We start from the raw sequence: 54,076 nt of genomic DNA, 5'->3' as shown, positions 1-54,076 counted from the left end.
TCTTGATGTGTTCACCACGCCTTCTGGGGAGACCATGCGGGTGTCCTCGCGTGATCTCACAGCCAGCGGTCTGGGTCTCGATCCAATGGACTTCACTGACCCGAAAGTGACGCTCGGCCGAGTTAAGACCGCTCTCAATCGGGCCACGGACTCATCCGCCTACTTCGGCAATCGCAACGTCTCCCTTGGTCGTGCTGCGCTTTTCGCCGTGAAGTCCCGTGATGCGCTGGACGCGGGCATCGGGAACCTCGTGGACGCCGACCTCGCGAAGGAATCCGCAAAACTCCGAGCGGCGCAGATCAGACAGGAGTTGGCGACACAAACGCTCTCTATCGCCAATGGCCAACCACAGTGGCTTCTCAGCCTGTTCAGGCCGGATTGAGCTACGGTCGCATTCGGAGTTCGTGTTTGGTGGCTGTCTGCTCAAGTAGCAGCATCATCGGGGAAGCCTCCAGTGCGTCGGCCAATGCCGACACCGTTTTCAGCCGAGGATTGGCACGACCCTGCTCGATCAGGCTGACGTAGCCAGTGCTGAGACCAGCACGCTGGGCCAGCGCAGCTTGGGTCAGCCCCTGCGCCCGTCTCATACGCCGAATGTTGGCTCCGACATGGCGGCGCCATGCGACGGTATCAGCATGATGAAGGCGAGAGGACATGAACCCGGCAGCGAAGGCTAAGAGCCTCCACAGGCTCTCATGGTTCGCCGACCCGTCAACCAAATCGACCGAACCGATGTGATCAGTCCGCGTGGTCGTCGGGCGTGATTAGATCGACGGGCGTCGCGCCCAGAGCCTGCGCCAACTCCCACAAGCTGACGATGGTCGGGTTCCGGCGGCCTCGTTCAAGGTCGCTCAGATACTGTTGGGAGAAACCCGATCGTTCGGCCAGTTCCTCCTGCGTCAGCCCGCGCGCGGTCCTGATCCGTTTGACGTTTCTTCCCACGAGCAGCCGCATATCCATGGGCGCCACCGTGGCGACGCCACAACGCGCCGTTTATCATCTATTGTATGTATTTTAACGGTGCAGCTTTAAGCCTCGCGTTATCGCAGAACAGCGGAGGCCAAGCGATATGAGGACGTTCAAGGCGCAGGTTCGGGTGAATGGATTTCCCCGAGAGGTTCGGAAACAGGCGCAGCACTTCGTGGCCGCGCGGGAACTGCTTGAAGCCCAATACGGCAAGGGCAGTGTAGTGACCGACCCCACGGAGGCTCGCTGATGAGCTTCCTCGAAAGGGCGTTTCAACGCGCTGGCGACCGGATCATGTATGCCCTCGGCAGCGATGAAGCTGAGGGACGGCTTCGCGCTGGAGTCGTCGCCGACAAGCTGCACAAGGATTGGGCAGTCCATCGGGGCGCAACGAACGGCCGGAAGAACTGGAAGGGGTTTGTCCGCTTCATGGACAGCCAATACGGCGTCGAACTCGACCCCGGCATCTTCGATGCGAACACCTCGGGCGAAGACCTCGACCAGATCATCGCCCACGTCGCAGGGCAGATGCTCCAGAATGGTCAGGCTGAGTTCGCGGAATTTTGACATTCTTTGCAGCCGATCATCAAGGCTGATGACCTCAATGATCGGCCAAATCTACGCAGGTTTCCGAAGCTGAAGTCCTGAAGCGTTGGCGCTGTTGTGTCGCCTGAGTTGCAAGACTGCCCAGCCTAACGCTACACAAATGCCATGCCTGTGACTGTCGCATCCGAAATCGATGTGAAAATCGGCGCCAACCTGCGCGGGCGCCGAGAAGCCATTGGCATGACTCAAGCCCAGCTTGGCCAAGCCATCGGCGTCACCTTCCAGCAGGTCCAGAAATATGAGCGCGGCGCCAACCGCGTATCCGCCGCAGCGTTGCTGAGGATCGCGGACGCTCTCGAATGCAGCGTGGCCGATCTCTACGGCGACCCCGATCCGGCAGGGACGTCCATGTCCGAGCGCGCCATTCTCAAGCTGTGGCAGCGGCTTCGCGAACCGGAACGCGATGCCGTCGTGACCATGATCCGCGAGTTCCTAAAACCCTGATGTGCGGGCGGTTCGAGACGACAGGCAAATACAAGTGGGCCGAAATTCACGCCGCCCTATCGACCTATGCCCCCGTCACAAGTCCGCCGCTCAATCTCCAGCCTGACAACGACGTTCGTCCTACCACCATGCAAGCGACCGCCCGCCTCGAAAGCGACGGCTGGGTGGTCGAAAAGATGCGCTGGGGCCTCGTGCCCTACTGGCGCAACGCAAAACCGCTCAAGGACACCGAGAAAGGCAAGGGCGACGGCTTCAAGCTGACGACCTTCAATGCCCGATCCGAGACGTGCGCGGGGACTTCGACGTTCAGAGAAGCCTTCGCCAAACGCCGCTGCATCGTCCCGGCATCGGCGTGGTTCGAATGGACCGGCGACAAGGGATCGAAGGTCAAGCATCGCTTCACCCGCGCAGACGGGGACCTCCTATGGTTCGCCGGTGTGTGGGATCACGTCATCACGCCCGACGCCGGAGAATTCGGATCGTTCACGATCATCACCGGCCCGTCGAACGGCTGGCTCGGCGACTACCATTCAAGGGCGCCCGTGATCCTCGATAGAGAGGATTGGGGAACATGGCTGGACCCGTCCGCCGACGCTCGCGACTTGTTCGCGGCGGTGCGTCCTGAACGGTTCGTGCTGGCCTGAACTCAACGCGCGCCCCGCTCTTTCCAACGCTTCTCCGCGCGAGCCAGAGCGATTCTCTGGTTGGTTTCGTGTCCGTCGTCCCAACAAGCCGGGTTCAGCTTGACCGTAAGGATGTGATCACCTGCCATGGACGTCCGCCGCCCGATCTTAAGCTCGCTCGGATAGACACCGCACCGCGAACATCTGAACCGGATACGTTGGAGCGGGTCGTCTGCAAGCCGCGACCCCACCTTCCAGACGTTGGCCTCTGTGGTCAGGTTGCAGCCCCGGCATAGGATCGACAGCGTGACGGACGAATCCGCCACCAGATCGCGGGCGGTGACGTTGTAGTCCTTCCATTCTTCGGGCGGCTTGGATCGCATGGCCGTTACGGAATGTTCTCTTTTCGTTCTGGCTTCAAGATGGGCTGGCTGGACAATCCACAGCCGTTAGGGATCGATGTTATGCGCCCCGCTTTGCCATAGTCGGGCACCGGCATCTCAGGCTTCTGACCCCTTCGAAGTGGCCTTAAGGAATGCTGCATCCAGCGTCCCCTGATGTGTATCAAGCCACCCTTTCGGCCGCTCGTAGTCAGGCATCAGCATCGCCATATGCGCCCAGAACTCCGGCCCGTGCGAGCGAACTTTCAGGTGCGCCAGTTCATGGGCGACGACGTATTCCAGCACAGACCTCGGCGCAAACACGAGCGTCCAGTTGATGAGGATGGAGCCGGTCGGGCCGCAGGCACCCCAGCCGGTCTTCATGTCGGCGACGCGGATCGTGCGTGGCTTCAGATCGAACCGGCGGCGATAGGCGGCTGCGATATCCATGACGTCGCGACGGACGCGCCGCTTGAGCCACAGCTTGATCTCGGTGGCGACGATGGCGTCCTGATCCCGGTCGCGGACCCATGATGGAAGATCGACCAGAAAGCCGTTGCGGTAATCGATCTCGATATGCGGCCCATCGTGACGACGCACGGTCAGCCGGGCCATTCGGCCGCGATAGGGAATCTTCGAGCCGGTCATGAAACGGGGCACGACGGCGCGCTTGGCGATCTTGGTTTCAAGCTCCCGCAGGGTGTTGAACAGCCACTGCCGCTTTCGGGTCAGGAAGGCGTCAATCTCGGCGTCGTCATCGGTCGTCAGAGCCAGCACTTCAACGTGCCCCGGCGTGACCGTGATCCGCCGCTCCGAGGCGGCAGCGGATCGCCGAAGGTCGTAGGCGACCTCCCTTTGGCCGATGCGAACGACGCCCATCAGTGCGCCTCGGCGTAGGCGTGAACGGCGTAGTCCTCGATCTCGTCGCGGACGGCGTTGGCGTCGTCCAGTTCGAGCAGACGCAGCAGTTTGCGGACTTCTCGACGAAGCTCCTTCTTGTAGCCGTCCATGAAGAACCACGATGGCTGGCTGGCCTGTGCTCCGGCGTAGAGATCGCCGACCTCGACCGCCACGCCCTGAAGCGTCGCATGGTCGGCGTCTCACCCGGTCGATGACTTGAAGTCCCTTGGCTGGGTTCCGTTCGATCCAGCCCTCGTTCTGACAGAAGTTCATCACCGCCCGGAACTTGCACATGTAGCCGTTGACCGACGCGGGCGAGAGCCTTCCGGTAAGCCCCTTCTCCTTCGCCATCCGCGCGGCGGCGAGAGGCGACAGCTTCGGAAACTTCTTCTCGGCGTTGGAGGGGAGCCAGCGGAGCACTTCGAGAAGCTCACGCGAGGCTTCGCGGTCGATGGAGCGGATGGTGCGGTCTTCCCCCCAGAGGCCGACCGTTAGTTCGATCAGGTTAAGATAATGGAGGTCCGTCTTCCGAGTGCGCTGCTTTGCAGGGTCGGATCGGAAGAGTTCAAAGGCTTGGCGAAGCGTTTTGTCCGCTGGCGCCGCCGTGGGCGTGGCTGCGGGCTTTGGTCGCTCGGGTGGGAGCACGATGACAGGCTGAACGCCGTGGGTCTCGATGTCCCGCCACTCCTGCTCCAACATCGCTGCGACGATCCGAGCCTGACGGACAGCATCCGCCCGATATCCCGTGCCCAGAGACTTCATGACGTGCGTCTTGCCGATGATCCCGGCCAACGGTCGAGGGACACGAAGACGAAGGTAGTAGGTCGATCCCCGGACGATCAGGCCAGACGATTGCCGCCGCCCAGCATTATGTGACCGTGGAGAGGGTCTGGGAGGCCGTTTGGACGGTGTGTGCGACGAGGTGGTGCTACAGCCTCGGGACGGTGAACTAACTGTAGAGGAACGCTTTTTCGACGGTCTCTTGGAGGCCGTGTGTAGCAGCGTGGTGTCAGTTTTTTCGCCTGTTTCCGACCAAACCCTTGTGGAACAAGGATTTGGTGGAGCCGAGGGGAGTCGAACCCCTGACCTCGTCATTGCGAACGACGCGCTCTACCAACTGAGCTACGGCCCCGGTTCCAGTCTGGATCGGGCCCCAGGCGAGGGCGCGACATAGGCGGGCGGCGGGGGCGGTGTCAACGGGCTTGTGCGTGCAATCGGCGCAGGCGGCGTCGCGGGCGTTGCGGGGGCCGGCCACGCCGGTCTAGAAGCCGGGTTCGCGCTAAGGGAGACACCCATGGGCTTCGCCATCGTCTGGCTGGTCAACGCCGTCATCAGTCTGATGATCTGGTTCATCATCGCCCAGGCCATCCTGAGCTGGCTGGTCGCGTTCGACGTGATCAACTACCGCAACCGCTTCGTCTATTCGGTCGGCAGTTTCCTGGACCAGATCACCCGGCCGCTGCTGGAGCCGTTCCGCCGCATCATCCCGTCGCTGGGCGGCATCGATGTGTCGCCGATCGTGGTCATCCTGCTGCTGCAGTTCGCCAGCGTGCTGTTCAACCGTGCGGCGGCGCCGGCCCTGGTCGGCATGTTGGGCTGAGGCGACACGGGCGGGCGGATTCTCGTGATTCCGCATCGAAGGGGCCTTGCGCCGCGCGGCGACCTTCCTAAGGTGCCGGCCCCGACCACTTCAGACCGCGGTTCATGAGCACGATCACCACAGTCGCCGTCCTGGGCGCCGGACAGATGGGCGCAGGCATCGCCCAGGCCGTGGCGCTGGGCGGCTATTCGGTCCGGCTCTACGATGTCGCCGCCGCGCAGCTGCCCCTGGCCCAGGGCCGCATCGCCGCCAGCCTGGCGCGCGGCGTCGGTCGCGGTGCGACCACCCAGGGTCAGGCCGACGAGGCCCTGGCGCGCGTCACGACCGTCGACACCATCGCCGAGGCGGTGACCGGGGCGGATCTGGTCATCGAGGCGGCGGTCGAGGACGAGGCGGTCAAGAAGGCCGTCTATGCCGAGGTGGTGCCGAACCTGGCCCCGCACGCCCTTCTGGCCACCAACACCTCGTCCATCTCCATCACCCGGCTGGCGTCGTCGACGGACCGGCCGGACCGATTCATCGGCCTGCACTTCATGAAGCCGGCGCCGGTGATGAAGCTGGTCGAGATCATCCGCGGCATCGCCACCTCGGCCGAGACCCATTCCGCGGCCGTCGCCTTCGCCGAGAGCCTGGGCAAGACGACCACCGACGCCGAGGACTTCCCGGCCTTCATCGTCAACCGCATCCTGGTGCCGATGATGAACGAGGCGATCTACACCCTGTACGAAGGGGTGGGGAACGTCGCCTCCATCGACCAGGCGCTGCGCCTGGGGGCCAACCATCCGATGGGGCCGCTGGAACTGGCGGACTTCATGGGCCTGGACGTGGTGCTGGCGATCATGAACGTGCTCTACGACGGCCTGGCCGACAGCAAGTACCGCCCTTGTCCCCTGCTGGTGAAATACGTCGAGGCCGGCTGGCTGGGCCGCAAGAGCGGGCGCGGCTTCTACGACTATTCCGGCGAGACGCCGGTGCCGACGCGATGAACCGGGTCGAACGCTACGAGGACCTGCCCGGCCAGGCCCGCATCTTCGCACGGCCCGCCCCGGCCTGGCCGGCGATGGCGGCCTTCGCCGGCGCGGCCTGGCCGCCGCTGATCCTGACCCTGCCGTTCTGGCCCCCCAGTTCCTGGACGCCGGGGCGTGAACTGGACTGGCGTCTGATGGTGCTGATCATCGGCCTGATCGCCGTGCCGGCCGGCCTATGGCGCATTTCGGTCGAGCGGTCGCGCAGCGGACGGCCCTCGACCCGGTTGGGCGTGGTCTGGCGCTTCATGCTGTTCGGCGGTCTGCTGGCCGGCGCCCTGCAGGTGGCGATGGCGCTGGCGCTGACGGTCGCGGGCTGGTTCGAGGCGGGCGGCGTGCTGCAGGCCCTGGGCGCGTCCGAAACGACGCTTCTTATCTTCGGCGTCGGCTTCCTGCCGATCACCATCGCCGGGGGCGTCAGCTATGGGCTGTGGGCGGGACTGTGCGCGGCCTTCATCGCCTTCGAGGCCAAGCCGACCGTCAAGGACCGACTGGGGCTGATGCCGAAGGCCTGAACAGGGACGACGTCGGGGGCGCGCATGACCGAACAGACCGCCGACCAGACCGCCCGGACCCTGTCGCTCGCGCCCGTCGAGGCCCGCGACCGCATCGCCGCGCTGGACGCCCTGCGCGGGCTGGCGGTGCTGGGCATACTGGCGGTCAACGCCGCCGCGTTCGCCCTGCCCTTCATGGTCTATGACGATCCGGCGCTGGCGCCGTTTCCGGTCCAGGGCGCCAACGCCACGGCCCGCTGGGCGGTGGAGGTCTTCTTCCAGCAGAAGTTCATCACCCTTTTCTCGATGCTGTTCGGGGCGTCGATCTATCTGGTCGGGGGCGAGACCGGCGACGCGGCGCGCGGCGCCCTGCTGCGGCGGCGGCTGCTGTGGCTGGCGGCCATCGCCCTGATTCACGGGCTGGCCTTCTGGTACGGCGACGTGCTGCTGCTGTACGCCTGGGCGGGGGTGTTCGTGTCGCTGATGCGGTCGCTGCCGGCGCGACGCCTGATCACGCTGGGCCTGGGGCTGACGCTGCTGCTGGCCAGCCTGCAGGCGGGCCTCGCCCTGTTCGCCGCCCACGGCCCGGCCGCCCTGACCGGCGAGTTCGCCCGCCCGCAGTTCACCCCGGAGATGGTCCGCCAGACCATCGAGGCCTATCGCAGCGGCTGGGCCGGCGCCCTGGGCCAGAACCTGACCGCCTGGCTGGTGCTGCAGGGGACCAGCCTGACGGTGTTCGTCTTCTCGACCGTGCCGCTGATGATGCTGGGCATGGGGCTGTTCAAGTCGGGCTTCCTCAGCGGGCGGGCGCCGACCGGACTCTATCTGGCGCTGGCCGCCCTGGGCGCCGCAGCCCTGGCCCTGCTGGGCGTGCTGGAATGGCGCGAGTTGACGGCCCCGGCCGGGCGATCGGCCACGGGCGGCCTTGGCGACGTGGTCGGCGCCTATCCGATCGTGATCACCCTGGGCTACGCCAGCCTGGTGATCCTGGCCGCGACGCGGGGCGCGGGCGTCCTGGTCGCGGGGCTGCGGCCGGTCGGACGCATGGCCCTGACCAACTATCTGGCCCAGACGCTGATCATGACGACCCTCTTCTACATGCCCTGGGGGCCGCGCCTGTTCGGGCGGATGGACTATGTGCAGCTGTGGGGCGTGGTCGCGGCGGTCTGGGCGCTGCAGCTGGTCTGGTCGCCGCTGTGGCTGTCGCGGTTCCGCATGGGGCCGCTGGAGTGGGTCTGGCGGCGGCTGACCTATGGCCGCCCCCTGCCGCTGCGAAAAGCCGCCTGAGCGCCTTTCCCGGCGCGGCCGAAACGACTAACTGGACCCCATGGCCGCCCCGGACACGCCCGCAGAAACCTTCAAGCGCGCGCTTGGCCACGCCGCGCGCGCCCTGGCCGAGCAGCCGGAGCTGGAGGTGGCGTTCGGCTCGGACGGACCGCGCGTCGCGGGCGGCGTGCTGACCCTGCCCCACCCGCCGCGCGACCCCTCCGGTCCCGAGAGCGCGGCCCTGCGCGGCCAGGCCGACCGGCTGGCGCTGCGTCTGGCCAATCACGACGAGGCGACCGACCGGCGGATGCGGCCCGCCGACGCCCAGGCCGCCGACGTCTTCGACGCCGCCGAACAGGCGCGGGTCGAGGCGGTGGGCTCGCAATATCTGGCCGGGGTGCGCGGCAATCTGGACGCGGCCCTGCTGACCCGGCTGGAGAAGACGGGCGTCCTGCGCGTCGCCCAGGCCGAGCGCGTGCCGCTGGCGGAAGCCGTCGGCCTGCTGGTGCGGGAACGCCTGACCGGACGCGCCACGCCGGACGGGGCGGGGGCCATGCTGGACCTGGTGCGCGCCAATCTGGAGGCCAAGGCCGGGGCGCGGCTGGACGCCCTGGCCGCCTCGGCCGAGGACCAGGCGGGCTTCGCCCTGAAGCTGCGCGAGGTGCTGCGCGCCCTGGACCTGGACCCTGGCGACGGCAAGGGCGACGACGCCTCCGAGGACCAGGGCGAGGATCAGCCCGACCCCCAGGAACGGCCCGACGACGCCGACGAGGATCAGGACGAGGAGGAGGACGGCGGCGAAGGCGGCCAGTCGATGGAAGGCGACGCCGACGACCAGACCGCCGAGGAAGAGCGCGAGTCCCGCCCCGAGGGCGCGCCCGCCGACCCCGACGGCCAGGCCTCCGAAGACGGGCCCGAGCTTCAGGAGGGCGAGCAGCCCAACCGCCAGCAGACCGCCGACGACGGCCGCGCCGTGGACGCCTACCGCGTCTTCACCACCGCCTACGACGAAGTGATCGACGCCGCCGACCTGTGCGACCCGATGGAGCTGGACCGGCTGCGCGGCCTGCTGGACGGCCAGCTGGCCATCCTTTCCAGCGTCGTCTCGCGCCTGGCCAACAAGCTGCAGCGCCGACTGCTGGCCCAGCAGAACCGGTCGTGGATCTTCGACCTGGAAGAGGGGATGCTGGACACCGCGCGCCTGACCCGGATCGTCACTGATCCGACCGCGCCCCTGTCGTTCAAGGCCGAGAGCGAAAGCCCGTTCCGGGACACGGTCGTGACCCTGCTGCTGGACAACTCAGGCTCCATGCGCGGACGGCCGATCATGGTGGCGGCGGTCTGCGCCGACATCCTGGCGCGGACGCTGGAGCGGTGCGGGGTCAAGGTCGAGATCCTGGGCTTCACCACCCGCGCCTGGAAGGGCGGCCAGAGCCGCGAGGCGTGGATCACGGCCGGCAAGCCCGCCAATCCCGGCCGGCTGAACGACCTGCGCCACATCATCTACAAGGCCGCCGACGCGCCTTGGCGCCGGGCCAAGAAGAACCTGGGCCTGATGATGCGCGAGGGCCTGCTGAAGGAGAACATCGACGGCGAGGCCCTGCTGTGGGCGCACGACCGCCTGCTGGCCCGCACCGAGCAGCGGCGCATCCTGATGGTCATCTCCGACGGCTCGCCGGTCGACGATTCGACCCAGAGCGCCAACGCCGCCCTGTATCTGGACAAGCACCTGCGCCAGGTCATCGCCCAGATCGAGGACCGGTCGCCGGTCGAGCTGCTGGCCATCGGCATCGGCCACGACGTGACCCGCTGGTACCGCAAGGCCCTGACCATCGTGGACGTGGAGCAGCTGGCCGGCGCCATGACCGAGAAGCTGGCCGAACTGTTCGAACAGGACCCCGCGCCGGCCGCGCGCGGGCGACGCAGGACCGCCGCATGAGACCGTTCGCCCGCACGGCCCTGACCCTGGCCGCCCTGACCCTGGCGGCCTGCGCCAGCACCCTGGGTCCGCCCCGGCCCGCGCCCCAGCCGGCGACCGGATGGACCGAGGCCGGCGCGACCCTGAAAAGCGTGGGCCTGGGCCTGCCCGGCGGCGCCGTCCTGGCCCCGGGCGTGCGCTTCGCCGGCGGGGTGGAGATCGTCGCCGATCCGACCTCGCCGCTGCACAGCCTGTCGGACCTGAAGCTGACCGGCGGCGGCGGCTTGGTCACGGTGTCGGACGTGGGCGACCTGGTGCGGGCGCGGCTGCGGCTGGACCACGCCGGACGCCTGGTCGGGCTTGACGGCTTTCAGACCCGGCGGCTGACCCTGGCCGACGGCGCCCCGATCACCGAAAAGGCCGACGGCGACGCCGAGGGGCTGGCCCTCACCGCCTCGGGCGACCTTCTGGTCAGTTTCGAGCGCGACCACCGCATCTGGAACTACGGCCCGCTGGACGCCCTGTCGACGCGCCCCCGGGCGATGCGGATCCCCGCCTTCCCCTTCACCGAGAACGACGGAATCGAAGGGCTGGCGACCGCGCCCGGCGGGTGGCGCGCGGCCGGGGAATCGGGCGGCGTCTGGGACTGCGACCCCGCTCGCTGCACCACCGTCACGCCGCCGCCGGACACGCCGATCCCGGACAGCGAATACCGCATCACCGGCCTGGACCGCGATCCGGCGCGCGACGGCTGGATGGTCGTCCAGCGTCGGTACCGGCCGCCGCTGGACGCGCGCGCCCATGTCCGCCGCATGGCGCCGGGCGGAACCCTGGGGCCGGTTCTGATCGACCTGAAGCTGCCCGGCACGACGGACAATTTCGAAGGGATCGCGGCCGAGACGCGCGACGGGCGCACGCGCCTGTACATCCTGTCGGACGACAACTTCAATCCGATGCAGCGCACTCTGCTGCTGGCCTTCGACCTGGACTGAGGTTCATGCCGCGGCGTCCGCCACGCCCTCGTCGGCGTCCGCGTCGACCGCCAGCAAGGCGCGCACATAGTCGTCGCGCCAGATCGACACGTCGGTTTCGCGCACTACCTGCATCAGCGCCTCCCACTTCCGGATGCGTTCGGCCAGGGGCATAGTCAGCGCCTTGTGGATGGCGTCCGACAGTTCCTCGCGGCTGTAGGGATTGACCAGCAGCGCCTCGCCCATCTGTTCGGCCGCGCCGGCGAAGCGGGACAGGATCAGCACGCCGGGATCGTCCGGGTTCTGGGCGCAGACATATTCCTTGGCCACAAGGTTCATGCCGTCGCGCAGCGGCGTCACCAGCCCGACCTTGGCGGCGCGGTAGATGCCCGCCAGCTGATCCCGGCGATAGGTGCGGTTCAGATAGCGGATCGGCTGCCAGTCCATGTCGGCGAAGGCGCCGTTGACCCGCCCGGCCAGGGCGTCCAGCCGGGCGCGGATGTCCTGATAGCTGTCCACGTCGTCGCGCGAGATCGGCGTGACCTGCAACAGAAAGACCTCGCCGCGCATCGAAGGATTGTCCTGCAGGAACTGCTCGTAGCCCAGCAGCCGCTCCTCCAGCCCTTTGGAATAGTCCAGCCGGTCCACGCCCACGATCATCGAGCGGAACACCGCCGAGGCCGCCATCCGGTCGTAGGTCCGCGCGCCCAGGGTGGAATCGCGCGCGGCCAGAAATCCGTCGACGTCGATCCCGATCGGGAACACCCCGGTCTGGACCTTGCGGCCGAAGCACTCCAGCCCGCCATGACCGAACAGTTCGCCGCGGGCCTCGGTCACCACATAGTCGGTGAACAGGTCGCACCATTCCTGGGTATGGAAGCCGATCAGGTCGAAGGCGAACATCGATTCCACCAGGCGGCGGTGGTGCGGCAGCGTGACCAGCAGCTGGCGCGCCGGCCAGGGCGTGTGCAGGAAGAAGCCGATCCGGTTCTTGACCCCCAGCCGGCGCAGGTCCCGCGCCATCGGGATCATGTGATAGTCGTGGATCCAGATCATGTCGCCGGGCTGGATCAGCGGGGCCAGCACCTCGGCGAACCGCCGGTTCACCCGCTCGTAGCCCTCGCCATACGTCCGCTCATACTGGGCCAGGTCGATGCGGTGGTGGAACAGCGGCCACAGCGTCTTGTTGGCGTAGCCATTGTAATACTCGTCGACGTCCGCGGGCTCCAGATCGACCAGACCCACCGTCACGCCCGCGCGGTCCTCGATCTTCACCTCGCCGGTCCAATGGTCGACGGTTTCGCCGGACCAGCCGAACCACAGGCCGTCGTACTTCCTCAGCGCCGCCGAAAGGGCCATGGCCAGCCCTCCGGCCGACCCGGCGGCGGGATCGACGGGTGCGGAAACCCGGTTCGACACGACGATCAGACGACTCATTTCACTCTTCCACGGGCGACCCCAGCCCCGGGGCCAGACGGATCAACGCACATCGGTCCACGAACGGCTCAACAACACGGCGCAATTGATGATGCCGACCAGGGAGTAGGTCTGCGGATAGTTGCCCCAAAGCTCCCCGTCCTCGATCGAGATGTCCTCGCTGAGCAGCCCCGCATGGGTGCGCCGGCTGAGCATTTCCTCGAAAATTTCGCGCGCTTCCTCGACCCGCCCGTTCTGATGCAGGGCCTCGATGAACCAGAAGGTGCAGAAGTTGAAGGCGGTCTCCGGCTCGCCGAAGTCGTCGGGCTCGACGTAGCGGAACAGATGGCTCCCCTTCTTCAGGTCGCGTTCGATGGCGTCGAAGGTGGCGACCTGGCGCGGATCGCGCGCGTCCAGAAAGCCCAGGTCGGTCATCTGAAGCAGGGAGGCGTCCAGCTCGCGCCCGCCGTAGCTGGCGGCGAAGCGTCCCTCCTCGGGCAGATAGGCCTCTTTCTCGATCCGTGCACGGATGGTGTCGGCGCGCGCGCGCCACACCTCGCCGCGTTCGGGCAGGCCCAGATGGTCCGCCGCCTTGGCCAGCCGGTCGCACGCGGCCCAGCACATGACCGAGGAATAGGTGTGGACCCGAGCGATCGTGCGGAACTCCCAAAGCCCGGCGTCGGTCTGGTCGTGCATGGCGAAGGCCCGTTCTCCGACCTTCTCCAGCGCGTAGAAATCGTCGATGACGCCGGGGCGCAGCAGGCGCTGGTCGTAGAAGGCCTGGACCAGGGGCAGGACGATCTGTCCGTACACGTCATGTTGCAGGTGCTCATGCGCCTGGTTGCCGACGCGCACGGGCTTCATCCCGCGATAGCCCTCGACGCTGTCGACGATGCTTTCGCCGATGCCCGGCTCCAGGCCGACGCCATAGACCGGCTGGACGTGTCCGCCGGCGGAATTGTCGACCAGGTTGCGCAGATAGACCAGGTAGTTTTCCAGGATGTCGACGGCGCCCAGCCGGTTCAACGCCCGCACCGTGTAATAGGCGTCGCGGATCCAGCAGTAGCGGTAGTCCCAGTTGCGGCCGCTTTCCGGAAACTCGGGCACCGAGGTCGTCATGGCCGCGACGATGGCGCCGGTCTCCTCATAGGCGCAAAGCTTCAGGGTGATGGCCGCGCGGATCACCGCCTCCTGCCAATCCAGCGGCAGATAGAGCTTCCTCACCCAGTCGCGCCAATAGGCGATGGTGCGGTCCAGCGCCGCCTGCACGCCCGGCCCGACGTCCTGGTCATAGCCTTCATCCGGCCCGAAGAAGAAGGCGAACGGGCGCTCCAGCCGGAAGGTGCGCTCGTTCAGCACGTGCGACACGGGGCAGTCGGTCGTCAGCCGGAAGGTGACGTCCGGACACAGGAAGCGGATGTGGTTGGACCCCGAGGTGGTCGGCGCCGGCCGCGCGCCCCAGTCCGTCGAAGGGCGCAGGCGGACCCGGATGCGCGGCGTCCCCTCCAGCGGCCGCACCATGCGCCCGAAGGCCAGCGGCCGATAGGTGCGCGAATGCTTGGGATGGCGCGGCGCGAAGTCCAGGATCTCGACCGCCGCCCCGTCCTCGGCGGTCAGAACGGTGCGCAGAACCGGCGTGTTGCGGACATAGGCCTGGTCGACGTGCTTCAGCCCCTCCAGTTCGATGGCCCAGAAGCCGTGCTCGGGATCCTCGCCGTCCATCAGGGCGGAAAAGACCGGGTCGCCGTCGACGCGCGGCGCGCAGGCCCAGACATAGCGGCCCTGGCGGTCGATCAGGGCGCTGATGCCGCAGTTGCCGATGGGCCAGAGATCGAGATTGGGCTTCATCTTAAGCCTCCGCCACGGATTCGAGCCAGCCCAGCACGTCGTCCACCCCGTCCAGCCGATAGCGCGCGGCGGTGGGCCGCTCGGGTCCGACCAGCACGCCGTAGCCGCCCAGGGCGTCGGCCGCGCGGAAGCCGTCCTCGTCGGTGACGTCGTCGCCCAGCATGACCGGCGTCGCGCCCCGGAACGGAGGTTCGGCCATGAAGGCGGTGACGGCCGTGCCCTTGCTGGCGCCCGGCGTCTTCAGTTCCAGCACCATATGGCCGGGCTGCAGGGCCAGGCCGGTTTCGTCGCTCAGCTTTCGCGCCAGGGTCTCGGCGGCGGCGGCCTGGTCCGCCGCCAGGCGGTAGTGCAGGCCGGCCGAAACGCCCTTGTCCTCGACGATCATGCCCGGCCGTTCGGCGGCGAAGGCGTGGAAGGCGTCAAGCGCCCGCGTCACGCCGGCGTCGGCGGCGCCGCGCTCGATCGAGCCGTCGCGTCGACGCCGCTCCAGCCCGTGCACGCCGGACGCGGACGACAGGGCGCCGTCGGCGATTCGGTCGATCTCGGCCAGGGTGCGCCCGCTGACGATGGCCACGCGGCCGTCCAACCGCCGCTCCAACGCCTTCAGGACCGCCGTGCGCCGGGCCACCGGCTTGACCGCATCCGGGGTCGGGGCCATCGGCGCCAACACCCCGTCCATGTCCAGAAACAGGGCGATCCCTTCCGCAAGGACGGGCGGCGGCGGCAAGACGAGATCGGCGGCTCCGACGTGAGACGGCATGAGGCGAGAGACTCTCTATTCGATGATTTCCCCGCCACACTAACGCGCCAATGCGGCAAAGGTTGACGCGGAATCGACAACATCGTCTGAAAGGGAGCCGTTGCGCGCCGCCGTGGGATGCGGCAGACCGCGCGCCTCGAACAAGGAGAGCCCGCCGCACGGGCCTGTCGCCAATGACCGAGACCGCCCTTTCCTCGCCCGAAGACATCGCCGCCATGACCGAGCGCGCGCGCGAGGTGATCCGCCTGAACATCGAGGCCCTGGACGCGCTGGAACGCTCCATCGACGTCTCTCTGGCCCGCGCCGCCGACGTGATCATGAGCCGGCCGGGCTATGTGGTCGTCACCGGCATGGGCAAGTCAGGCCATATCGGCGGCAAGATCGCCGCCACCCTGGCCTCGACCGGCACGAACGCCTTCTTCGTCCATCCGGCCGAGATGAGCCACGGCGACCTGGGGATGCTGCGCCCCGACGTGACGGTGCTGGCCCTGTCCAACTCGGGCGAGAGCCGCGAGCTTCGTGATCCCCTGATCTATTGCCAGCGCAACGGAATCCCCGTGATCGCCGTCACCCAACGGCCGACCAGCTTCCTGGGCCGCAACGCCGCCGTCTGCCTGACCATGCCCAAGGTGGCCGAGGCCTGCCCGAACGGCCTGGCGCCCACCACCTCGACGCTGATGAGCCTGGCGCTGGGCGACGCCTTGGCCATGGTGCTGATGGATCGACGCGGCTTCACCGCCCTGGATTTCGGGCTGCATCATCCCGGCGGCGCCTTGGGGATGAGCCTGCAGAGCGTGCGGGAATGGATGGGCGACAACGCCGCCGCGCCCGCCGCCGTGCCGACCACCGCCAGCTTCAGCGAAGTCGTCTCGGCCGTCACCGAGGGGCGAAAGGGGGCGGTCGCGGTGCTCAATCCGGACGGCACCCTGGGCGGCATCGTCACCGACGGCGACATCCGCCGCGCGTTCCAGCGCGACATCGCCGCCCTGAAGGCGGCCGACATCATGAGCCCCAACCCGATCACGGTCGATCCGGACGCGCGGATGAGCGACGTGGTCGACCTGCTGACCGCCAACAAGATTTCCAATCTGTTCGTGGTCGAGGAGGGGCGGCCGACCGCCATCGTCCATATCGCCGAACTGATGCAGGCCGGCTACGTCTCCTGACCATGCGGGTGCTCTACGACGTCAGCCGGCTGCTCAGCCGGGCCGAGCGGACCGCCCCGACGGGCGTGGACCGGGTTTGCCTGGCCTACGCCGAATGGCTGGACCAGCGGTCCGACGTGGTCATGATTCCGGTGCGGGGACGCAAGGGCCGGCTGGTGACGGTGGACCAGACCTGGTTCCGCGACTTCGTGCGCAGCTTGCGGGCCCGCTGGGACGGCCGCACGGTCAACGGGGCGGCGCGCCACGAAGCGCGGCTGCTGGCGGCCCTGACCCACGACCAGCGCCCCGCCGAATCCGTCATCTGCCCCCCGCCGCTGGCGGACCACAAGCCGGCGCGCGACAAGCCGCGCGTGCTGCGCCAATTCTTCCGATCCCGGCACGCCGCGCCCCTGCCGGCGGCCGACCTCTATCTGAACGTCGGCCACACCACCCTGCACGAGGCGGACGCCCTGCAGGCCCTGGAGCAGGACGGCGTCGATCGCGTGGTGATGATCCACGACCTGATCCCGATCACCCACCCCGAGTTCTGCCGACCCGGCGACGCCGACAAGCACCGCGCCCGCGTCGTGCACACCCTGCGTCACGCCAGCAGCATCCTGGTCAACTCGCGCCACACCGCCGATCAGCTGGCCGGCTTCGCCGCGCGCGAGGGCCTGACGCCGCCGCCGGTCCACGTGGCCCACCTGGGCATCGAGACGGCCTTCGCCCCCGGCGACGCGGTGCGGGCCAGCCGCCCCTATTTCATCCATGTCGGCACCATCGAGGCGCGCAAGAACCTGGCCCAGTTGCTGACGCTGTGGCGGCGGCTGGAGGAAGAGATGGGGGAACGAACGCCGTCGCTGGTCCTGGTCGGGCGCTATGGCTGGGAGAACGAGGCGGTGCTGGACCACCTGCAGCGCTCGCCGAATCTGCAGGGCGTGGTTCACCAGGCCGAGAACCTGTCGGACGGCGCCCTGGTGCGGCTGATGCGCGGCGCGCGCGCGGTGCTGGCCCCCTCGGCCGTCGAGGGTTTCGACCTGCCGGCGGTGGAGGCCTGCGCGATGGGCGCCCCGTTGATCGCTTCGGACATTCCGCCCCATCGCGAACTGACGCCGCAAGCCAGGCTGATCGACCCGCTGGACGGGCTGGGCTGGCTGGACGCCATCCGGCGCGCCACGCTGGACGAGGCGTCCAAGCCGGCCGCCGCCTTTGCGCCGCCTCGCTGGGACGACCATTTCGCCGTCGTCGCCGGCGCCGTCGGCCTGGGCGGGTCATCGCCTCTGGCGGCGCATGGCGAAGGCGAGTAAGCAAAGGTCGAACGAGGGGCTGAACGGCTTTCATGACGCGTACCATCCTGCCGCTGATGATCGTCGCCATTCTGGGCGGCTGCACCACCCTGCCGCGCGACGGGCCCTCGGGCCGGTCGGTCGACGCCGGCGCCACCCGGCCCGACGCCGTGGGCGGCTACGCCCTGGTCGAGATGAACTATGAGGTCAGCGAGCGGATCAAGGCCGTCCCTGCGCAGTTCTTCGGCTCGCTGACGGGCGCCGCCAGCGAGCGGCCTCTGGATCTGATCGGCGTCGGCGACGCCCTGCAGGTCCAGATCATCGAGCCCAGCGGCACCCTGTTCGGCGGGGGCGTCGGCGCAGGGTCCGCGGTCCAGCCGGGCAATCAGGTCCTGCCGGCGCAGGTCGTGGACCGCTCGGGCGCGGTGTCCATCCCGTTCGCCGGCGCCGTGCGGGTCGAGGGCCTGACCCCGCCGCAGGCCGCCGCCGCCATCCGCCGCGCCCTCAGCGGCAAGGTGGCCAATCCGCAGATCACGGTCGTCGTGGCCGAGAACGCCTCCAATTCCGTGACGGTGCTGGGCGACGTCCGCCAGCCGGGCCGCAAGCCCCTGTCGGTCAACAGCAACCGCCTGCTGGACGTTCTGGGCGAGGCCGGCGGCTCGGAACGGCCGGTCGACGACATGATGGTGACCATCCAGCGCGCCGGCCAGACCTACGCCGCGCCGCTGGGCGTGGTGACGACCTCGTTCGAGGAGAATGTGCGGCTGCAGCCGGGCGACCTGGTCAACTTCGCCTACAAGCCGCGCCGGTTCAGCACCTTCGGCGCCCTGGGCGCGGTGGCCCAGGTGGACATGCCGCCCGGACCCGTGACCCTGGCCGGCGCCCTCAGCCGCGTTGCGGGCCTGAACACCAACACCGCCAACGCCAGCCGGGTGATGATCTTCCGCTTCGAGCGGCCCGAGGTCGCGCGCGCCTTGGGCGTGACCCAGCCGGCCACCCCCAGCGGCGTGCCGATCATCTACCAGCTGGACTTCAACAACGCCGCCAATGTGTTCGCCGCCAGCAACATCCAGATCATGCCCGAGGACGTGATCTACGTGCCGCTGGCGAACGCCGCCGAGGCGCGCAAATTCTTCGAGTTCGTCCAGAGCATCACGCGCGTCATCTACGATGTGTCGGTGACCAGCGCGATCAACGTGGACTGACGGCCTTGAGCCTGTGGCGTCTCCTGCCGCGCTCGCGCAGAGAGACGCCGCAGGACGACCCCTTCCCGATCGACGCTCGCGCCGAAGACGGGCGCTCCCCGGAAGGCCCGCGCCAGGACGCCCTGTCGCGCGCGCTGTCCGAGATGGAAGCGGCGGCGCATGAGGTCTATGCGCTGCACGGCCTGCCGACCCGTCCCGGCCATTACGAACGCGCGCCGCGCGCACGGCGCTGGCGCTTCATCGCCGAACAGCTGACGCCCGAGGAACGATTTCAGCGCGCGCTGGACCAGCCCCGGCAGGCGGGCTGGCGCTTCGCCCGGCTGGAAGATCTGGGCGCGCGTTCGAACAAGCCGGATCTGGCTGCGGCCTCCGACCTTCTGAGACTTGCGGCGCGGCTGAGAGAGGCTCGGGACGGGCCCCTGCTCGCCGAGGACCTGCTGACGGCGATGGAGCTGGGCGCCACCTGGCGCGCCAATCGCGAGATCATCCTGGCGGCCCGCGTCGCGGCCGCCGGGGCCCGGCCCAAAACGCCGCCCCGCCCCAGGAAGCGGCGATCCGGCGCTGACGCCGGCCGCTCATCGGGCTAGACAACCGCCCCCGCCCGTTCGAAAGCGCCCGTCATGACCGAAGCCGCCCAACCGCCCGCGACCCAGCCCGTCGGCCGCATCATCGCCATGCCAGCCGACACCAACCCCGAGGGCGACATCTTCGGCGGCTGGCTGCTGGCGCAGATGGACGTGGCCGGGGCGACGCCCGCCTTCGAGCTGGCTTGCGGGCGCTGCGCCACCGTGGCGCTGGACGGCATGGTCTTCCACCAGCCCGTCTCGGTCGGCGACGAGGTCAGCATCTACGCCGAGGTGATCGGCTCGGGCCGGACCTCGATCCGGGTTCATGTCGAGGCCTGGAAGCGCGCGCGGGGCCAGCCCCAGGCCGCCTCGGTGCGCGTGACCCAAGGCGTCTTCACCTATGTCGCCATCGACCAGAACCGCAAGCCGCGCCCGTTGCCGGGCAAGGCGTAAGTTCGCCCAAGGGCCACCCCGGGTTGACGGTTTTTCCCCCGCCCCATAGTTTTCTTTCGGGGGGCCGTTCAATGTTGCTCATAGCTCTATACGCGGCCGGGCTTGTGCTGCTGATGCGCGAAGCCGTGCCATGGATCCGGGCTAAGTCTTCGGGCGTCGGCTATACGCGCGGGCATCGCCGTGAAGCGGTCCGCAGAGCAGAGAATCCCGAGCGATTTTCACGCCTGATGGACCGCCGATTCCGCGCAATGGGGCCGGGAGCGCTGATGCTGGTGGTGGCGGTGATCTGGACCCTGTGGCTGATCGTCAGTCTCGTCTTCGCTCCCGCCTGATCGGCCAGGCCCGAACCGCGTCAAATCCGACCGCCGGGGTCGGAAATCTTGACCTGACGCCGGGGCCGGCCTACCTCCCGCCCATGGCCCTTCGTCGCATCCTCACCATCGACAACGTCGCCGATCTGGCGATCCTGAAGCAGGTTTCCAAGCCCGTCGCGGGGGTGGACGACGCCGTCCGCACCCTGATGGACGACATGCTGGAGACCATGTACGCCGCGCCGGGCATCGGCCTGGCCGCGGTGCAGATCGGCGCCCTGGACCGCGTCATCGTCATGGACTTGGGCGACAAGGGCGGCGACGCCTGCGACACCGAGGAAGAGGACACGCCGGAGGCCGCCGAGACGCGCAGGAACCCGCGCTTCTTCGCCAATCCCGAAATCCTGTGGGCGTCGGACGAGCTCTACACCTACGAGGAGGGCTGCCTGTCGATCCCCGAGTATTTCGACAAGGTGGAACGCCCCGCGCGCGTCCGCATTCGCTACCTGAACCGTGACGGCGAGCAGGTGGAGGAGGAGGCCAGCGGCCTCTACGCCGTCTGCATCCAGCACGAGATGGACCACCTTAACGGCGTGCTCTTCATCGACCACCTGTCCCGGCTCAAGCGCGAGCGCGCCGTGACCAAGGTCAAGAAGGCCGCCCGAGACAGGATCGCCGCCTGATGAGCCGACGCACCGTCCGCCTGCCCCGCCGGGGTCAGTCCCTGGTCATCGACACCCAGGGCCGCCGTCGCCTGACGCGCAGCCAGAAGGTCGGCGTCGCGGGCGTGGCCACCCTGGCCGGGGTCGCCCTTCTGGGCGTGGTCGCCGGCCTGTTGCTGGATCGCCTGCTCGATTTCGACGACGCCCTGGACGCCGGCGGCGAATGGGACGAGGGCGGCGGCGTCTTCACCCGCTGGCAGTAGGCGCGCCAAACCTCTAAAGGCCTGCCCATGCGCCTCGCCTTCATGGGTACCCCCGAATTCGCCGTTCCGTCGCTGGCCGAGCTGATCGCCTCGGGCCACGAGATCGTCGCCGTCTATTCCCAGCCGCCCCGGCCCAGGGGCCGGGGGCAGAAGCTGACGCCGTCGCCCGTCCACGCCTTCGCCGAGAGCATGGGCCTGCCGGTGTTCACGCCCGAGTCGATGAAGGCCGCGGAGGCGATCGACATCTTCCAGAGCCTGGACCTGGATGCGGCCTGCGTCGTCGCCTATGGCCAGATCCTCAAGCCCGCGGTTCTGGAAGCGCCCCGCCTGGGCTGCTTCAACCTGCATGGGTCGCTGCTGCCGCGCTGGCGCGGGGCCGCGCCCATCCAGCGGGCGATCATGGCCGGCGACCGCCAGACCGGCGTGCAGATCATGCGGATGAGCGAGGGGCTGGACGAGGGGCCCATCCTGCTGGGCGAAGTCATGGACATCCACCCCGACGACACGGCCGCCAGCCTGTCCGAGCGCATGGCCCACGTCGGCGCCGGCCTGTGGCCCCGCGCCCTGGCCGCCATCGAACGCGGGGGCGCGACCGAGACGCCCCAGGCCGGCGAACCGACCTACGCCCGCAAGATCACCCCCACAGAGGCCCGCATCGACTGGACCCGCCCCGCCGCCGAGGTGGACGCCCGCATCCGCGGCCTGTCGCCCTTCCCCGGCGCCTGGTTCGAGGCACCGTCGGAGACGGGGCCGGTGCGGATCAAGGCCCTGCTGTCGACCCTGGCCGAGGGGGCCGGCGCGCCGGGCGCCGTTCTGGACGACGCCCTGACCGTCGCCTGCGGAAACGGTGCCGTGCGCCTGATCCGCGTGCAGCGCGAGGGCAAGGCAGCGCAGGCGGCCGAGGAGATGCTGCGCGGCTTCTCCCTGCCCGCCGGGCTCCTTTTAGGCTGATAGATTGAACTCACGGCCCAGGATTTCCCAAAGGGCTTTGGCGCTTTCCGATGTCAGTTGAAAAGTCTGGCTTTGACTGTTTGGTTTGGCCCGATCGGCAGAGCCGAGGGTATCGATCTGCAGGAATACGCGCCCATCTCGTTTGAACACGCCATAGTGGCCGATCACGTGCGTTGGATGCAGCTTGAGATCACGCTCTCTATCGAGCGGCTGAAACTGGTCGATGACGGCCATGTGGAGTCCTGAGTGCCTAGGTATAAGTTCACTATCGAATATGACGGCACGGCCTACAACGGCTTCCAGGCCCAGGACGGCCAGCCTACGGTGCAGGGCGCGCTCGAGACGGCCATCGCCGCCTTCTCGGGCGAGCGCATCCGCATCGCCGCCGCCGGGCGCACCGACACCGGCGTCCACGCCCTGGAACAGGTGATCCACGCCGACCTGCAGCGCGCCTGGCCCGAGACCACCATCCTCAACGCCATGAACGCCCATCTGGTGAACGAAGACGTCTGCGTCCTGTCGGTCCAGCCCGCGCCGGATCCCGACTGGCACGCGCGGTTTTCCGCGACCGGCCGGGCCTATCTCTATCGCATCCTGAACCGCCGGCCCCAGCCCGTGCTGGAAAGGGACCGGGTCTGGCACGTCAAGAAGCCGCTGGACGCCGAGGCCATGCACCATGCGGCCCAGGTCCTGGTCGGCCACCACGACTTCACCACCTTCCGCGACGTGGGCTGCCAGTCGAAGTCGCCGGTCAAGACGCTGGACGTGGCCCGCGTGACCCGCTTCGGCCAGGAGGTGCACCTGGTCTTCCAGGCCCGCAGCTTTCTGCACCGCCAGGTGCGGTCGATGGCGGGGACCCTGGTCGAGGTCGGCCTGGGCCGCTGGACCGCGCATGACGTGAAACGGGCTCTGGACGCGAAGGACCGCGCCGAATGCGGGCCGGTGGCGCCGTCGGCGGGGCTCTATCTGAGCGGCGTCAGATACGACTGATCTTCCCGACCTTCCCCCGCTTGCGGGGGAAGTGTCAGCGCGTCGAGCGAAGCGAGACGGCTGACGATGGGGGAAGTCTTCTTTTTGGAGAGAGCACTCCCCTCTCCGACCCTGGTTCGGCTGCGCCGAACGCCGGGCCGCCTCTCCCGCAAGCGGGAGAGGATGACGGCCTCAGACCTTGCTGAGGATCAGCGTGCCGTTGGTGCCGCCGAAGCCAAAGCTGTTGGACATCACCGTGGTCAGTTCGCCGTCCTTGCGTTCGCGTAGGATCGGCATGCCTTCGAACGCCGGGTCCAGGTTTTCGATGTGGGCGCTCTCGGCGGCGAAGCCGTTCTGCATCATCAGCAGGCAATAGATCGCCTCCTGCGCGCCCGCCGCGCCCAGGCTGTGGCCCGTCAGCGACTTGGTCGAGGAGATCATCGGCATCTTGTCGCCGAACACCGCGCGCACCGCCTCCATCTCCTTGGCGTCGCCCACGGGGGTCGAGGTGCCGTGCGGGTTCAGATAGTCGATCGTGCGGCCGCCGGCCTGGTCCAGCGCCATCTTCATGCAGCGCTGGGCGCCCTCGCCCGAGGGGGCCACCATGTCGTAGCCGTCCGAGTTGGCGGCGTAGCCGACGATTTCGGCCAGGATGTCGGCCCCACGCGCCTTGGCCCGCTCGTATTCCTCGACCACAACCATGCCGGCGCCGCCGGCGATCACGAAGCCGTCGCGGTCCTTGTCGTAGGCGCGGCTGGCGACCGAGGGAGTGTCGTTGAAGTCGGACGACATGGCGCCCATGGCGTCGAACATGTTGGACATGGACCAGTCGATGTCCTCGCAGCCGCCGGCGAAGACCACGTCCTGCTTGCCCCACTGGATCTGTTCGGCCGCCGCCCCGATGCAGTGGGCCGAAGTCGCGCAGGCCGAGCTGATCGAATAGTTGATCCCGCGCATCTGGAACCAGGTCGACAGCACCGCGGACGGGCCGCTGGCCATGGCCTTGGGCACGGCGAACGGGCCGACCCGCTTGGGCGAGCCCTTCTCCATCGTGGTCTGGGCCGCCTGCAGGATGACCTGGGTGGAGGGACCGCCCTCGCCGACGATCAGGCCGATGCGGTCGTCCTTGATCTCGTCCGCCGTCAGGCCCGACGACTTCAGCGCCTCCTCGAAGGCGATGTGCGCCCAGGCGGTGCCGTTGGCCAGGAAGCGCGCGGCGCGGCGGTCTACCAGTTCCTCCCACGGGCCGATCTGCGGCGGGGCCCAGACCTGGCTGCGGAAGCCGTATTTGGCGTGATCCGGCGCGGCGACGACGCCCGAGCGGGCCTCGCGCAGCGAACGGGTCACTTCCTCGGCGCCGTGGCCGATGGAGGAGACGATGCCAAGGCCGGTGACGACGACGCGACGCATGGGAGATCCTTCTTGCTTGCGGCTCCTCCCGGAGCCGGCCGCTGGGTTCGCGGCTCTATATGGGGGCTTCAGCCGCCGGTCGCCTGATCCTTGGCGCCGAACAGGCCCACCCGCATGTCGTTGCAGGTGTAGATCACCTCGCCGTCGGCCTCCAGCACGCCGTCGGCGATGCCCATGACCAGCTTGCGATTGATGACCCGCTTCAGGTCGATCTTGTAGACCACCTTCTTGACGTCCGGCGTCACCTGGCCGGTGAACTTGACGTCGCCGACGCCCAGGGCGCGACCGCGGCCCGGCCCGCCGATCCAGCCCAGATAGAAGCCGACCAGTTGCCACATCGCGTCCAGGCCCAGGCAGCCCGGCATGACCGGATCGCCGATGAAGTGGCACTGGAAGAACCAGAGGTCCGGATTGATGTCCAGCTCGGCCTCGACATAGCCCTTGCCGTGGGCGCCGCCGTCCGCGTTGATCTGGGTGATCCGGTCGAACATCAGCATCGGCGGGGCCGGCAGCTGGGCGTTGCCGGGACCGAACAGCTCGCCGCGCCCGGAGGCGAGCAGGGCCTCGTGATCGAAGGACGAGGGATATTGCGATTGGGTCAAGGCGGTTCCGTTCCGTCAGCTGTTGCGGGCGGGTTACACGACCGCGCCGCTTCGCTCAACAGACAGGCGTTTCAGCCGCGTCCGGTTCCGGCGGGCCGGTTGGCGTTGCACAGGGCCCGCGACTGGGCGCCGAAGACCGCGCGCTGGACGACCCAGCCCTCCAGACGCCGCGCCCGCACCCGGCACCAGCCGTCCTCGCATTCGTCCAGCGAGACGATGGAGCGGGGCTGCAGCCGCGCCCGCACCGGCGAGGTCTCGGACTTGCCCGCGTGGATGGGGATCTCGGCGTCGGAGTTGTTGAACACCGAGCGGCGGCCCGAGGACACCGTGCGATGGATCCAGGCCACGGCGCCGTCCGGGTCGCACACCTTGCGCCACTCGGTCGTCTCGGCCACCACCTGCACCGGCAGGCCGGCGGCGCGGTATTCCCACAGGATCGGATAATCCAGCCCCGGTCCCTGACGCGCACGCACGTGCGAGGATTTCAGCGAGATCCAGCGCGGCACCTCAAGCCCGGTCGGCGTGGGCCGGCCGTCGGGCATGGTCTGGCCCGCGCCGGCCATCACGGCCAGGCCCGCCACGGCCGCCAGAACCGGGGCGCGACGGCGAAGGCTTTGGAAGATGATGGCGGCTTTGCTAGACACCCAGGCACGACCCGTCGCTCGCGGGCTCCGATCCCTGTTGAATCGCCGCCCGCAGACCAAGGCCCGCAATGTCCGCCTCCAAGCTTAAGGTCGTATTAACCAGACGCCTTCCCGACGCCGTCGAGACGCGGATGCGCGAACTGTTCGACGCCGAACTGAACCTGACCGACCGCCCGATGGACCGTGCGGCGCTGCAGGCGGCCGTCCAGCGCGCCCAGGTCCTGGTCCCGACCATCACGGACGTGATCGACGCCGAGCTGATCCAGGGCGCGGGCGATCAACTGAAGGTGATCGCCAACTTTGGCGCCGGGGTCGACCACATCGACATAGAGGCCGCCGTCGCCCGGGGGATCATCGTCACCAACACCCCCGGCGTCCTGACCGAGGACACCGCCGACCTGGCCATGAGCCTGATCCTGGCCGTCAGCCGCCGCATCGTCGAAGGCGCCCAGGTGGTCGCCGAAGGCCGCTTCGAGGGCTGGACCCCCACCTGGATGTGCGGCCGCAAGCTGTGGGGCAAGCGGCTGGGGATCGTCGGCATGGGCCGCATCGGCCAGGCCCTGGCCCGGCGCGCCAAGGCCTTCGGCCTGCAGGTCCACTATCACAACCGCAAGCCCGTCTCGGCCCTGATCGAGGAAGAACTGGGCGCCACCTATTGGGACGACCTGGACCAGATGCTGTCGCGCATGGACATCATCTCCCTGAACTGCCCGGCGACCCGAGACACCCACCATCTGCTGTCGGCCGAACGCCTGGCCCGGCTCCAGCCGCACGCCATCCTAGTCAACACCGCGCGCGGCGAACTGATCGACGAGGAGGCGCTGGCCAAGGCCGTCGACCGCCGCCTGTTGGCCGGCGCCGGTCTGGACGTGTTCGAAAAGGAGCCGGCCATCCACCCCGGCCTGCTGGGCCACCCGAATGTGGTGCTGCTGCCCCACCTGGGCTCGGCCACCCTGGAGGCGCGCCAGGACATGGGCGACCGCGTCATCGCCAACATCATGACGTTCCAGAACGGCCACCGCCCGCCGGATCGGGTCATTCCCGCGATGTTGTAGGGCGCGGATTTCACACGCCTGTCGGAGCGCCCTCATACGGTTGTCGAAAACGCCGTTCAGGGGCGGAACCGCCGGCGACGCGCCTCGTTTCCGGCGACCTGTTCGAGGAAGCGTGCGTTGGACTCCTACTATTGCATCGTCAATCTGCCCGGCGTGCCGGTGCGGGACATCTGCGTGCTCGACGCCGCCTCGGACGAGGCCGCCGACAGGGCCCTCCAGGACCTGGCCCGGCGATGGGTCGGGTTTGAGACCCTGTACCTGTATTGCGGCGAGCGGGTCGTGACGGTGCTCAGCAATCCGGCCCTGGGCTTCGCCGAGCCGCTGCCCGACCTGCCGCTGCCCGTTCGCTTCGCCACGGCGGCCTAGAGCCTGATCGGCTGAGGTGGAATCGCTTCGCGATTCCGCAGATGCCGTGAATCAGGCTCCAGTTGATCCTGGAGCGAAATCTGAGCCGAGTTGGACTACGCCCCCCTCAACCGATCTCGCTCTGGCGCCGCCCCCGCACACGGGACAATCCGGATCGGCCGCGACCCGCGCGGTGCGGCTGGTTCCCGCAAGGCCGTCGTAGATCAGCAGCCGGCCTTCAAGCGGCTGGCCGGCGCCGACGATCAGCTTGATCGCCTCCAGCGCCGCCATCGACCCAATCACCCCGGCCAGGGCGCCGACCACGCCGACGCGCGCGCAGGTCTCCGCCTCGGGCGGGACCTCGGGCGTCAGGCACTGATAGCAGGGGCGGCCCGCGAAGATCCCGACCTGCCCGTCCCAGCGTCCAAGGGCGCCCGAGACCAGGGGCCTGCCCGCGGCGACGCAGGCCGCGTTGACGATGTGACGGGTGGCGAAGTCGTCCGTGCCGTCGATCACCAGATCGTGGTCGCCGATCAGGCCGGCGGCGTTCTCCGGCGTCAGCCGCTCGCGCCAGGCGCGAACCTCGACCCCGGGGTTCAGCCCAGCCAGGCGCGCCGCCGCGGCCTCGACCTTGGGCCGGCCGACATCCTCGGTCGCGAACAGCACCTGGCGCTGAAGGTTGGACAGGGCGACCGTATCATCGTCGATCAGGCCCAGCGTCCCGACGCCCGCCGCCGCCAGGTACAGGGCCGCCGGCGCGCCGACGCCCCCCGCGCCGACGATCAGCACCCTGGCGCGCCTCAGCGCCTGCTGGCCCGGCCCGCCCACCTCGGCAAGGACCAGATGGCGGGCGTAGCGCTCGACGTCGTCTTCGGAAAAGCTCACGCCCCTATCTAGGGTCTTCCACCGTCGGGGAACAGCGCCTCAGGGCGCGACGGCCATCGACCGGCTGGCCTGGACCAGCAGCGCCTCGGCCCGGTCGCCGGCGTCGGGGGCCTCCAGATGGTCGTCCAGGAAATCGTCGGCGGCGGGCGGCGCGTCCAGCCGCACCATGGCCCAGTCGGGAAAGCCGCGGCTCTCCACCGGCCGGTCCGCCAGGATCCTGAGATCCTCATGCCGGCGGTCCTGATGCAGACGCTTCATCAGCCGGTCCAGGTCGCCGCGCGCGCCCTCGATCACCTGAATGAAAAAGCCCTGGTGGCGCATCAGGGCGCCGGTCAGGTGATCGCGACGATTGTTTCGGTCCGACACGCCGATGATGTCGATCAGCGGCATCAGTCCGTCGCTGACGGCCTCGGCGGCGCGGCTGACGTAGACGATTCGAAACAATTTCACGGCGTACTCACGAACTCGAACGCCGAATCCCGGCGCGCCGCCGCGAGCCTAGGGGTCGAGCCGCGTGTTCTCAAGCAGCCTGCAGGCTGCAAGCCTGCATCAACCGCTCCAGCTCGACCGCGCTCAGGGTCCGGAGCGGGCGGCCGCCGGAGTGGCGCGCCACGCAGCGATGATCGGTCTGACACAACTGCATGGGCTGGCGATAGCGACGCTGCATAACAGGTCGATCCTCGACCACCACCAGATCGCAATGCCTCGGATCGACCGCGACCCGCCGCATCAGCCGGTCCAGGTCCGTGCGCGCGCCCTCGACGATCTGCACGATCTCGTCGCCATGAAACATCATCGCGCCGCTGACTTCGTCACGGCGATTGTTGCGCTCGGACGCGCCCAGGATGTGCGCCAACGACTGCGGGCTCTGTCCCGCATCCCCGACAGCTTTGCTCACAAAAACGAGGCGGTACAGCAATTTAATGCTTTCAACTGGCGGGATGAATGGTCGAATATGACCGTTATACGAAGCATATTGGTCGAAATTAGGCCGCGACCGAAAACCGCGGCGCTTTGCGCATGGCCTTGATGATCGCGACGCGCGCCGCCATCTGCGTCGCATGACCCGTCCTTCCGCCCCCTCCGCCTTTCCCGACTGGCACGGCACCACCATCCTGGCCGTTCGCAAGAACGGGCGCACCGTGATCGCCGGCGACGGCCAGGTTTCGATGGGCCCGACCATCGTCAAGGGCGCCGCCCGCAAGGTCCGGACGCTCGCGGGGGGCAAGGTCCTGGCGGGGTTCGCCGGCGCCACGGCCGACGCCTTCACCCTGATCGAGCGGCTTGAGGCCAAGCTGGAGCAGTATCCCGACCAACTGGCGCGCGCCTGTGTCGACCTGGCCAAGGACTGGCGCACCGACCGCTATCTTCGCCGGCTGGAGGCGATGCTGCTGGTCGCGGACGCCTCTTCCATCTTCACCGTCACCGGCGTCGGCGACGTGCTGGAGCCGGAACACGGCGTCGCCGCCGTCGGCTCGGGCGGCAACTTCGCCCTGTCGGCCGCCCGCGCCCTGATCGAGGAGACCGACCTGGACGCCGAGCAGGTGGCGCGCAAGGCCATGAAGATCGCCGCCGAAATCTGCGTCTATACGAACGGCAACCTGACGGTGGAGACGCTGGGCGCCTGACCGTCGCCAAGGGGCTCAACCCAGGGCGCGATGGAGGAAGGCGACCAGGTCATCGAGCACGGGCGCCTTCTTGCGGAACAGGGGCGAAAAGGTCGCGATCAGGTCGGCGTGGTTCAGGCCGGGATAGATCCGGGCGGTCGATCGCCCGCCGGCGGCCTTGATCCGGTCGTTCAGGATCAGGGTGTCCTCGTCGTGCACGACCGTGTCGTCGGCGCCGTGGCCCAGCCAGAGGGGCGGGGCGTCGGCCCGGGCGAAGGTCACGGGCTGGGTCTGGACGGGATCCGGCGCGGCGCCGAACGCGTCCCTGGTGGACGCCACGTCGAAGGGCAGGAAGTCGTAGGGGCCGGCCAGGCCCGCGGCGGCCCGGATCAGGTCGGGCCTGCCGGCCGCCTTCATGTAGCGGGCGTCCAGCGCGATCATCAGGGCCAGATAGGCGCCGGCGGAATGGCCCAGCACGGCCAGCCGCGCCGCGTCGCCGCCATAGGTCGGGGCCAGGTCGGCCGCGCGCGCCGTCGCCTTCGCCGCATCCTCGACAAAGACCGGGAAGACCACCTCGGGGACCAGACGGTAATCGGGCAGGAAGACGACGAAGCCGCGCGCGGCCAGGGCCTGCGCCGCCCAGCCGTAGAGATCGCGCGATCCCGAATTCCACCCCCCGCCGTAGAAGAAGACCAGCGTCGGAAACGGACCCTCTCCGGGGGGCGCATAGACGTCCATCCGCTGGCGAGGGTGGTCGCCGTAGGCCAGGTCCCGCCCCGCCCGGCGGGCGCCCGGGTCCCGCGGGCCGAACCGGTCGAGCAGGGCCAGCGGCGAACAGGCGGCGGCCAGGGACGCCAGGGCCGGCGCGATCAATCCTCTACGGGTCATGGGGCCTATACGTAGCAAGAGGCGAATCGGCCTGCGCCTGCCGGGCTCAGCGCGCGGAGGCGATCAGGCGGCCGCAATCGGCGTCCTCCGCCAGGCCCGGATCCACGAAGGCGAACAGGGCCGTCACCGGAGCCACCACCGCGCCCAGCAGCCCCGCCAGGCCGCCCTGCCCGACCACCTCGCCCACGTCCACGCCGATACGCGGCGCCGTCAGGGGACCCCCGACGGTGATGGGCGCCCAGACCCGCAGCAGGCGCGGCTTCTTGCTCTCGCCGTCGATGCGCAGGTTCAAGGTCTCGGCGCCCAGGTCGATGGAGCCCTTGCCCTGGGCCAGGACCACGTCGGTGTCGACTACGAAGGTGCGCGCCGTCGCCGTGCCGCCCGAGACCGTGAAATCGGCCACGGCGCAGCGGATGTCGGCCTTGGACTGGTCGCCGCTGAGCAGCTTCAGAAGGCCCGCGCTGGCGTTGATGCCCAGCAGTTCGGCGAAGGCGGCGCGCATTTCGCCCTGCGGCACCACCACGCTGATCGACCCCTTGGAGCCCGCCGCGAAGTCGTGGATCGAGGCTCCGGGTCCTTCCAGCCTGGCCCGGCCCAGGGCCCGGCCGGTCAGGGGCGCCGGGCCGTCGCCGGCCGGGATCAGGGATTCCAGCGGATAGCCCGACAGGCGGAAGTCCACATTGCTGTAGGGCGTGTCGCGCGTCGCGTTGATCCGGGCCGTGCCGTTCAGTTCGCCGCGATTGAAGGCGAAGCTGACGGGGTTCAGGGCCAGCACGCCGTCCTTCAGATCGGCGCCCAGATTGACCGCGCGGACGTCGAAGTCGTTCGCCTTCACCGCGGCGGCGCGATATTTCAGCGTCCCGTCCATGGTCCGCAGTCGATCGACCTGCAGGGTGGCGTCGGGCAGCAGCCGGCCGGGCGCGGCGACGGTGGTCTCGGTGTCGGTCGCGGCCGCATTGGTCTGAGGCCGGCCGCCCAAGACGGCCAGCAGGTCGTCCAGGTCCAGCCGTCGCGAGGTCAGGTCGGCGTCGACCCGCAGCCGCTCGGCCGCATCCACGCGCACGTCGCCCGACAGGTCCGAGGCGCCGACCCGGCCGTCGAAGTCCTTGAAGGTCCATATCCGCTCGTCGCGGCTCAGCGCGCCGGCCAGCCTGTAGCGCGGGGTGTTGGGCAGAGTGACGCCGGTCAGCAGATACAGGTCGGCCAGGTTCTGGCCTTCCAGCGTCAGTGTGGCGTTGAACCGACCCAGGTCGAACGGCCGGGTGATCGCCCCGTCCGCCGTCAGCCGCGAACCGGCGCCGCTCAGCACCGCCTCGAAATTGTAGGGTCGATTGCGGCGGATGTTGATGAAGGGTCCGCCTTCGATCCGCAGCGTCAGGGGCGAGTCGTTCAACGCGCCCGTGCCGTCCAGCACGAAGCCGGCGTCGCCGTCGTTGGCGGTCTCGCGCGCGGTCACCGTGGCGTCCAGCGTCAGGCCGCGACGCTGCTCGTCGAAACGGATGCGGCCGTCCGTGATGATCAGCTGCTGGATCACGGGCAGCTTCATGCCCTCGCCGGTGTCGGGCTTGTCCGGCTCCAGCGCCCAGCTCTTGCGGCCGTCTTCGGCGGCGATCAGCACGACGTCCGGGCGGGTGACGCTGAGCAGCGGCATTTCGATCTGGCCCGCGAACAGCTTGCGCAGCCGCACGGAAGCCTCGATCCGCTGGACGTTGGCGGTGTCCGCCTCGCGCGCCCAGTCCGGCCCGCCGAACTTCAGATCGTTGACGACGACCGACGGCGTCCAGCTGAACAGTCTGACGTCCAGGTCGCCGCGCAGGGCGATCTCGCGGTCATACTTGGCCGAGGCCCATCGGCCGATCGGCCCGCGCAGCCAGTTCCAGTCGAACAGCATCAGGAAGACGACGACGGCGGCGATCAGCAGCAGAGTGACGGACGCCGCCCATTTCTCGGCCGCGCCGGGCCGGCGGGCCGCGGCGTAAACGGGATCGTTCTGCCGGATCCAGTCGCGCCAGTCGCGGGCGCGGGCGCCGGCCGGAACCAGCGCCTTGTCCCGCACGCCTGACCACATGTCGTTCCATTTCAGTGATCTGGCCACGCGTCCACCTCCTCAGGTCACAGACAACGCGCCAGCCGCCGATTGGCGCCGCCCCGCGCTTTGTCGTCGATTTGACGCGGGAATGTCGCAAATCCTTTACACAGCGAGAATTCGGCGCATAATTCGTCAGAGTCCTGATCGAAAATCAGGCCATGGAGGATGTTTGACATGACCCGTATCGCTGCTTCCGCCCTGACCCTCGCGGTCCTGGCCGCCAGCGCCGCCCCGGCGGCCGCCCAGAATTCGACCCAGAATCCGGTCCAGAGCCAGAAGATCGACCGATCGACGCCCATCGCCCGCCAGTCGGTGATGATGTGCGGCACCGACGTCGCCACGCGGCGCGCCTATCAGCGCGAACATGGCGTCCAGCCGGTGTTCGTCACCGCGCGCGAGGCCGTCGAGGCGCGCCGCAACGGCGAGGCCTGGTCGGCGCCGCGCTGCATGACCGAGCGCGAGTACGGCCGCCTGGTCGCCACGGCCAGCACCCGCGCCGGTCTCTGAACGATCCGGTGAACGACAAAGGGCGCGGCCGTCGACCGCGCCCTTCGGTTCTCTGATCGCGGCAGGCGCTACTCGGCCTGGCCGAGATGCTTGTTCAGCCAGCCGAACACCTCGTCGTGCCATTGCAGGCTGTTGGCCGGCTTCAGCACCCAGTGGTTCTCGTTGGGGAAGACGATCAGCCGGCTGTCGACGCCCCGCCGCTGAAGCGCCGTGAAGGTCGACAGGCCCTGGGCGGTCGGGATGCGGAAATCCAGGTCGCCCTGCACCACCAGCATCGGCGTCTTCCAGTTCTCGACGTGATTGGCCGGGTTGAACTTCTGATAGCCCTCGGGGTGATCCCACGGCGTGCCGCCGTATTCCCATTCGGTGAACCACAGTTCCTCGGTCGCGTAGCCCATGCCGAAGGTGTCGAAGACCCCGTCGTGGTTGACCAGGCACTTGAAGGCGTCGTTCCACTTCCCGGCGATCCAGTTGATCATGTAGCCGCCGTACGAGGCGCCCAGGGCGCAGGCGTTGTCGCCGTCCAGGAAGTCGTACTTCTGCTGCGCCGCCGCCCAGCCCTTCTGCAGGTCCTCCAGCGGGCGGTCGCCCCAGTGCTGGCTGATCGCGTCTGTGAAGGCCTGGCCGTAGCCGGTCGAGCCGTGGAAATCGATCATCACCACCGCATAGCCGGCGCCGGCGTAGGTCTCGGGGTTCCAGCGATAGGACCAGCTGTCGCCGAACGAGCCCTGCGGTCCGCCGTGGATCAGGAAGGCGACCGGATACTTGCGCCCTTCCTGATAGCCGACCGGCTTGATGACATAGCCGTGGACCGTCTCGTTGTTCCAGCCGGGGAAGCTGAACTGCTCGTAGTCGCCGAACGCCTTGGCGGCGAAGTCGGGATTGGCGGTGGTCAGGCGCCGGGGCGTCTCGCGGCCCAGATAGGTCTTGAAGTACAGGTCGCCCGGCTCGCGCAGGCTGTCCTGGGCGAAGACGAAGCCCGACGGCGTCTGCTGGAAGGCCGAGACATGACCGCTCCCCGTGATCGGCGTCACCACCCCGTTGCGGGTGTCCACCGCGAACAGCCGGGTCGAGCCGACGTCGCCGGCGGTGGTGTAGAGGGTCTGGCCGTCGCGCGACCATTGCAGGGTGTCGGCCGAACGGTCCCAGTTCGAGGCGATCTCGCGCGTCTGGCCGGTCTCGACGTCCTTCAGCACGATCTGGTAGCGGTCGGCCTCGAAACCCGGGCGGGCCATGGCGCGATAGGCCAGGGTGCGGCCGTCCGGCGAGAACACCGGCCCGGCGTCCCAGGCCGGATTGTCCGGGGTCAGGTTGGCGAAGGTCCCGTCGCCGGTCAGGCCATTGGTCTTCCACAGGTCGAAATTGGTGCTCCACGGCTCGGTCTGGCCGGCCAGACGGGCCGAGAAGACGATGGCGTCGCCCGCCGGGGTGAAGGTGAAGTCGCTCTCGTCGCCGAACGGCTTGGACGGCGTGTCGCCGTCGAAGCCCTTGGTCACCCACACCGGCTGCCCCGTCGCCTTGCCGTCGCGGCCGATCGACTGGACGAACAGGTGGTTCTGGGTGTGGTCGTTCCAGGTGTCCCAATGGCGCACGAACATGCGGTCATAGACCTGGCCGGTGGTCTTGCGCTCGGCCAGCGCCTTGCCCGTCTCGACCGAGGCGTTCAGGTCCGCCGCGTCGGGATAGACGGCCAGCGACACCGCCATCTTGTCCGCCGAAGGGCTCAGGCGATAGGCGTTCACGTCCAGCGGCAGGCTGGTGACCTGAATGGGCGCCGCCGTGGGCGAGGCGACGCGCCAGACCTGGCTGGTCCCCGACTTTCCGGACAGGAAGTACAGATTTCCGTCCCCGCCCCAGCGGGCGGTGTTGGCGCCCTGGTCCGAGATGGCCAGCCGGCGCGGCGCCTGATCCGGCGCGTTCAGATCCAGCATCCATAGGCTGCCCGCCCGCCGGTTCGCCGCCACGTCGGTGGTGGTGACGGAATAGACCACATAGCGGCCGTCCGGCGAGACCTGCGGATCGCCCAGACGGTTGGCCGAGATCATGTCGCGATAGGTGAAGGCGTCGGGCGTCGCGGGGGCGGCCGGAACCGGCGCGGGCGGCACCTGGGCCAGGGCCGGCGCGGCGGCCATCAGGGCGGCGGCCGCGCAGGCGGCGGACAACAGGAAACGGTGGCGCATGGGGCATTCCTCGCAAAGCGTGCTGCGCGAGGCGTAGCACCACCGTTCGCCGGGCGGAAGTTGCCGATGCGGCGGAGGGCCGCCCGCCCCGACAAGCGGCCGCCCCACGTCTTGGAAGCGGCGCGCATCTGACAGCTTGCCCGGCCGCGGCGAACCGGCGACAAGCGATGAGAATGGAAGCTGCTTCGCCGACAACGGCCCCGCCCGGGGCCCAGCCGCACATCGTCGACGTGCTGATCGCCGAGCGCGCGCCGCGCCTGACGGCCTCGCCCTTCTGGCCGGTCGTGCGACCAGTCCTCTACGGCGTTCTGGGCTATGGCGAGGCGGTGCGGATGGCCGACGCGATCCGGCCGCTGTCCGGTCATGACACCCTGGAGCACGTCTCCGACCTGTTGTCGCTGAAGGTGACGGCGAAGGACATGGACCGACTGCCCGCGGCCGGCCGCTGCGTGGTGGTGTGCAACCATCCGACCGGCATCGCCGACGGGGTGGCCGTCCATGACGCCGTCAGGACGCGGCGCCAGGATGCGATATTCTTCGCCAACGCCGACGCCCTGCGCGTCTCGCCGCGCCTGGGCGAGGCGATCATTCCCGTGGAATGGGTCAACGCCAAGCGCACGCGCGAAAAGACGCGCGCCACCCTGAACGCGGCCAGGGACGCCTTCGAGGCCGAGCGGTGCGTGGTCATGTTCCCGGCCGGGAGGCTGGCGCGGGTGGACAGGGCGGGCCGGCTGACCGACCCGGAGTGGGCCCCGACCGCCGCCTCCCTGGCGCGGAAATACGATGCGCCGGTCGTGCCCATGCATGTCGCCGGCCCCTACAGCCGCCTGTTCCACCTGTTCGACAAGGTCTCGCAGGAACTGCGCGACGTCACCCTGTTCCACGAACTGCTGAACAAGGCGGGCAAGTCCTTCACCGTCCAGGTCGGCCGCCCCATACCCGCCCAGCGGCTGGACATCGACGCGGCCCGGGCGACCGAGGCGCTGAAGCGGTTCACCGAGCGCACGCTGGCCGCCGACCCCGACGCGGTGTTCGCATGAGGATCGTGCTGCCCGACGCCGCGGCCACCACGCGCCTGGGCCAGGCCGTCGCGCCCCTGTTGCGGACGGGCGACAGCGTGCTGCTGTACGGGCCGCTGGGCATGGGCAAGTCCACCCTGGCGCGCGGCCTGATCCGCGCCCTGACCACGCCGGACGAAGACGTGCCGTCGCCCACTTTCACCCTGGTCCAGTTCTACGACAGCGAGCCGGCCGTGGCGCATTTCGACCTGTATCGCCTGACCCGGCCGGAAGAGGCGTTCGAGATCGGCCTGGACGAGGCGCTGGACGACGGCTGCGCCGTCATCGAATGGCCCGAACGGCTTGGCGAGGATCCCGGTCGTTTCCTGGGGCCGGATCGGCTGGTCATCGCCATCTCCGAACAGGGCGAAGGCCGCCTTGCGACCGTTTCCGGCGCAGGGCGCTGGGAAACGCGGGTGAAGGAACTGCATGTCTGACCGCGAAGCCCTCCGTCTCGATTTCCTGAAGGCCGCCGGCCTGGACGACGCCGTGCGCCTTGCCCTGCCCGGCGACGCCTCGACCCGGCGCTACGAACGGCTGACGCCCGCGACCGGCCCCACCCTGATGCTGATGGACCAGGCGCCGGCCGCCGAAAGCCCGCCGTGCGATCCGTCCTGGTCGCCGGACCAGCGCCGCGCCGCCGGCTGGAATGCGGTCGCCCGGCTGTCGGCCGGCCGGATCGAGGCCTTCGCCGCCGTCGCGGCCCACCTGAAGGCGCTGGGGCTGTCGGCGCCCGACCTGCCCGCCCTCGACGCCGCGAACGGCCTGGCGGTGCTGGAGGACTTCGGCGACGACCTGTTCGCCCGCGTGATCGCCGACGGCGCCGACGAGACGCCGCTTTACCTGGCCGCCATAGAGGCGCTGGCGACGCTGCATGACGCCGGTGATCCGCCCGCCGTCCTGAACGGCCCCGGCGGCGACTGGCCGATGCTGACCTATGACGAGACGGCGCTGCAGGGCGGCGCGGACCTGTTCGTCGACTGGCTGCCGAAGCTGGACGACCGGGTGAGCTTCGACGACGACGCTGTCGCCGACTGGCGCGAGGCCTGGGCGCCGATCGTCGCCTCGGGCGCGCGCGGGGCCTCGGTCATGGCGCACCGCGACTATCACGCCGAGAACCTGATCTGGCTGCCCGAGCGCCAGGGCGCCGCGCGGGTCGGGATGATCGACTTCCAAGACGCGGTGCGGGCCCATCCGTCCTGGGACCTGCACTCCCTGTTGCAGGACGCGCGCCGCGACGTGTCGCCCGCCCTGGAAGCCCAGGCGCTGGACCGCTATTTCGCCCTGCGTCCCGGCGTCGACCGGGCCGCCTTCATGGCCGACTACGCCGGTCTGGCGGCGCTGAACCAGGCGCGGATCATCGGGATCTTCGCCCGGCTGATCGCGCGGGACGGCAAGCCGCGCTACGCCCGCTTCCTGCCGCGCATGTGGCGACATCTGAACGCCAATCTGGAACAGCCGGCCCTGGCGCCCGTCGCGCGCTGGTTCGACCGGCACGTGCCGGCGGAGGTCCGGGCATGAGCCGCGCGCCCACGACCGCGATGGTGCTGGCCGCCGGCCTGGGCACCCGGATGCGCCCCCTGACCGACGACCGGCCCAAGGCCCTGGTCGAGGTGGGCGGCCGCGCCCTGATCGACCATGTGCTGGACCGGCTGGCCGACGCCGGGGTGGAAAAGGCCGTGGTCAACGTCCACTGGTTCGCCGACCGGCTGGAAGGCCATCTGAATTCGCGGGACCGCGGCCCCGAGGTCGTCATCTCCGACGAGCGCGCCGAACTGCTGGAGACCGGCGGCGGGCTGAAGAAGGCCCATGCCCTGCTGGGCGACGATCCGGTGTTCGTGGCCAATATCGACAGCATCTGGATCGACCGGGGGGACGCCCTGGCCGACCTGGTCCGCCTGTGGAACCCGGATACGATGGACGCCGCCCTGCTGCTGGCCCGCCGCGAGGGCTCGATCGGCTTCGAGGGCGACGGCGATTTCTTCCTGGCCGAAGACGGTCGCCTGACCTTTCGCGGCGACGCCCCGTCCGCCCCCTTCGCCTATATGGGCGTCCACATCACCCGGCCCGGATACGCCGACGACGGCCCGGACGGCCCCTTTTCGCTGAGCCCCCTGTGGCGCCGGTCGGCGGCCGAGGGACGCCTGTTCGGCTGCGTGCTTGACGGCGACTGGATGCACGTTGGCGACCCCGGCGCGCGGGACGAAGCCGAGGCCAGGCTGGGCGAGGCCGCGTGAGCGGATTCGACCCCTTCGTCGGGTCCGGCCCCCGCTGGTTCGCCGTGCCGGCGCACCGGCCGTTCCTGGAGGATCTGGCCGCCGGCGTGCTGGACTGGCTGGGCGAACAGGCGCCGGAAACCTTGTCGGACGCCCTCATCCTGCTGCCCAATCGTCGGGCGGCGCGGGCTTTCGCCGGCGCCCTGTCCAGACTGTCCCGGGATCGTCCGGTGCTGCTGCCCCAGGTGCGGCCGCTGGGCGATCTGGAGGAGGACGAGCCGCCCTTCACGCCCGGCGCCCTGGGCCTGGACCTGCCGCCCGCCATCGCCCCGCTGACGCGCCGGTTCGAAATGGCGCGCATGATCGTGGAGCGGTTCGATTCCGACCTGACGCCGATGCGGGCGCTGGACCTGGCAGACGCCCTGGGCGGCTTCCTGGACTCGTGCCAGCTGGAGGAGGTGGTCGAGCCGGAGCGCGTCGCGCGCCTGGTCGAGGGCGAGATGGCCGAACACTGGGAGCGGTCGGCCGAATTCCTGGGACTGGGGGTCAGGGCCTGGCCGGAGCGTCTGAAGGAACTGGGCCTGGTCGACCCGGCCTGGCGACGCGCGACCCTGCTGCGCCGTCTCGCCGAACTGTGGGACGCCCATCCGCCGGCCCAGCCGGTCATCGCCGCCGGTTCGACCGGCACCATGCCCGCCGCCGCCGACGTCCTGGGCGCGGTGGCGCGCGCGCCCCTGGGATGCGTGGTCCTGCCGGGCCTCGACCTTGATCTGGACGAGCAGGTCTGGCGCCAGATCGACGCCGACAACGAACAGCACCCCCAGCGCGCGCTGAAGCGTCTGCTGGAACGGCACGACGTTCCCCGCGCGGCGGTCCGCCCCTGGTTCCGCCCCGCCGTCTCGGCCTCGGTCGAACAGAAGGGCCTGGCCCGCCAGCGTCTGCTGAACGAGGCCCTGCGTCCCGCCGACGCCACCGGCGACTGGCGCGACGCCATCCGCGACATCCGCGTCCGCGCGGCCGAGGCCGGCCGGTCCAGCGATCCCATCGCCGACGGGCTGGACGGTCTGTCGGTCCTGACGATGCGTCACGACGAGGAGACCGCGGCCGCCATCGCCCTGATGATGCGCGAGGTGCTGGAAACGCCCGGAAAGACCTGCGCCCTGGTCACGCCGGATCAGGGGCTGGGCCGGCGCGTCGCCGCGCGGCTGGAACGGTGGGGCGTCGTCGCCGACGCCTCGGCGGGCCAGCCGCTGAACCGGATGCCGGCCGGCGTGCTGGTCGATCTCTGCGCGCGGTGGATGGCGACGCGCACCGATCCGCAGGTGCTGCTGGGCCTGCTGAAACACCCGCTGGTCAGCCTGGACCTGGGCGAGGTCGACCCGGCCCGCGCGACCGCCGCCCTGGAGGACATGGGCCTGCGCGGCCCGCGCCCGTCCAGTTTCGCGCGGCTGAACCTCAGGCTGGACAAGGCCTTGGGGCCGAACCGCGACGGCGCCCCGCCCTCCGAAGGGCGGGTCAGGCGCCACGCCGAGGCCCGCGCCCTGTCGGCCCGGCTGGAAAGCCTGGCGTCGGCCGCCCGCGCCGTCTTCGGGCCCGAGGCCCCGCTGGACGCCGCCGCGCGCGCCCTGACGGCCCTCGTCGAGGCGCTGGCGGGCCAGGACGCCTGGGCCGGGCTGGACGGGGAGGCCGCCGCCGCCCTGTTGTCGAATCTCATCACCGGCGGGGCTTCCCTGGGCGCGGTGCGGCCCCAGGACCTGGTCGACCTGGTCCAGGGGCTGCTGGCCGATTCCGTGGTCCGCACCGGCGGGGCGACCCATCCGTCGCTGCGGATCCTGGGCGCCATCGAGGCGCGGCTGGTGCGGGCCGACCGAATGATCCTGGCCGGTCTGGAAGAGGGCGTCTGGCCCCAGGGCGCGCCGGTCGATCCCTTCCTGTCGCGGCCGATGCGAAAGGCGCTGGGCCTGCCGCCGCCGGAACGCCGCATCGGCCAGAGCGCCCAGGACTTCGTCCAGGCCGCCTGCGCGGACGAAGCCGTCCTGATCCACACCGAGCGGCGCGGGGGCCAGCCGGCCGTGCGCTCGCGCTGGCTGTGGCGACTGGACATGCTGGCGCGCGGGGCCGACGCCGAGACAACGCCCGTGGTCGTCCCCGCCCCTGCTCACGTCGCCGAATGGACCCGCGCGCTGGACGCCCCGGCGCGGCCCGCGCCCGACTACGCCCGCCGTCCCGCGCCGACGCCGCCCGCGGACCGGCGGCCGCGCGAACTGCCCGTCACCGGCGTGGAGCGCTGGGTGCGCGACCCCTACGCCATATACGCCCAGCGCATCCTGGGGCTGAAGGTCCTGGACCGGCCCGGCGCTTCGGCCGAGGCGATGGCGCGCGGAAACGCCATCCACGCCGCCATCGAACGCATCGTCCACACCTGGCCCGAGGCCCTGCCGGACGACTGCGCCGACCAGATCGAGGGCTTCCTGCACGAAGCCCTGACCGACGCCGGGTTCGAGGACGCCGCCCTGGCCCGAGAGCGTCCCTTGGCCCGCAACTGCGCCCGTTGGCTGGAGCGGTTCGAGCGCGAGCGGCGCGAACGGGGCGCGACCCTGCTGATCGAACAGTCGGGCGCCCTGGCCTTCGATGCGCCGGGCGGCCCCTTCACCCTGACCGCGCGCGCCGACCGGATCGAGCTGGACGCGACCGGCGCGGCCGTGATCGACTTCAAGACCGGATCGACGCCCAGCCAGAAGCAGGTGGTGCAGGGTTTCGCCCCGCAGCTGACCCTGACCGCCGCCATCCTGGCCGAAGGCGGCTTTTCCGCCCCGCCGACCCAGGCCAGCGAACTGCTGTATGTGCGGGTCACCGGCCGTCGCGAGCCGGGCGTCGTCACCGACGTCTCCCGGCAGGGGCGCAGCAACGCCCTGTCGGCCGCCGACCTGGCGACGCGCGAGCTGGAACGGCTTAAGCAGGGCGTCGAGGCCTTCGACGACGAGGCCACGCCCTACGCCTCGTGGGTGGCGCCCCAGTTCATGGGCTCCTTCGGCGGCAACTACGACCACCTAGCGCGCGTGTGGGAATGGCACGTCGTGGGCGGAGAGGACGAGGCGACCGAATGACCGACCCGTCCCCGCTCGACCCGAACCCCGTGGACCTGGCCCGCGCCAATCAGGCGACCGCCGCCGATCCGGCCCTGTCGATCTTCGTCACCGCCAACGCCGGGTCGGGCAAGACCACCACCCTGGTCAGCCGGGTGGCGCGCCTGCTGCTGAAACGGGTGAAGCCGGGCGAGATCCTGTGCGTCACCTACACCAAGGCCGCCGCCGCCGAGATGCAGGCCCGGCTGTTCCAGCGGCTGGGCGAATGGGCCGTCGCCGACGACCGCGCATTGGCTGAGGACCTGGCCCGGCTGGACGGGCGCGACCCCGGCGATCTGGGCGACGCCGAACTGTCCGAGGCCCGCGTCCTGTTCGCCCGCGCGCTGGAGACGCCCGGCGGGCTGAAGATCCAGACCATCCACGCCTTCTGCGAAAAGCTGTTGCGCCGCTTTCCGCTGGAGGCCGGGGTCGCGCCGGGTTTCGAGGTGCTGGAGGACCAAGCGGCGCTGACCCTGTCCCACGCCGCGCGAGAGGATCTGGCCCGTTACGCGCTGAAGGACGGCGACGGCCCGGTCGGGGACGCCTACGCCCACTTCGCGGTGGAACTGGCGTGGGGCGACTTTCACGCCCTGCTCGACGCCATCGAAGCCCGGCGCGAGGCGCTGCTGGACTATCTGGCCCGCATCGAGGCCGGGACCGCGCCGGGGCCGCACGTCCTGTGCGGGGTCGCGCCCGACGAGACGCCCCAGGCCATCGAGGCCGACTTCATGGCCTGGCTGAATCCCGACGATTGGCGGGCCGCCGCCGACGGCTTCGCCGCGGGCGGCGCCAACGACCAGAAGCTGGCGGCCCAGATGCGCGCCGCCGTCCCGCCCGAGACGACGCTTCAGGCCATGACGTCGATCTTCATCGATTCCAAGGGCGTGGCGCGCGACAGGTTCGGCACGTCCAAGGCCCCGCCCGGCGCCTCGACCTATCTGGCCGACATCTCGCTGAAGTACCTGTCGACGCTGGACCGGGCCCGCGCGGCGCGTGTCGCCGACGAGACGCGCAAGGTCCTGACCCTGGCGGGCGTCCACGCCGCCCTCTATGAGGCGGCCAAGCGGGCCAGGGGGGCGCTGGACTTCACCGACCTGGTCGGCCGCACGGTCGAGCTGCTGACCCGGCGCGCCAGCGCCGCCTGGGTGCTCTACAAGCTGGACGGCGGAATCGAGCACGTGCTGATCGACGAGGCCCAGGACACGGCGCCGGATCAGTGGGCCATCGTGCGCGCCCTGACCGAGCCCTTCTTCGCCGGAGACGGCGCGGCTCGTCGCGACGCCGCCATCCCCCGCACCGTCTTCGGCGTCGGCGACGAGAAGCAGTCGATCTATTCCTTCCAGGGCGCCCGGCCGGAACGGCTGAGGCAGGAGGCGCGGGCCTATGACGCCCTGGCGCGCGCGGCGGGGGCCCAGTTCCGCGAGGTGCCGCTGGACACCTCGTTCCGCTCCACGCCCGAGATCCTGGCTTTCGTCGATGCGGCCTTCGACAACCCCGAACGGACCCGCGCCCTGGCGGGGGACGCCGGCGACATCGCCGTGCACCGGCCCGCCCGCGCCGGCCAGTCGGGCTCGGTGGACCTGTGGCCCCTGTTCGAGGATCCCGCCACGCCCGACCGCGAGGCCTGGAACGCCCCCGTCGACAAGGAGGACAGCCGCAGCGCGAGAAAACAGCTGGCCCAGGCCCTGGCGCGCGAGATCGGACGCCAGGTGCGGGAAGGCGCGGCCATCCACGACCCCGAACGCCGCGGAGCGATGCGCCCCGTCCGCTACGGCGATTTCCTGGTGCTGGTGCGCCGTCGCGACGCCACCTTCGAGGAGATCATCCGCGCACTGAAGATCGAGGGCGTCCCCGTCGCGGGGGCCGACCGGCTGAAGCTGTCCAGCCACATCGTCTTCGACGACCTGGTCTCCCTGGCGCGGTTCGCCCTCTATCCCGACGACGACCTGTCGCTGGCGGAAATCCTGCGCAGCCCGTTCTGCGACGTGCCCGATTTCGGGCCGGACCACGCCCTCTATCCGTTGGCGGACAAGGTGGCGCGCCAGGGTCGCGGCCTGTGGCGGACCCTGAGGGACCGCGCGCACGAACAGCCGGCCTGGGCCGAGGCGCGCGCCCTGCTGGAGGCGCTGATCGCCGCGCGCGACCGCGCCCCGTTCGCCTTCTTCTCCCTGGCGCTGAACCGGATCGGCGCCGACGGCCGCTCGGGCCGCGCGCGCATCCTGGACCGGCTGGGACGAGAGGCCGAGGAGGCGATCGACGAGACCCTGGCCCAGGTCCTGGCGGCCGAGGAGCGGGGCGGCCGCGACCTGGAGACCTGCCTGAGCCTGCTGGAACAGGCCGATGTCGAGGTGAAGCGCGAGATGGAGGGCGCGCGCGACGAGGTGCGCGTGATGACCGTCCACGGCTCCAAGGGGCTGGAGGCGCCGATCGTGATCCTGCCCGACACGACGGCGAAGGCGAAACCGCAGGGGCCCACCCTGATGCCCGCCGCCCTGCCCGACGGGACGGAAGCCTGGCTGATGTGCCCCTCCAGCGCCAAGGCCGACTGCGCCCTTTCGGCCCAGGTGCGCCAGGCCCGCGTGGACCGCGCCGACGCGGAATCCCTGCGCCTGCTCTATGTCGCCCTGACCCGCGCGCGCGACCGGCTGATCGTCATGGGCCGCAAGACCCGTTCGCCCAAGGAGGGGTTCGAGGCCGGCAGCTGGTGGGACGTGATCGCCGGAACCTTCGAGCGGCTGAAGGCCGAAGGAAAGGTGCGCGATCTTCCCGAAGGCCGCCTGCGGTTCGGGCCCGATCCCGCCTCCGGGGCGCCGACGCCCTCGGCCGCCGCCGCGCGCGCGGTCGTCCCCGACTGGGCGATGCGGCCGCCGCCCGCCGACGCCGCGGCCCGTTTCGCCTCGCCGTCGCGGATGGAAGGGTCGATTCGCATCCCGGCGCCCTCCCCCCTGGCCCAGGCGGGCGGCGGAGCGGGGCTCGGCTCGGCCCTGGGTCGGTTCCGTCGCGGCGACCTGATCCACCGCCTGCTGGAACGCCTGCCCGACATCCCCCCGGCCGATCGCCCCGACGCGGCGCGTCGCCTGTTGGCGCGCGAGGTCGACCTGAACGAGGCCCAGCGCGCCGAGATGATCGCCGCCGCCTTCTCGGTGCTGGACGACGACCGCTTCGCCCCCGTCTTCGGCCCCGGCTCGCGCGCCGAGGTCGCCCTGACCGGATCGGCGCCCGAACTGCCCGCCGGCGTCGCGATCAACGGCCGCATCGACCGGCTGGTGGTCACGCCCGAGCGCGTTCTGGTCGTCGACTACAAGACCAACCGCCCCGCCCCCGACGTGATCGAGGCGGTCGATCCGGCCTATGTGCTCCAGGCGGCGGTCTATGCCGCGGTGCTCAGGCGGCTCTACCCGGACCGCCCGGTCGAGGCGGCCCTGGTCTGGACCGACGGGCCAAGGCTGATGCCGATCCCCGAGCCGATGCTGAAGGCGGCGCTGGCGAGCGGTTGATTTGCCCGCGATTCGCTCCCACATCTGCCATCGAACCCGGACGAATCCGGCCACTCTCATTCGCGCTCACGCCGCGAGCCCCCGCGGGCCGCAGCGCCAGCGCCCCAAGGAGCCCCCCTATGGCGACGGTAAAAGTCACCGACGAAAGCTTCGACGCCGACGTCCTCAAGGCGTCCACGCCGGTCCTGGTGGATTTTTGGGCCGAGTGGTGCGGCCCCTGCAAGCAGATCGGCCCGGCGCTGGAGCAGATCGCCGACGAACTGGGCGGCCAGGTCACGGTGGCCAAGGTCAATATCGACGACAGCCCCATGACCCCCTCCAAGCTGGGCGTGAAGGGCATTCCGACCCTGATGCTGTTCAAGGACGGCCAGATGACCTCGATGAAGGTCGGCGCCATGCCCAAGGGCAAGATCGTCGAATGGCTGGCCGAGGCGGGCGTCAAGGCCGTCGCCTGATCCTTCGCTTCCGCCGAAGATCGAACGCCCGCCGGTGTCTCGACCGGCGGGCGTTTTTGTCCGTCACCTGAACCAGAACGTGGACGCGTTCGCGGGCTGCATGCCTGAATAGGACGTCAGCGCCTTTCCTTGGATCGTCGCCGACGCGACCTCATATCGAACAGCGTCGGCCATGCCCGCCTCGCCCCGATTTATGCGGACCATGAAGGCGTCGTCGCGCCCGCAGGTGATCTCAAGGCGATAGGCGGCTGAAACGTGCCCCAGATCGGCCGCCATGTCGGCGACGTGGACGCCTTCCACATCCGCGCCGTCGGTCGAGAGGCTGACGCCCCTGTCCAAGGGACGGCCTGCGCCATAGCCCTCGATGCGCAGGGTTTCACTCCCGCAGCGTGCGCTTACGGACTGGATCCAGGGATCGGCCGCGCGCGGCTCTACGGCCGATACGACGATCTCCTGGCCTGCGAACAGAAGGGCGAACAGCGCGATGGATGACATGAGGCCATCCCACCACGCGGGACCTCGGTTGGATACAGTCTAACTGGAACGTGATAGACACGAAGCCATGACCGACGACGCCCCCACGCCCCCCGCCGACGACGTGCCGGGCGAAACCCCGGCGCAAAAGGCGCTGCGGCTGAAGACCGCCAAGATCGACGCCCGGCCCAAGCCGCCGCGCGGCGGCCGGTTCCAGCGCGAGCAGAACGCCAAGATCGATGCGGGCAAGTCGCGCCCGTGGATGAGCAAATAGGGACGGCGGACCGTCAATCCGGCCAGGTCTCGCGACTGGAGCCCAGCACCTCGCCGGCCAGATACAGCGAGCCGCAGATGGCCACGCGACCTGCCCCCAGACGCAGCGCCAGCTTCAGCGCCTCATCGACCGAACCGGCCGCCGTCGCGCCCAGGCCGTGGCCGCGCGCCACCGCCGCCAGGGCGCTCGGTTCGGCCGCGGCGCCTTCGAATCCGACCGTGAAGACGGTCGCGCCCGTCTCCTTCAGCGCCTCGAAGAAGCCGCCCTGGTCCTTGTTCGCCAGCATGCCGCAGATCAGGGCCAGCGGGCGCGGCGCACGCGCCTGCCGCGCGGTCAGGAAGGCGGCCAACGCCCGCCCGGCGTGGGGATTGTGCCCGCCGTCCAGCCACAGCTCGGCGTCCGCCGCCCGCGCCGCCTCGCCATAGGGCCCCGCCGTGATCCGCTGCAGCCGCGCCGGCCAGCGCGCCGTGCGCAGGCCCTCCGCGATGGCGGCCTCGGGCAGGTCCAGTTCCAGCGCCGCCGCGATCGCCAGGGCGGCGTTGTCGATCTGGTGCGTTCCCGCCAGGGCCGGCGCCGGCAGGTCCATGAACAGGTCCGCCGTCTGGAAGGCCAGGCCGCCGCGCTCGGCCCAGGCGTCGAAGTCGACGCCCAGCACCGTCAGCCGCGCCCGAACGTCGGTCGCGCGCCGTTCGATGGCGGCCATGGCCTCCTCGCGCTGGCGGCCTATAACCGCCGGCGCCCCGGCCTTCAGCACCCCCGCCTTTTCCGAGGCGATGACCGCCAGGTCCGTGCCAAGGAATTCGGCATGGTCGTAGTCGACCGGCGCGATCACGCTCAGCAGCGGGCGTTCGATGACGTTGGTGGCGTCCAGCACCCCGCCCAGGCCCACCTCGACGATGGCCAGGTCGGCGGGGGTCTCGCTCATGGCGACGAAGGCGGCGGCGGTGGTGCTCTCGAACACGGTCGCCTGGCCGGAAACCGCCTCGATCCGATCCAGCACGGCGTTCAGCGCCTCGTCCTCGATCAGCCTTCCGGCCAGGCGAATCCGTTCGTTGAAGCGCACGAGGTGCGGCGAGGTGTAGGCGTGAACGCGCAGGCCCGCCGCCTCGGCGATCGCGCGCAGGAAGGCGACGGTCGATCCCTTGCCGTTGGTGCCCGCGACATGGACCACCGGCGGCAACCGATGCTGCGGATCGCCCAGCGCCGCGCACAGCGCCCGCATCCGGTCCAGCGACAGGTCGATCCGTTGCGGGTGGCGGGCGCGCAGCCGTTCCGAAATCGGGTCCACGGCCGTCAGGCCGCCTGGCGGGTTCCGCCCATCAGCATGGACAGGATCTGACCCAGGGCGCGCGGCAGGTCGGCTCGGGCCACGACCTGGTCGACCATGCCCTTCTCCTGCAGATATTCCGCGCGCTGGAAGCCCGGCGGCAGCTTCTCGCGGATGGTGGCCTCGATCACGCGCGGGCCGGCGAAGCCGATCAGGGCGCCCGGCTCGGCCAGGTGCACGTCGCCCAGCATGGCGTAGGAGGCCGTGACCCCGCCGGTCGTCGGGTCGGTCAGAACCACGGCGTAGGGCAGGCGGGCGGTCTTCAGTTCCTCGATGGCCAGGGTGGTGCGCGCCATCTGCATCAGCGACAGGGCGCCCTCTTGCATGCGCGCGCCGCCGGCGGCGGTGAAGCACACCAGCGGCGCCTTGCGCGACATGGCCTCGCGCGCGGCCTTGATGAAGGCCTCGCCCGCCGCCATGCCCAGCGAGCCGCCCATGAAGGTGAAGTCCTGCACGATCACGACCGCGTCCTGGCCGCCCACGGCGCCGACGCCGATGGCCATCGTGTCCTTGCGGCCCGCCGCCTTGCGCGCGGCGTTCAGACGGTCCTTGTACGGCTTGCCGTCCGAGAATTTCAGCGGGTCCTCGGGCACGTCCGGCGTGTCGATCGCCTCATAGCGGCCGTCGTCGAAGGTGAAGCGCAGCCGCGTGGGCGCGTCGATCCGCATATGCCGGCCCGACGGCGTCACCCACAGCGAGGCCTCCAGGTCCGAGCGATACAGCATCTCGCCCGTGTCCGGATCCTTGACCCACAGATTGTCCGGGGTCTCCCGGCGCGAGACGATCTTGCGGACGCCTGGCGCGAAGCGGCTCAGCCAGCCTCCGCGCTTTTCCTGTTGCGGCTTGTTCTTGTCGACCATGGCTGGCCCTTTAGACGGTTTCCGCGACGGACGCACTAGAGGCCGCGGACCGAACCGCGTCGCCCAGCGCCTTGACCTTGGCCAGAACGCGCGGCGCGACCGCTTCGTTCGCCTCCAGGGCCGCGGCGACCTCGTCCACCAGGGCCGAACCCACGACCACGGCGTCGGCGACGCGGGCGATCTCGGCGGCGCGTTCTGGCGTCTTGACGCCGAAGCCGACCGCGACGGGCAGGCCCGAGGCGCGCCTGACCCGCTCCACCGCCGGAGCGACGGCGGCCGCCTCGGCTTCCTTGACGCCGGTGACGCCCGCGACCGAGACATAATAGACGAAGCCCGACGTGCCCTGAGCGACGACCTTCAGGCGCGCGTCGTCAGACGTCGGCGTGGCCAGGCGGATCAGCGACAGGGACGCCTTGTCCAGCGCCTCGACCAGCGGCGCGGCCTCTTCGGGCGGGCAGTCCACCACGATCACGCCGTCGACGCCGCAGGCGGCCGCCCGCTGGGCGAAGGCGTCATAGCCCAGGTTCTCTATCGGGTTCAGATAACCCATCAGGATGACGGGGGTGTCGGCGTCGCCCTGGCGGAAGGCGCGCGCCAGTTCCAGCGTCGCGCCCAGGCCGAAGCCGGCCTTCAGACCGCGCAGCGCCGCCTTCTGGATCGGCGGCCCCTCGGCCATCGGATCGCTGAAGGGAAAGCCCAGTTCGATGATGTCGGCCCCGGCTGCGGGCAGGCCCTTCAGGATGTCCAGCGCCTGGTCGCCGTCGGGGTCGCCGCCCATCACATAGGCGACGAAGCCGGCGCGGCCTTCGGCCTTCAGGGCGTTGAAGCGGGCGTCGATGCGGGCGGTGGTCATTGCGGCTCGGAGGCTGGAGGCGTGGCGGAAGGCGCGGACGCGCAGACGTCGCCGGGCACGGCGGCGAAGGCCAGATAGCCGGGCTCGGTCCCGGTCGTCGGCTTGTCCTGGTCGTAGAAGGCCAGCATCTGCAGGCCGTCGCAGCCGCCGGCCTCTCGCCGCCGGATGAAGATCACCCGATTGTCGTCGCCGTCCGCCGGAAGCCAGCCCAGCGCCTGGAACCTGGCGAAATAGGCGTCGCCCAAGCCCCCGATCGCCGACAGGGGCGCCGTGACGCAGAAGGCGATGTTGGAAAGTTCCGGTCGCGGCCCGCAGTCCGGGGCGGCCGTCGCCCCCGGCAGGACGAGGTCGGCGGCCGTCGGCTGGGCTTCCGCTGGCGGGCTCTGCGTCGATTGGGCCAACGCCGCCGCCGGGGTCGGCGAGGCGGCGGAAAGGGTCAGAGCGGCCAGCGCCGCCAGGGTCTGGATCACAGTTCGACTCCCAGATGACGGGCGACCTGGAAGATGTCCTTGTCGCCCCGGCCGGACATCAGAAGCACGACGTCGCCGCCCTTGCCGACTTCGCGCGCGACCTCGCCCGTGCGCGCCAGGGCGTGGGCCGGCTCCAGCGCCGGGATGATCCCCTCCAGCTTGGAGCACAGCTGGAACGCCTCCAGCGCCTCGGCGTCGGTCGCCGAACGGTACTCGGCCCTGCCGATGTCGTGCAGCCAGGCGTGCTCGGGGCCGATGCCCGGATAGTCCAGGCCCGCCGAGATCGAATGCCCTTCGACGATGTTGCCGTCGTCGTCCTGAAGCAGATAGGTGCGGTTGCCGTGCAGCACGCCGGGCCGGCCGCCCTTCAGGCTGGCCGCGTGGTCGGGCGTGTCCAGGCCGTAGCCCGCCGCCTCGACCCCGACCAGGCGCACGCCCTCGTCGCCGATGAAGGGATGGAAGGCGCCGATGGCGTTCGATCCGCCGCCGATGCAGGCGACGACCGCCTCGGGCAACTTGCCCATCTGGGCCTGCGACTGGGTCTTGATCTCCTTGCCGATCACCGACTGAAAGTCGCGCACCATGGCCGGATAGGGCGCGGGGCCGGCCGCCGTGCCGATGATGTAATAGGTGTCGGCGACATTGGTCACCCAGTCGCGCATGGCCTCGTTCATCGCGTCCTTCAGGGTCGCGGCGCCGGCCGTGACGGGGAAGACCTCCGCGCCCAGCAGACGCATGCGGAAGACGTTGGGCTGCTGACGCTCCACGTCCACCGCGCCCATATAGACGGTGCAGGGCAGGCCGAAGCGGGCGGCCACCGTGGCGGACGCCACGCCGTGCTGGCCGGCGCCGGTCTCGGCGATGATCCGGGTCTTGCCCATGCGTCGGGCCAGCAGGATCTGGCCCATGCAGTTGTTGATCTTGTGCGCGCCCGTGTGGTTCAGGTCCTCGCGCTTCAGCCAGATGTTCGCGCCGCCGAAATGCTGGGTCAGGCGCTCGGCGAAATACAGCGGGCTCTCGCGGCCGACATAGTGGGTCAGAAAGCCGTCCAGCTCGGCCTGGAACGCCGGGTCCGCCTTGGCCGCGGCGTAGGCCGCGTCCAGTTCATGGATCAGCGGCATCAGGGTTTCGGCGACGAACCGGCCGCCGTAGGGGCCGAACCGCCCCTCCGCATCGGGCCAGGCGTAGGTGTTGGGCAGGATGGCGTTCACGGCTTCAGCTTTCACGCAGGGGACGAAATCCCGGGGAGGCGGCGTAATTACGTCCGGCGCGCGTTTTGGATGAAGGCCGCGATCCGGCCGGCGTCCTTAACACCCGGCGCGCTTTCCACGCCAGAGGACACATCCACCATCGGCGCGCCGGTGATCCTGAGCGCCTCGCCGACATTGTCAGGATTCAGCCCCCCCGCCAGGAACCACGGATGGCGAAACACCCGGTCGCCCAGCAGGGTCCAGTCGAAGCGGTGTCCGACGCCGCCCGGCAGCACGGCCCCCTCGGGCGGCTTGGCGTCGAACATCAGGTGATCGGCGTGATAATCCCATTCGTCGGCGGCGGCGAAGTCGTCTCCACGCCGGATCGGCAAGGCCTTGATCATCCCCGCGCCCGTCACGGCGCGCGCCCGCTCGGCGCGGACGGGCGTTTCGGCCCCGTGCAGCTGGATGAAATCCGGCTTCAGCGTCCGCGCGATCTCGTCAAGCAGGGCGTCCTCGGCGTCGACCGTCACCGCCACGATCTTCGCCCGCCCGCGCGCCCGCTCGAACAGCCTGGCGGCCCTGTCCGGCACGATGTGGCGCGGGCTTTGCGGAAACACCACCGCCCCGACGAAATCCGCCCCCGCATCCAGGGCGGCGTCCAGCGTTTCCGGCGTCGTCAGGCCGCAGATCTTGATCGCCGTCATACCGAAATCACCTCGACACCCGTCAGCCTGGCCGCCGTCGCAGTCTCATCGCCGAAAGCGTAAGCCACGACATGCTGGACATGGCCGTCAAGATAGCCGTCGGGCGTGCGAAATCCATCAGGGCCGATACAGGTCCGCGTCCGGATCGGTCTCGCCCCGCACCGCCCGTCCGACCACTTCGGAGGCGATCACCGAATAGGTGATGCCGTTGCCGCCGAACCCCATGACGGCGTGGACATGCTCCATGCCCTTCACCGGCCCGATCTGCGGCAGGCCGGTCTGGCTTTCGCCGAAGGCGCCCGCCCAGGCGTAATCGACTTCGAAGTCCACGTCGGGCAACAGCCGGCGCAGCTTGCGCGTGATCGTCTCGCACTTGCGTTTCAGCTTCGCCTTGTCCTGGTGCGCGGTCGCCGAGGGCTCGTCCTCGCCGCCGACGATCAGCCGCCCGTCGCGCCCCATGCGAAAATAGAGGTACGGATCGGACGCCTCCCAGACCAGGGTGTCGCGCAGCCAGGCCGGGCATCGCATCCGGGGCCTGGACGCCATCGCCCAGGTCGAGATCACCTTGGCGCCAGGCGTCGGCACGCCCTTGGGGAATTCGTAGCCGCAGCAGAAGACGACCGTCCTGGCCCGCACGGCGTGGCCCGCGTCGGTCAGCAGGGTGACGCCTTCGGGATCGCCGACCGCTTCCAGCACCTCGACCGGGGAATGGATCCTCGCGCCGTTTTCGCCTGCGCGCCGCAACAGCCCAGCCGCCAGCCGGGCCGGATCGCCGCTGGCGGATCCTTCCGAAAGGATGGCGCCGGTGCGCGCCATGTCGAAGCGGTCGCGCAACTCCGCCGGCGGGACGAAGCGGCTTTCCAGCCCGATCGCCGCCCGGGCTTCGGCCTCGGCCTCCAGCGCTCGTCGACCGTAGTCGTCGCCCGCCAGATAAAGCGTCCGCTTGGGCTTGAGTCCGCAGCGGATTCCTTCATCCGACACGATCCGCTCCAGCGCCTCGACCGCCGCCCGCGACCGGAGATAGGCCCGGCGCGCCTTCGCCGTGCCGATCCGTTCGGCAAGGGCGTTCAGCGGCAGGTCGATCTCCCACTGCAGCAGGGCGGTGGAGGCGATGGTGGAGCCCATCAGCGGCGGCCGCCGATCCAGCACGGCCACCGAATGATCGCGGGCCAGTTCGTGGGCCATGAAGGCGCCGCTGATCCCCGCGCCGACGATGGCGACATCGACCGCGATCGCCTGGGTCAGCGGGCGCGTCCTGACGCCCAGCCCCGGGCTGTCCGCCCAGAGCGAGCGCCCCGTTCGCAGATCCCTCTTGGTGGTGGCCCCGGCCATGATCGCTCCCCTCCAGCGGAGCCATAGATCATCAGGGAGCGGTCGGTTCCGTGAAGATCGAACCGATTTCTTCCGGCGTCAGCAGCCGCCACTGGCCGGGCGCCAGGTCGGGCGGCAGGGTCAGCCCGCCCATACGCTCGCGGTGCAGCGCCTCGACATGGTTGCCGACGGCCGCGAACATGCGCCGCACCTGGTGATAACGGCCCTCGGTCACGGTCAGCAGCGCCTCGGTCGGCGACACCACCTCCAGCGCGGCGGGGGCCAGGGGCTTGTCCTCGCCTTCCAGAACCAGCTCGCCCGAGGCGAACAGGGCGGCTTCCGTCCCGACCAGCGGTCGCGCCAGCGCGGCGCGATAGACCTTGGCCACATGACGGCGGGGCGAGATCACCCGGTGCAGCAGGTCGCCGTCGTCGGTCAGCAGCAAGAGCCCCGTGGTCTGCTTGTCCAGCCGTCCGATGGTCGAGATGGCCGGATCGCGCCTGCGCCACCGGTCGGGCAGGATGTCATAGACCAGCGCGCCCTCTTCCTTGTGCGAGCACGTCATGCCCAGCGGCTTGTTCAGCATCAGCACCAGGCCCGGAACGGGGTCCAGCGGCTCGCCGTCGATGTCCATCCGCGACGGCAGGTCGGGGGTGACCGCGATGCGTTTCGACACGTCCGTCAGGTCCGCGCCGTCCAGCACGACGCCGCCGGCCTTGGCCATGCGCGCCATCTCCGCGCGCGAGCCATAGCCCATCGAGCCGAGCAGGCGATCGACGCGAGAGGTCGGAATTTTTCTCATGCGCTATCGCCCTGCGGGCTGCTTGGGCGCGGTCACTTCACCGCCTCGAACAGCTTGTAGCCGCCGGCGTCCGCGACCAGCCGAACCCGCGTGAACGCCGCGTCAAGTTCGGCCTCATAGGGCAGGTGCCGGTTGGCGACGATCCAGGCCGTTCCGCCCTTCTTCAGCAGCTCCGCCGCCTTCCTGACAAAGGCCTGGCCCAGCCGACGGTCTTCGG

Annotated in this window: 60 protein-coding genes, 1 tRNA gene and 1 pseudogene (2 of these 62 only partly in view); 31 read left to right on the top strand and 31 right to left on the bottom strand. The window is 69.8% G+C overall.

Going from position 1 to position 54,076, the window contains the following annotated elements:
• Window positions 1-382, top strand: partial view of a flagellin N-terminal helical domain-containing protein gene (locus M8231_RS16975; RefSeq protein WP_431307118.1) — the 3' end only. The gene continues 1,421 nt to the left of window position 1, outside the view; only the last 382 of its 1,803 coding nucleotides appear in the window; its start codon lies beyond the left edge, outside the window; it ends in the stop codon at window positions 380-382.
• A 1-nt stretch (window position 383) separates the two neighbouring features.
• Here M8231_RS16975 and M8231_RS17030 read toward each other — a convergent pair whose 3' ends face one another.
• Window positions 384-587: a helix-turn-helix domain-containing protein gene (locus M8231_RS17030; RefSeq protein WP_431307117.1), complete on the bottom strand. Its 204-nt coding sequence runs from the start codon at window positions 585-587 to the stop codon at window positions 384-386.
• Window positions 588-738: 151 nt separating this feature from the next.
• On the bottom strand, window positions 739-960 hold the full coding sequence (locus tag M8231_RS00885; protein WP_191555772.1) for a helix-turn-helix domain-containing protein: 222 nt from the start codon (window positions 958-960) through the stop codon (window positions 739-741).
• 255 nt (window positions 961-1,215) lie between these two features.
• On the opposite strand from M8231_RS00885, the gene M8231_RS00880 reads away from it, so the two are divergent.
• The 3 genes from M8231_RS00880 to M8231_RS00870 all read left to right on the top strand — a co-directional run bounded on the left by M8231_RS00880 (window position 1,216) and on the right by M8231_RS00870 (window position 2,660).
• Window positions 1,216-1,533, top strand: coding sequence for a hypothetical protein (locus M8231_RS00880; RefSeq protein WP_250202044.1), 318 nt, complete (start codon window positions 1,216-1,218; stop codon window positions 1,531-1,533).
• Window positions 1,534-1,677: 144 nt separating this feature from the next.
• The gene (locus tag M8231_RS00875; protein WP_250202043.1) at window positions 1,678-2,016 is read left to right on the top strand and encodes a helix-turn-helix domain-containing protein; all 339 of its coding nucleotides are present in this window, start codon (window positions 1,678-1,680) and stop codon (window positions 2,014-2,016) included.
• The gene (locus M8231_RS00870; protein WP_250202042.1) at window positions 2,016-2,660 is read left to right on the top strand and encodes an SOS response-associated peptidase; all 645 of its coding nucleotides are present in this window, start codon (window positions 2,016-2,018) and stop codon (window positions 2,658-2,660) included. The genes M8231_RS00875 and M8231_RS00870 overlap by 1 nt, the downstream gene beginning before the upstream one ends.
• Before the next feature lie 2 nt (window positions 2,661-2,662).
• Here the strand turns inward: M8231_RS00870 and M8231_RS00865 are convergent, their stop codons facing one another.
• The 5 genes and pseudogenes from M8231_RS00865 to M8231_RS00850 all read right to left on the bottom strand — a co-directional run bounded on the left by M8231_RS00865 (window position 2,663) and on the right by M8231_RS00850 (window position 5,051).
• Entirely contained in the window at window positions 2,663-3,022 is a 360-nt protein-coding gene (locus tag M8231_RS00865) for a hypothetical protein (RefSeq protein WP_250202041.1), read from the bottom strand.
• Between the two features lie 117 nt (window positions 3,023-3,139).
• Window positions 3,140-3,898, bottom strand: a complete 759-nt coding sequence (locus M8231_RS00860; RefSeq protein ID WP_250202040.1) for a M48 family metallopeptidase — start codon at window positions 3,896-3,898, stop codon at window positions 3,140-3,142.
• On the bottom strand, window positions 3,898-4,092 hold the full coding sequence (locus M8231_RS00855) for a hypothetical protein (protein WP_250202039.1): 195 nt from the start codon (window positions 4,090-4,092) through the stop codon (window positions 3,898-3,900). Before M8231_RS00855 ends, M8231_RS00860 begins: the two co-directional genes overlap by 1 nt.
• Window positions 4,093-4,651: 559 nt before the next feature.
• A pseudogene (locus tag M8231_RS17025) lies at window positions 4,652-5,014 on the bottom strand (DUF6538 domain-containing protein); the annotation flags it as partial.
• Window positions 4,976-5,051: transfer RNA gene (locus tag M8231_RS00850), tRNA-Ala, on the bottom strand. The gene M8231_RS00850 and the pseudogene M8231_RS17025, both read right to left, overlap by 39 nt.
• A 162-nt stretch (window positions 5,052-5,213) precedes the next feature.
• Here M8231_RS00850 and M8231_RS00845 point away from each other — a divergent pair.
• The 6 genes from M8231_RS00845 (at window position 5,214) to M8231_RS00820 (ending at window position 11,214) form a co-directional block, all read left to right on the top strand.
• Window positions 5,214-5,519, top strand: coding sequence for a YggT family protein (locus M8231_RS00845; protein ID WP_249751592.1), 306 nt, complete (start codon window positions 5,214-5,216; stop codon window positions 5,517-5,519).
• Between the two features lie 104 nt (window positions 5,520-5,623).
• On the top strand, window positions 5,624-6,505 hold the full coding sequence (locus M8231_RS00840; RefSeq protein ID WP_249751593.1) for a 3-hydroxybutyryl-CoA dehydrogenase: 882 nt from the start codon (window positions 5,624-5,626) through the stop codon (window positions 6,503-6,505).
• Window positions 6,502-7,059, top strand: a complete 558-nt coding sequence (locus tag M8231_RS00835; protein WP_250202038.1) for a phthalate transporter — start codon at window positions 6,502-6,504, stop codon at window positions 7,057-7,059. Before M8231_RS00840 ends, M8231_RS00835 begins: the two co-directional genes overlap by 4 nt.
• A gap of 24 nt (window positions 7,060-7,083) precedes the next feature.
• Window positions 7,084-8,325, top strand: a complete 1,242-nt coding sequence (locus tag M8231_RS00830; protein ID WP_249751596.1) for a DUF418 domain-containing protein — start codon at window positions 7,084-7,086, stop codon at window positions 8,323-8,325.
• Window positions 8,326-8,365: 40 nt separating this feature from the next.
• A complete protein-coding gene (cobT, locus tag M8231_RS00825) occupies window positions 8,366-10,243 on the top strand; it encodes a cobaltochelatase subunit CobT (protein WP_250202037.1) in 1,878 nt (625 codons plus the stop codon).
• Window positions 10,240-11,214, top strand: coding sequence for an esterase-like activity of phytase family protein (locus M8231_RS00820; protein ID WP_250202036.1), 975 nt, complete (start codon window positions 10,240-10,242; stop codon window positions 11,212-11,214). Before cobT ends, M8231_RS00820 begins: the two co-directional genes overlap by 4 nt.
• Window positions 11,215-11,217: 3 nt before the next feature.
• Here the strand turns inward: M8231_RS00820 and M8231_RS00815 are convergent, their stop codons facing one another.
• Genes M8231_RS00815 through otsB form a run of 3 tightly spaced genes read right to left on the bottom strand, consistent with a single transcriptional unit; the run spans window position 11,218 to window position 15,217 of the window.
• On the bottom strand, window positions 11,218-12,630 hold the full coding sequence (locus M8231_RS00815; RefSeq protein WP_249751599.1) for an alpha,alpha-trehalose-phosphate synthase (UDP-forming): 1,413 nt from the start codon (window positions 12,628-12,630) through the stop codon (window positions 11,218-11,220).
• A gap of 42 nt (window positions 12,631-12,672) precedes the next feature.
• Complete coding sequence (locus M8231_RS00810) at window positions 12,673-14,457, bottom strand: glycoside hydrolase family 15 protein (RefSeq protein ID WP_249751600.1); 1,785 nt, start codon at window positions 14,455-14,457, stop codon at window positions 12,673-12,675.
• 1 nt (window position 14,458) lies between these two features.
• Window positions 14,459-15,217, bottom strand: a complete 759-nt coding sequence (gene otsB, locus M8231_RS00805; protein ID WP_250202035.1) for a trehalose-phosphatase — start codon at window positions 15,215-15,217, stop codon at window positions 14,459-14,461.
• A gap of 173 nt (window positions 15,218-15,390) precedes the next feature.
• Between otsB and M8231_RS00800 the strand changes: the two genes are divergently transcribed.
• The 8 genes from M8231_RS00800 to fmt all read left to right on the top strand — a co-directional run bounded on the left by M8231_RS00800 (window position 15,391) and on the right by fmt (window position 22,059).
• On the top strand, window positions 15,391-16,383 hold the full coding sequence (locus tag M8231_RS00800; RefSeq protein ID WP_249751602.1) for a KpsF/GutQ family sugar-phosphate isomerase: 993 nt from the start codon (window positions 15,391-15,393) through the stop codon (window positions 16,381-16,383).
• A 2-nt stretch (window positions 16,384-16,385) separates the two neighbouring features.
• Window positions 16,386-17,669 carry a glycosyltransferase family 4 protein gene (locus M8231_RS00795; protein ID WP_250202034.1) on the top strand — a complete coding sequence of 428 codons (1,284 nt, stop codon included), beginning with the start codon at window positions 16,386-16,388 and terminating at the stop codon, window positions 17,667-17,669.
• A gap of 32 nt (window positions 17,670-17,701) precedes the next feature.
• Window positions 17,702-18,853 (top strand): polysaccharide biosynthesis/export family protein, encoded by a 1,152-nt coding sequence (locus tag M8231_RS00790; RefSeq protein ID WP_249751605.1) that lies wholly within the window; start codon window positions 17,702-17,704, stop codon window positions 18,851-18,853.
• 5 nt (window positions 18,854-18,858) lie between these two features.
• A complete protein-coding gene (locus M8231_RS00785; protein ID WP_249751606.1) occupies window positions 18,859-19,440 on the top strand; it encodes a hypothetical protein in 582 nt (193 codons plus the stop codon).
• A gap of 33 nt (window positions 19,441-19,473) precedes the next feature.
• Window positions 19,474-19,872 (top strand): acyl-CoA thioesterase, encoded by a 399-nt coding sequence (locus M8231_RS00780; RefSeq protein ID WP_249751607.1) that lies wholly within the window; start codon window positions 19,474-19,476, stop codon window positions 19,870-19,872.
• 415 nt (window positions 19,873-20,287) lie between these two features.
• Complete coding sequence (gene def / locus M8231_RS00775) at window positions 20,288-20,866, top strand: peptide deformylase (RefSeq protein WP_249751608.1); 579 nt, start codon at window positions 20,288-20,290, stop codon at window positions 20,864-20,866.
• On the top strand, window positions 20,866-21,108 hold the full coding sequence (locus M8231_RS00770) for a hypothetical protein (RefSeq protein WP_249751609.1): 243 nt from the start codon (window positions 20,866-20,868) through the stop codon (window positions 21,106-21,108). Before def ends, M8231_RS00770 begins: the two co-directional genes overlap by 1 nt.
• Window positions 21,109-21,135: 27 nt before the next feature.
• Window positions 21,136-22,059 (top strand): methionyl-tRNA formyltransferase, encoded by a 924-nt coding sequence (gene fmt / locus M8231_RS00765; protein WP_249751610.1) that lies wholly within the window; start codon window positions 21,136-21,138, stop codon window positions 22,057-22,059.
• On the opposite strand, the gene M8231_RS00760 is transcribed toward fmt, so the two are convergent.
• Entirely contained in the window at window positions 22,051-22,293 is a 243-nt protein-coding gene (locus tag M8231_RS00760) for a hypothetical protein (protein WP_249751611.1), read from the bottom strand. The genes fmt and M8231_RS00760 overlap by 9 nt on opposite strands.
• 12 nt (window positions 22,294-22,305) lie before the next feature.
• On the opposite strand from M8231_RS00760, the gene truA reads away from it, so the two are divergent.
• Window positions 22,306-23,049, top strand: coding sequence for a tRNA pseudouridine(38-40) synthase TruA (gene truA, locus M8231_RS00755; RefSeq protein ID WP_249751612.1), 744 nt, complete (start codon window positions 22,306-22,308; stop codon window positions 23,047-23,049).
• A 171-nt stretch (window positions 23,050-23,220) separates the two neighbouring features.
• Here the strand turns inward: truA and fabB are convergent, their stop codons facing one another.
• From fabB to M8231_RS00740, 3 genes are all read right to left on the bottom strand, one after another.
• Entirely contained in the window at window positions 23,221-24,438 is a 1,218-nt protein-coding gene (gene fabB, locus M8231_RS00750; RefSeq protein ID WP_250202033.1) for a beta-ketoacyl-ACP synthase I, read from the bottom strand.
• A gap of 68 nt (window positions 24,439-24,506) precedes the next feature.
• The gene (gene fabA, locus M8231_RS00745) at window positions 24,507-25,040 is read right to left on the bottom strand and encodes a 3-hydroxyacyl-[acyl-carrier-protein] dehydratase FabA (protein ID WP_249751613.1); all 534 of its coding nucleotides are present in this window, start codon (window positions 25,038-25,040) and stop codon (window positions 24,507-24,509) included.
• Window positions 25,041-25,111: 71 nt separating this feature from the next.
• The gene (locus M8231_RS00740) at window positions 25,112-25,684 is read right to left on the bottom strand and encodes an SH3 domain-containing protein (protein ID WP_249751614.1); all 573 of its coding nucleotides are present in this window, start codon (window positions 25,682-25,684) and stop codon (window positions 25,112-25,114) included.
• Between the two features lie 68 nt (window positions 25,685-25,752).
• Here M8231_RS00740 and M8231_RS00735 point away from each other — a divergent pair, with 68 nt between their 5' ends.
• Window positions 25,753-26,739, top strand: a complete 987-nt coding sequence (locus M8231_RS00735; protein WP_249751615.1) for a 2-hydroxyacid dehydrogenase — start codon at window positions 25,753-25,755, stop codon at window positions 26,737-26,739.
• A 117-nt stretch (window positions 26,740-26,856) separates the two neighbouring features.
• Entirely contained in the window at window positions 26,857-27,105 is a 249-nt protein-coding gene (locus tag M8231_RS00730; RefSeq protein WP_249751616.1) for a hypothetical protein, read from the top strand.
• A gap of 51 nt (window positions 27,106-27,156) precedes the next feature.
• On the opposite strand, the gene M8231_RS00725 is transcribed toward M8231_RS00730, so the two are convergent.
• The 3 genes from M8231_RS00725 to M8231_RS00715 all read right to left on the bottom strand — a co-directional run bounded on the left by M8231_RS00725 (window position 27,157) and on the right by M8231_RS00715 (window position 28,888).
• A complete protein-coding gene (locus M8231_RS00725; RefSeq protein WP_249751617.1) occupies window positions 27,157-27,969 on the bottom strand; it encodes a HesA/MoeB/ThiF family protein in 813 nt (270 codons plus the stop codon).
• A 39-nt stretch (window positions 27,970-28,008) separates the two neighbouring features.
• Window positions 28,009-28,419, bottom strand: coding sequence for a BLUF domain-containing protein (locus M8231_RS00720; RefSeq protein ID WP_249751618.1), 411 nt, complete (start codon window positions 28,417-28,419; stop codon window positions 28,009-28,011).
• Window positions 28,420-28,489: 70 nt separating this feature from the next.
• On the bottom strand, window positions 28,490-28,888 hold the full coding sequence (locus M8231_RS00715; protein ID WP_249751619.1) for a BLUF domain-containing protein: 399 nt from the start codon (window positions 28,886-28,888) through the stop codon (window positions 28,490-28,492).
• 142 nt (window positions 28,889-29,030) lie between these two features.
• Between M8231_RS00715 and hslV the strand changes: the two genes are divergently transcribed.
• The gene (gene hslV, locus M8231_RS00710; protein ID WP_249751620.1) at window positions 29,031-29,597 is read left to right on the top strand and encodes an ATP-dependent protease subunit HslV; all 567 of its coding nucleotides are present in this window, start codon (window positions 29,031-29,033) and stop codon (window positions 29,595-29,597) included.
• Window positions 29,598-29,612: 15 nt separating this feature from the next.
• On the opposite strand, the gene M8231_RS00705 is transcribed toward hslV, so the two are convergent.
• From M8231_RS00705 to M8231_RS00695, 3 genes are read right to left on the bottom strand one after another with little or no spacing between them, the layout of a single operon-like run.
• Window positions 29,613-30,464: an alpha/beta hydrolase gene (locus tag M8231_RS00705; protein ID WP_250202032.1), complete on the bottom strand. Its 852-nt coding sequence runs from the start codon at window positions 30,462-30,464 to the stop codon at window positions 29,613-29,615.
• A gap of 46 nt (window positions 30,465-30,510) precedes the next feature.
• Window positions 30,511-32,559, bottom strand: coding sequence for an AsmA family protein (locus M8231_RS00700; RefSeq protein ID WP_250202031.1), 2,049 nt, complete (start codon window positions 32,557-32,559; stop codon window positions 30,511-30,513).
• Between the two features lie 17 nt (window positions 32,560-32,576).
• On the bottom strand, window positions 32,577-32,729 hold the full coding sequence (locus M8231_RS00695; protein ID WP_249751625.1) for a hypothetical protein: 153 nt from the start codon (window positions 32,727-32,729) through the stop codon (window positions 32,577-32,579).
• Here M8231_RS00695 and M8231_RS00690 point away from each other — a divergent pair.
• Window positions 32,728-33,060: a hypothetical protein gene (locus M8231_RS00690; RefSeq protein ID WP_250202030.1), complete on the top strand. Its 333-nt coding sequence runs from the start codon at window positions 32,728-32,730 to the stop codon at window positions 33,058-33,060. The genes M8231_RS00695 and M8231_RS00690 overlap by 2 nt on opposite strands.
• Window positions 33,061-33,128: 68 nt before the next feature.
• Here the strand turns inward: M8231_RS00690 and M8231_RS00685 are convergent, their stop codons facing one another.
• Entirely contained in the window at window positions 33,129-35,240 is a 2,112-nt protein-coding gene (locus M8231_RS00685) for a S9 family peptidase (protein WP_249751627.1), read from the bottom strand.
• 173 nt (window positions 35,241-35,413) lie between these two features.
• Between M8231_RS00685 and M8231_RS00680 the strand changes: the two genes are divergently transcribed.
• The 7 genes from M8231_RS00680 to trxA all read left to right on the top strand — a co-directional run bounded on the left by M8231_RS00680 (window position 35,414) and on the right by trxA (window position 45,591).
• Window positions 35,414-36,280 carry a GNAT family N-acetyltransferase gene (locus M8231_RS00680; protein ID WP_250202029.1) on the top strand — a complete coding sequence of 289 codons (867 nt, stop codon included), beginning with the start codon at window positions 35,414-35,416 and terminating at the stop codon, window positions 36,278-36,280.
• Entirely contained in the window at window positions 36,277-36,735 is a 459-nt protein-coding gene (gene tsaE / locus M8231_RS00675; RefSeq protein WP_250202028.1) for a tRNA (adenosine(37)-N6)-threonylcarbamoyltransferase complex ATPase subunit type 1 TsaE, read from the top strand. Before M8231_RS00680 ends, tsaE begins: the two co-directional genes overlap by 4 nt.
• Entirely contained in the window at window positions 36,728-37,819 is a 1,092-nt protein-coding gene (gene amgK / locus M8231_RS00670; protein WP_250202027.1) for an N-acetylmuramate/N-acetylglucosamine kinase AmgK, read from the top strand. The genes tsaE and amgK overlap by 8 nt, the downstream gene beginning before the upstream one ends.
• Window positions 37,816-38,535 carry an N-acetylmuramate alpha-1-phosphate uridylyltransferase MurU gene (murU, locus tag M8231_RS00665; protein WP_249751629.1) on the top strand — a complete coding sequence of 240 codons (720 nt, stop codon included), beginning with the start codon at window positions 37,816-37,818 and terminating at the stop codon, window positions 38,533-38,535. Before amgK ends, murU begins: the two co-directional genes overlap by 4 nt.
• On the top strand, window positions 38,532-41,621 hold the full coding sequence (gene addB, locus M8231_RS00660) for a double-strand break repair protein AddB (RefSeq protein WP_250202026.1): 3,090 nt from the start codon (window positions 38,532-38,534) through the stop codon (window positions 41,619-41,621). The genes murU and addB overlap by 4 nt, the downstream gene beginning before the upstream one ends.
• The gene (addA, locus tag M8231_RS00655) at window positions 41,618-45,136 is read left to right on the top strand and encodes a double-strand break repair helicase AddA (RefSeq protein WP_250202025.1); all 3,519 of its coding nucleotides are present in this window, start codon (window positions 41,618-41,620) and stop codon (window positions 45,134-45,136) included. The genes addB and addA overlap by 4 nt, the downstream gene beginning before the upstream one ends.
• A 119-nt stretch (window positions 45,137-45,255) precedes the next feature.
• Complete coding sequence (gene trxA / locus M8231_RS00650) at window positions 45,256-45,591, top strand: thioredoxin (protein WP_249751633.1); 336 nt, start codon at window positions 45,256-45,258, stop codon at window positions 45,589-45,591.
• Window positions 45,592-45,654: 63 nt separating this feature from the next.
• Here trxA and M8231_RS00645 read toward each other — a convergent pair whose 3' ends face one another.
• Entirely contained in the window at window positions 45,655-46,086 is a 432-nt protein-coding gene (locus tag M8231_RS00645; protein WP_249751634.1) for a hypothetical protein, read from the bottom strand.
• A gap of 67 nt (window positions 46,087-46,153) precedes the next feature.
• Between M8231_RS00645 and M8231_RS00640 the strand changes: the two genes are divergently transcribed.
• Entirely contained in the window at window positions 46,154-46,339 is a 186-nt protein-coding gene (locus M8231_RS00640) for a hypothetical protein (RefSeq protein ID WP_249751635.1), read from the top strand.
• 13 nt (window positions 46,340-46,352) lie between these two features.
• On the opposite strand, the gene M8231_RS00635 is transcribed toward M8231_RS00640, so the two are convergent.
• The 9 genes from M8231_RS00635 to M8231_RS00595 form a co-directional block, all read right to left on the bottom strand.
• Window positions 46,353-47,627 (bottom strand): bifunctional folylpolyglutamate synthase/dihydrofolate synthase, encoded by a 1,275-nt coding sequence (locus M8231_RS00635; RefSeq protein ID WP_249751636.1) that lies wholly within the window; start codon window positions 47,625-47,627, stop codon window positions 46,353-46,355.
• Between the two features lie 5 nt (window positions 47,628-47,632).
• Window positions 47,633-48,526 (bottom strand): acetyl-CoA carboxylase carboxyltransferase subunit beta, encoded by an 894-nt coding sequence (locus tag M8231_RS00630; RefSeq protein WP_250202024.1) that lies wholly within the window; start codon window positions 48,524-48,526, stop codon window positions 47,633-47,635.
• Window positions 48,527-48,536: 10 nt separating this feature from the next.
• Entirely contained in the window at window positions 48,537-49,379 is an 843-nt protein-coding gene (gene trpA / locus M8231_RS00625; RefSeq protein WP_249751637.1) for a tryptophan synthase subunit alpha, read from the bottom strand.
• Window positions 49,376-49,849 carry a hypothetical protein gene (locus M8231_RS00620; RefSeq protein ID WP_249751638.1) on the bottom strand — a complete coding sequence of 158 codons (474 nt, stop codon included), beginning with the start codon at window positions 49,847-49,849 and terminating at the stop codon, window positions 49,376-49,378. Before M8231_RS00620 ends, trpA begins: the two co-directional genes overlap by 4 nt.
• Window positions 49,846-51,060, bottom strand: a complete 1,215-nt coding sequence (gene trpB, locus M8231_RS00615; protein ID WP_249751885.1) for a tryptophan synthase subunit beta — start codon at window positions 51,058-51,060, stop codon at window positions 49,846-49,848. The genes M8231_RS00620 and trpB overlap by 4 nt, the downstream gene beginning before the upstream one ends.
• A gap of 47 nt (window positions 51,061-51,107) precedes the next feature.
• Entirely contained in the window at window positions 51,108-51,746 is a 639-nt protein-coding gene (locus tag M8231_RS00610; protein ID WP_250202023.1) for a phosphoribosylanthranilate isomerase, read from the bottom strand.
• A gap of 117 nt (window positions 51,747-51,863) precedes the next feature.
• Window positions 51,864-53,078: an NAD(P)/FAD-dependent oxidoreductase gene (locus M8231_RS00605; RefSeq protein ID WP_250202022.1), complete on the bottom strand. Its 1,215-nt coding sequence runs from the start codon at window positions 53,076-53,078 to the stop codon at window positions 51,864-51,866.
• Window positions 53,079-53,109: 31 nt separating this feature from the next.
• Window positions 53,110-53,859, bottom strand: a complete 750-nt coding sequence (locus M8231_RS00600) for a 16S rRNA pseudouridine(516) synthase (protein WP_249751641.1) — start codon at window positions 53,857-53,859, stop codon at window positions 53,110-53,112.
• A 32-nt stretch (window positions 53,860-53,891) separates the two neighbouring features.
• On the bottom strand, window positions 53,892-54,076 hold the 3' end of the coding sequence (locus M8231_RS00595; RefSeq protein ID WP_249751642.1) for a class I SAM-dependent methyltransferase. Its footprint extends 727 nt past the window's final position; the window shows 185 of its 912 coding nt (coding positions 728-912); its start codon lies beyond the right edge, outside the window; the stop codon is at window positions 53,892-53,894.

Origin of the sequence: Brevundimonas albigilva, from assembly GCF_023573565.1 — a bacterium.
In the GTDB taxonomy this organism is placed as follows: Bacteria; Pseudomonadota; Alphaproteobacteria; order Caulobacterales; family Caulobacteraceae; genus Brevundimonas; species Brevundimonas albigilva.
This window is presented reverse-complemented; position numbering and strand designations above follow the sequence as displayed.

What these genes read in the sequence shown, in the direction of transcription:
- M8231_RS17030 (WP_431307117.1), bottom strand. Translation starts at nt 587, where the DNA reads ATGAGACGGGCGCAGGGGCTGACCCAAGCTGCGCTGGCCCAGCGTGCT.
- M8231_RS00885 (WP_191555772.1), bottom strand. Translation starts at nt 960, where the DNA reads ATGGATATGCGGCTGCTCGTGGGAAGAAACGTCAAACGGATCAGGACC.
- M8231_RS00880 (WP_250202044.1), top strand. Translation starts at nt 1,216, where the DNA reads ATGAGCTTCCTCGAAAGGGCGTTTCAACGCGCTGGCGACCGGATCATG.
- M8231_RS00875 (WP_250202043.1), top strand. Translation starts at nt 1,678, where the DNA reads ATGCCTGTGACTGTCGCATCCGAAATCGATGTGAAAATCGGCGCCAAC.
- M8231_RS00870 (WP_250202042.1), top strand. Translation starts at nt 2,016, where the DNA reads ATGTGCGGGCGGTTCGAGACGACAGGCAAATACAAGTGGGCCGAAATT.
- M8231_RS00865 (WP_250202041.1), bottom strand. Translation starts at nt 3,022, where the DNA reads ATGCGATCCAAGCCGCCCGAAGAATGGAAGGACTACAACGTCACCGCC.
- M8231_RS00860 (WP_250202040.1), bottom strand. Translation starts at nt 3,898, where the DNA reads ATGGGCGTCGTTCGCATCGGCCAAAGGGAGGTCGCCTACGACCTTCGG.
- M8231_RS00845 (WP_249751592.1), top strand. Translation starts at nt 5,214, where the DNA reads ATGGGCTTCGCCATCGTCTGGCTGGTCAACGCCGTCATCAGTCTGATG.
- M8231_RS00840 (WP_249751593.1), top strand. Translation starts at nt 5,624, where the DNA reads ATGAGCACGATCACCACAGTCGCCGTCCTGGGCGCCGGACAGATGGGC.
- M8231_RS00835 (WP_250202038.1), top strand. Translation starts at nt 6,502, where the DNA reads ATGAACCGGGTCGAACGCTACGAGGACCTGCCCGGCCAGGCCCGCATC.
- M8231_RS00830 (WP_249751596.1), top strand. Translation starts at nt 7,084, where the DNA reads ATGACCGAACAGACCGCCGACCAGACCGCCCGGACCCTGTCGCTCGCG.
- cobT (WP_250202037.1), top strand. Translation starts at nt 8,366, where the DNA reads ATGGCCGCCCCGGACACGCCCGCAGAAACCTTCAAGCGCGCGCTTGGC.
- M8231_RS00820 (WP_250202036.1), top strand. Translation starts at nt 10,240, where the DNA reads ATGAGACCGTTCGCCCGCACGGCCCTGACCCTGGCCGCCCTGACCCTG.
- M8231_RS00815 (WP_249751599.1), bottom strand. Translation starts at nt 12,630, where the DNA reads ATGAGTCGTCTGATCGTCGTGTCGAACCGGGTTTCCGCACCCGTCGAT.
- M8231_RS00810 (WP_249751600.1), bottom strand. Translation starts at nt 14,457, where the DNA reads ATGAAGCCCAATCTCGATCTCTGGCCCATCGGCAACTGCGGCATCAGC.
- otsB (WP_250202035.1), bottom strand. Translation starts at nt 15,217, where the DNA reads ATGCCGTCTCACGTCGGAGCCGCCGATCTCGTCTTGCCGCCGCCGCCC.
- M8231_RS00800 (WP_249751602.1), top strand. Translation starts at nt 15,391, where the DNA reads ATGACCGAGACCGCCCTTTCCTCGCCCGAAGACATCGCCGCCATGACC.
- M8231_RS00795 (WP_250202034.1), top strand. Translation starts at nt 16,386, where the DNA reads ATGCGGGTGCTCTACGACGTCAGCCGGCTGCTCAGCCGGGCCGAGCGG.
- M8231_RS00790 (WP_249751605.1), top strand. Translation starts at nt 17,702, where the DNA reads ATGACGCGTACCATCCTGCCGCTGATGATCGTCGCCATTCTGGGCGGC.
- M8231_RS00780 (WP_249751607.1), top strand. Translation starts at nt 19,474, where the DNA reads ATGACCGAAGCCGCCCAACCGCCCGCGACCCAGCCCGTCGGCCGCATC.
- def (WP_249751608.1), top strand. Translation starts at nt 20,288, where the DNA reads ATGGCCCTTCGTCGCATCCTCACCATCGACAACGTCGCCGATCTGGCG.
- M8231_RS00770 (WP_249751609.1), top strand. Translation starts at nt 20,866, where the DNA reads ATGAGCCGACGCACCGTCCGCCTGCCCCGCCGGGGTCAGTCCCTGGTC.
- fmt (WP_249751610.1), top strand. Translation starts at nt 21,136, where the DNA reads ATGCGCCTCGCCTTCATGGGTACCCCCGAATTCGCCGTTCCGTCGCTG.
- M8231_RS00760 (WP_249751611.1), bottom strand. Translation starts at nt 22,293, where the DNA reads ATGGCCGTCATCGACCAGTTTCAGCCGCTCGATAGAGAGCGTGATCTC.
- fabB (WP_250202033.1), bottom strand. Translation starts at nt 24,438, where the DNA reads ATGCGTCGCGTCGTCGTCACCGGCCTTGGCATCGTCTCCTCCATCGGC.
- M8231_RS00735 (WP_249751615.1), top strand. Translation starts at nt 25,753, where the DNA reads ATGTCCGCCTCCAAGCTTAAGGTCGTATTAACCAGACGCCTTCCCGAC.
- hslV (WP_249751620.1), top strand. Translation starts at nt 29,031, where the DNA reads ATGACCCGTCCTTCCGCCCCCTCCGCCTTTCCCGACTGGCACGGCACC.
- M8231_RS00705 (WP_250202032.1), bottom strand. Translation starts at nt 30,464, where the DNA reads ATGACCCGTAGAGGATTGATCGCGCCGGCCCTGGCGTCCCTGGCCGCC.
- M8231_RS00690 (WP_250202030.1), top strand. Translation starts at nt 32,728, where the DNA reads ATGACCCGTATCGCTGCTTCCGCCCTGACCCTCGCGGTCCTGGCCGCC.
- M8231_RS00695 (WP_249751625.1), bottom strand. Translation starts at nt 32,729, where the DNA reads ATGTCAAACATCCTCCATGGCCTGATTTTCGATCAGGACTCTGACGAA.
- M8231_RS00685 (WP_249751627.1), bottom strand. Translation starts at nt 35,240, where the DNA reads ATGCGCCACCGTTTCCTGTTGTCCGCCGCCTGCGCGGCCGCCGCCCTG.
- M8231_RS00680 (WP_250202029.1), top strand. Translation starts at nt 35,414, where the DNA reads ATGGAAGCTGCTTCGCCGACAACGGCCCCGCCCGGGGCCCAGCCGCAC.
- tsaE (WP_250202028.1), top strand. Translation starts at nt 36,277, where the DNA reads ATGAGGATCGTGCTGCCCGACGCCGCGGCCACCACGCGCCTGGGCCAG.
- amgK (WP_250202027.1), top strand. Translation starts at nt 36,728, where the DNA reads ATGTCTGACCGCGAAGCCCTCCGTCTCGATTTCCTGAAGGCCGCCGGC.
- murU (WP_249751629.1), top strand. Translation starts at nt 37,816, where the DNA reads ATGAGCCGCGCGCCCACGACCGCGATGGTGCTGGCCGCCGGCCTGGGC.
- addA (WP_250202025.1), top strand. Translation starts at nt 41,618, where the DNA reads ATGACCGACCCGTCCCCGCTCGACCCGAACCCCGTGGACCTGGCCCGC.
- trxA (WP_249751633.1), top strand. Translation starts at nt 45,256, where the DNA reads ATGGCGACGGTAAAAGTCACCGACGAAAGCTTCGACGCCGACGTCCTC.
- M8231_RS00645 (WP_249751634.1), bottom strand. Translation starts at nt 46,086, where the DNA reads ATGTCATCCATCGCGCTGTTCGCCCTTCTGTTCGCAGGCCAGGAGATC.
- M8231_RS00640 (WP_249751635.1), top strand. Translation starts at nt 46,154, where the DNA reads ATGACCGACGACGCCCCCACGCCCCCCGCCGACGACGTGCCGGGCGAA.
- M8231_RS00630 (WP_250202024.1), bottom strand. Translation starts at nt 48,526, where the DNA reads ATGGTCGACAAGAACAAGCCGCAACAGGAAAAGCGCGGAGGCTGGCTG.
- trpA (WP_249751637.1), bottom strand. Translation starts at nt 49,379, where the DNA reads ATGACCACCGCCCGCATCGACGCCCGCTTCAACGCCCTGAAGGCCGAA.
- M8231_RS00610 (WP_250202023.1), bottom strand. Translation starts at nt 51,746, where the DNA reads ATGACGGCGATCAAGATCTGCGGCCTGACGACGCCGGAAACGCTGGAC.
- M8231_RS00605 (WP_250202022.1), bottom strand. Translation starts at nt 53,078, where the DNA reads ATGGCCGGGGCCACCACCAAGAGGGATCTGCGAACGGGGCGCTCGCTC.
- M8231_RS00600 (WP_249751641.1), bottom strand. Translation starts at nt 53,859, where the DNA reads ATGAGAAAAATTCCGACCTCTCGCGTCGATCGCCTGCTCGGCTCGATG.